Origin of the sequence: Azospira sp. I13, assembly GCF_003112695.1 — a bacterium.
GTDB lineage: Bacteria > Pseudomonadota > Gammaproteobacteria > Burkholderiales > Rhodocyclaceae > Azospira.
The window spans coordinates 340,779-395,219 of the sequence record NZ_BFBP01000011.1 but is presented as its reverse complement, the minus strand read 5'-3'; the positions used below and the strand labels follow the sequence as shown (position 1 = coordinate 395,219).

Here is a 54,441-nt window from a genome sequence, read left to right as displayed (position 1 = left end):
TGCGGAAGAGGCCGATGGTCTTGATGTAGTCAATCAGCCCTTCCTCCCCCAGGGCCAGCATGGCGGTCGGCGTCGGGGCGACGGGGAAGAGCTTGCGGGTGGCCTTGTTCACCCCCACGTCGGTGGCCTGGGCCGAGAGCAGCACGGCGATCAGCAACTGGAACGGGGTCTCGTATTCCAGCTCGGTGCGGGGGGCCGGGTTGGCGGCTTGGAGCCGGGCGAAAATCTGGGCCCGCTTGGCGGCATTCATGGTGGGCTTGTGGGAAAGTCGTTTTTAGCCACAGAGGGCACAGAGATCACAGAGGGAGCTTAGTCCGGGGCTGGGGTCGGAGGAAGGATGCAACTTTCGCCCGGCCTGGGAGGCAAGTAGAGCGCCATATTCAGCCATGCCTTGTTGGAGAGTGGCGTCCCTATTGCCTCTCCGGCATGGCATGTATTTCTCTGTGTTCTCTGTGCCCTCTGTGGCAAAGGGTTTTCAGTGACAGCCGGCTTCCGCCACGGGCGCCGGCGGGGCCTTCTGCTGGCGGGCGGCGGCCCGGGCTTCGATCCAGTTCTTCCAGGCGATCAGGCAGCCCAGCAGAATGAAGGCGCCAGGGGGCAGGATGGCCAGCAGCAGGCCTGGGTAGTCTTTGGGCAGCAGCTGCAGTGGCTGCAGGCTGGGGAAGACCATGTCGATGCCGGAGAACAGGGTGCCGGCGCCAATCAGCTCCCGCAGACCGCCCAAGAGGCCCAGGGTCCACAACATGCCCACGCCCATGAAGACGCCATCGGCGGTGGCTTGCAGGGGCGGGTTCTTGGCGGCGAAGGCTTCGACCCGGGCCAGCACGATGCAGTTGGTGACGATGAGGGGAATGAAAATGCCCAGCACCAGATACAGCTCGTGCAGGTTGGCGTTGAAGAGCAGGTCCACCACCGTTACCAGGGCGGCGACGATGAGGATGAAGACCGGAATGCGGATTTCGTGGGGAATGAAGTTGCGCAGGCTGGCAATGGCCACGCCGGAAAGCGCCATGACGATGATGGTGGCGAGGGACAGCATGACCCCGTTCACCAGGTTGGTGGTCACCGCCAGCAGGGGACACAGGCCGAGAATTTGCACCAGGCTGGTGTTCTGCTTCCAGACGCCGTTTTCGGCGATCTGCTTGAATTCTGCGCGGGTGATCATGGGGCTTCCTTACTTCTTGTCCGCTGCGTTCTTGTCCGCCGTGGCGAACAGTTCGTCCCGGTGGGCGTCCACATAGGCGACGGCCTTCTTCACCGCCTTGACCACGGCCCGGGGCGTCACGGTGGCGCCGGCGTTGGAATCGAACTGGCCGCCATCCTTTTTCACCCTCCACTCCTTCTCCGCCAAGGTCGCCAGCGAGAGGCCGTTGAACTGGGTGATCCAGGGCCGTTCCTTGTTCTTGTCCTTCTTCGGCTCGATGTAGTCGCCCAGGCCCGGGGTTTCCTTGTGCTGGGTGACGCGCACACCGGCCACCTGGCCATCGGCCTGCACCGCCAGGATCAGGCGGATCTTGCCGGCATAGCCGTCCGGCGCCACGGCTTCCAGCACCAGGGCTGCGGGGGCGCCGCCCCGACGGGCGCGGAAGACGGTGGAGGCTTCCTCCAGCCCCAGTTCCGGGGTGGGGGGCAGGGCCAGGGTGTCGTTGAGTAGGTCGTTGTCGTAGGCGCTGCCGGGCAGTACCTCGTTCACCAGCTTCATCTTCTCTTCCGTCGCCGAGGCCTGGATGGCCGGCAGGGTCCACTGGTAGGCACCCGCCAGGAGGCCGGTGAAGACGATGACGAAAACGAAGAGGATGACGGCGGTGCGGGCCGCCATGAGGCTGGCAGAAGGGTGTTTGACCGTCACCATGTCATTGGTCCTTCATGCCGAAGACCTTCGGCTGGGTGGTCATGTCGATCAGGGGCACGCAGATGTTCATGATCAGCACGGCGAAGGCGATGCCGTCCGGATAGCCGCCGAAGACGCGGATGATGTAGGCCAGCAGGCCGACGCCGGCGGCGAAGATGAGTTTGCCCCGGGGCGTGGTGGCGCCGGATACCGGGTCGGTGGCGATGAAGAAGGCCCCCAGCATGGCGCCGCCCCCCAGCAGGTGGAAGACGGGATTGGCGAAGCCGGCGGGCTGCCACAGCCACAGCAGGCCGGCGAGGAGGCCCATGGCGCCGAGGAAGGCGGTGGGAATGTGCCAGGTGATGACCTTGCGCCAGACCAGGAAGAGGCCGCCGGCGAGATAGCAGAGGGCGATCACCGCCTGGGCGTTGCCGGCCAGGAAGGGCAGGGGGCCGCTGTGGCCCTCGTCGGCGCGCAGGGCGGTCTTCAACGCATCCAGCGGGGTGGCGCTGGTCATGCCGTCCAGGCGCGGGGTCAGGCCGAAAATCCAGTCGAACTGCTGGCCCGGCGCCAGGTGGGAGCCGGCACCGGGCCACTGGGACATGAGAGCCGGGAAGGAAACGATGCACACCGCGAAGGCGATCATGGCCGGGTTGAAGGGGTTCTGCCCGAGGCCGCCGTAGAGGTGCTTGGCGATGATGATGGCGAACAGCACGCCAACCACCGTCAGCCACCAGGGTGCCACCGGCGGAAAGGTGAGAGCCACCAGCCAGGCGGTGACCACGGCCGAGCCGTCGCCGAGGAAGAGGGCCAGGGGCTTGTCCCGCAGGCGCAGCATGGCGGCCTCGGCGGCCAGGGCGGTGAGGGTGGCGATGGCCAGCTGGGCCAGGATGCCCGGGCCGATCAACAGCACGTAGGCGATGATGCCTGGCACCAGGGCCAGCAGCACCTGGGTCATGACCCGGCGGACGGAGGTGTCCTTGAGCAGGTAGGGGGAGGTGGAGAATTCCATGGCCGGGGCTTATTTCTCTGAGGTGTCGCTGTTGTCGGCCGGTGCTGCGGGTGCTGCGGGCGCTGTTGCCGCAGGTGGTGCGTCGGCATGGACCAGCTCGGTCTTGGCGATTTCCCGCAGGCGGGCGCGGCGGGCCTCGATATCGGCCACTTCCTGCTGCTGGGCCGGGGTCAGGTTGTCGGTGTTCTGGGGCTGAGTCTGGGTCCGCAGGGCCTTTGCCCGGGCCATGGCGGCCTCAATGGCGGCCTTTTTGGCTGCGGCCGCGGCCTCCTCGGGGCTGAGGGGAGCGGCAGCAGGGCCTGCGGGTGTATCGCCCGGGCCGGTAGCCAGGGGGGCGGCCGGGGCAGCAACTTCGGCCGGCGCGCCTTCGCTGGCGGCTGCGGCTGCAGCTTCGGCAGCCTTCTTGGCGGCCTGGGCGGCAGCGGCCTTGGCCAGCTTCTCGGCTTTTTCCTGCTTTTCCCGCTCGTCCCGGTGTTGCTTGAATTCGAAGCGGGTCTTGGCGCCGTCGGCCGCCTTCTTGTCCCGTTCCCGGGCCCAGATCTCGCTCTTGGCGAAGCGGAAATACTGCACCAGGGGAATGCGGGAGGGGCAGACGAAGGAGCAGCAGCCGCACTCGATGCAGTCGAAGATGTTGTATTCCTGGGTCTTGCCGAAATTCTTGGCCCGGGCGAACCAGTACATCTGGAAAGGCTGCAATTCGTGGGGGCAGGCCTGGGCGCAGGCGCCACAGCGGATGCACGGCATCTCCGGCGCCTTGGGCGGGAAGAGGGCCGGCGAATGGGCGATCAGGCAGTTGGTGGCCTTGACCACCGGGGCCTTGGCCTCGGGCACCAGGAAGCCCATCATGGGGCCGCCCATGATGATGCCGTCTGTGTCCGGCTTGGGGCCGGCGATGGCCAGCAGCTCGTCCATCGGGGTGCCGATCAGCACCTCGTAGTTGCGTGGCTCGGCCACGTTGCCGGTGAGGGTCACCAGGCGGGAAATGACCGGCTCGCCGTGGCCCAGGGCGCGCCAGGCAGTGTAGGCGGTGGCGACGTTGAAGCACTGCACGCCCATGTCGGTGGAGCGCTTGTTGGCAGGCACTTCCTTGCCGGTGAGGACGCGGATCAGCTGCTTGGCGCCGCCGGCCGGGTACAGGGTGGGCACGGAGACGACCTGGAAATCCTCGCCTGCGGCCTTCACCGCTTCGGCCATGGCGGCTGCCGCTTCCGGCTTGTTGTCCTCGATGCCGATGAGAACCTTCTTCGGCTGCAGCAGGTCGCGGAAGATGGCGATGCCCTTGACCACCTCGGCCGCCCGTTCCCGCATCAGCAGGTCGTCGCAGGTGATGTAGGGCTCGCATTCGGCACCGTTGATCACCAGTTCTTCCATGGGCACGCTGCGGGAGGCCTGGGTTTTGGCGTGGGAGGGGAACACGGCCCCCCCCAGGCCCACCACGCCCATGTCGCGTAGCAGTTCGCGCACCTGCTCCGGGGGGAGGGCTTTGTAGTCGACGCGCTGCCGTTCGATCCAGCGGTCTTCACCGTCCGGCTCGATGACGACGCAGTCGGTGAGTAGGCCGGAGGGGTGGGCGGCAGCGTACATGCCAACTTCCCGTACGGTGCCGGAGGTGGGGGCGTGCACGGCGGCGGAAATCCAGCCATCGGCCTCGCCGATCATCTGACCCTTCAGTACCTTGTCGCCCACCTGCACCAGGGGCCGCGGCGTACCGCCGATGCTCTGGTGCAGGGGCACGGCCACCACGGAGGGCAGGGGCGCCTTGGCGATGGGCAGGGTGACGGACTGGGCCTTGTTGGTGGCCGGCTTGACGCCCCCTTTGAACTTGAACAGCTGCATCAGGCCCATGGCTTAGGCGACCCTCTTCAATTCAACGACCGGGTATTTCCACTTCCACGTATCCACGGTTTCCTGGATTGGCTCCATGGTGATGCATTCCACCGGGCAGGGCGGCAGGCACAGTTCGCAGCCGGTGCACAGGGATTCGACGATGGTGTGCATCTGCTTGGCGGCGCCGACGATGGCATCCACCGGGCAGGCCTGGATGCACAGGGTGCAGCCGATGCAGGTGTTCTCGTCGATGAGGGCCACCTGGGGCGGCTTCTCCACCCCGTCCAGGGGCTTGGCTTCCCGGCCCAGCAGGTCGGCCAGCTTGCCCACCCCCTCGGCACCGCCGGGAGGGCACAGATTGATGTCGGCCTCGCCCTTGGCGATGGCTTCAGCATAGGGCTTGCAGCCCGGATAGCCGCATTGGCCGCACTGGGTCTGGGGCAGGATGGCTTCAATCTTGTCCACCAAGGGGTCGCCCTCGACCTTGAACTTGACCGAAGCAAAGCCCAGGGCAGCGCCCAGAACGACGGCCCCGAGGGCCATGATGGCAATGGCGATGAGCATTATTGGTACTTGTCCAGGCCGGAGAAGCCCATGAAGGCCAGGCTCATGAGGCCGGCGGTGACCATGGCGATGGCCACGCCACGGAAATGAACCGGCACGTCTGCCCCTTCGATACGCTCACGGATACCGGCGAAGAGCACCAGTACCAGGGAGAAACCGACGGCGGAACCCATGCCGAAGAGCAGGGATTCAACGAAATCGTAGTGGTTGGAAACGTTGAGCAGGGGAACGCCGAGGACAGCGCAGTTGGTGGTGATCAGGGGCAGGTAGATGCCCAGGACCTGGTGCAGCACCGGGCTGGTCTTCTGGATCACCATTTCGGTCAGCTGCACGATGGCGGCAATGGTGACGATGAAGGACAGGGTGCGCAGGTACTCCAGGCCGAAAGGCATCAGGAGGTAATGGTCGATGATGTAGCTGGCCCCGGTGGCCACGGTCAGCACGAAGGTGGTGGCGGCCCCCATGCCGAAGGCGGTTTCCAGTTTCTTGGAAACACCCATGAAGGGGCAGAGGCCGAGGATTTTCACCAGCACCACGTTGTTCACCAACACGGCGCCGATGACGATGAAGAGATAGTGGCTGATCATGGTCGGATTTTCAGGGGCGGTGCATTATCCCGCCGAACAACGTAAGGGGCAACCTTGGCGGCCCTGGGGGCATTGCCCGCCGGGCCGCCCTGGGCGGGGCTCAGCGCCCCATCTGGCAGAGGGTTTCCGCTGCTTCCCGGACCAGGTCCGGACCCCGGTAAATGAAGCCGGAATAGATCTGCACCAGCTTGGCGCCGGCTTCGATCTTTTCCGCCGCATCGGCGCCGGAGAGAATGCCGCCGACGCCGATGACGGGCACTTCGCCCTGCAGGGCGGTGGCCAGCTTGCGGATCACCTGGGTAGACAGCTCCCGTACCGGGGCGCCGGAGAGGCCGCCGGCCTCGTTGCCGTACCTGCAGCCTTCGACACCGTTGCGGGAAAGGGTGGTGTTGGTGGCGATGACGCCATCCATGCGGTGCAGGCGCAGCAGGTCGGCAATGGCCTGGATCTGGGCATCGTCCAGGTCCGGTGCAATCTTCAGGGCCAGGGGCGTGTATTTGCCATGCTTGTCTGCCAGGCGGGCCTGGGCGGCCTTGAGCTGGCGCAGCAGTTCATCCAGGGCATCATCGCGCTGCAGGTCGCGCAGGTTCTTGGTGTTGGGGCTGGAAATATTGACCGTGACGTAGCTGGCGGCGGCATAGACCTTTTCCAGGCAGATCAGGTAGTCGTCGGCGGCCTTCTCGATGGGTGTGTCGAAGTTCTTGCCGATATTGATGCCGAGAATGCCGCCGCACTTGGGGAACTGGGCCAGGGCCACGTTGCGCAGCAGATGGTCCACCCCTTCGTTGTTGAAGCCCATGCGGTTGATGATGGCCTGCTTGTCTTCCAGGCGGAACAGCCGGGGCCGGGGATTGCCCGGCTGGGGGCGGGGGGTCACGGTGCCCACCTCGAGGAAGCCGAAACCCATGGCGGCCATACCGTCGATGCATTCGCCGTTCTTGTCCAGGCCGGCAGCCAGGCCTACGGGGTTGGGGAATTTGAGGCCCATGACTTCCACCGGGCATTCCGGCGCCTTCTTGCCCATGAGGCAGGAGAGGCCGGCGGCGTGGAGGGCGGCCAGGCCGTTGAGGCCGAGTCCGTGGGCTTTCTCCGCATCCAGGGAGAAGAAAATTTTGCGTGCGAGTGAATAGAGCATAGTGGGGCGAAATTGTACCCCAAAGCGACTGGAGCCCGCCTCGCCCCCACGGTTGCTAATAAACCAAGTGGCTATGGTGCGGAGCTGTCGGGGTAGGCCGTGGGATCAAGGGTCTGCCAGGTGCCGTCCACTCGCCCTTCCAGGGGCTTGAAGCGAATCTTGTAGGCCATCTTGCGGCTTTCGGCGATGAAGTAGCCCAAATACAGGTGGGGCAATTCCAGTTCCTGGCATTGGCGGATCTGCCAGAGGATGTTGTAGGTGCCGTAGCTGGCGCCGGGGATGTCCGGGTCGTAGAAGGTGTAGACGGACGACAGCCCGTCGGTGAGGACGTCGATGATGCTCACCATGCGCACCGCATCACCTTCGCAAAATTCCATCAGCCGGGTATCCACCCGGCTTTGCAGCAGGAAGTGGGCGTACTGCTCGTGGCTGTCCTGGTCCATGCCGCCGCCGGCGTGGCGGGCGGCCTGGTAACGCTGGTAGAGGGCGTAGTGGCGCTCGTGAAAATCCAGGGGAAGTTCCCGTGCCTCCAGGTTGCCGTGCTGGCGCCAGGTGCGGTTCTGGGTGCGGTTGGGCTGGAACTGCTGCACCGGCACCCGTACCGGAATGCAGGCCTTGCAGGTGTCGCACCAGGGGCGATAGGTGAATACGCCGCTGCGGCGGAAGCCGGCCCGCACCAGTTCGCCGTAGATTTCCGTGTTGATCAGGTGGGTGGGCGTGGCTACCTGGGAGCGCGCCAGCCGGTCCGGCAGATAGCTGCAGCCGTAGGGGGAGGTGGCATAGAACTGCAACAGGGAGAAGGGCAGGGCGGAGTCGTTGAGCTGGGACATGATGGCAGGGTTCCGAAAATGCCTCTGCGTCTAGGTCGCGCTGGACCAGGGTTGGCTGGCGCCGTCCCGGGGCCAGGGCTGTGGCGCCGGGCCGGCGGCAGTGAGGGTGGTCAGGCGGGCGATGAATTCCTGGCGGGGAATCTCCCGCGCTCCGAGAGAGGCGAGGTGCGCGGTGCGCATCTGGCAATCCACCAGGCCGAAGCCCTGTTGTTGCAGGAAGCGGGCCATGTGGGCAGCGGCAATCTTGGAAGCATTGGTGCGCCAGGAGAACATGGATTCGCCGTAAAACATACGCCCGAGTGCGATGCCGTAAAGGCCTCCAATCAATTCTCCCGACGCCCATACTTCGACCGAATGGGCGTAGCCGAGTTCATGGAGTTTCCGGTAGGCCGCCTGCATCTCCGGTACGATCCAGGTGCCGTGCTGGCCGGGGCGCGGCGTATCGGCGCAGGCCTCGATGACCTGCATGAAGGCGCTGTCCAGCCGCACTTCGTAGTCGCCCCGGCGCAAAATCTTGCCGAGGGAGCGGGAAATGCGGAATTCCTCGGGAAACAGCACCATGCGCGGGTCCGGGCTCCACCAGAGGATCGGCTCCCCTGGCGAGTACCAGGGAAAAATACCTCGCCGATAGGCTTCCAGCAGCCGCTCCGCCGAGAGGTCGCCACCCACGGCGAGCAGGCCGTTGGGCTCCTTGAGGGCGGCGCTCAGGGGTGGAAAGGGGGCGTGGGCGGTGAGCCAGGGCAGCATGGCGGTCAGGAGGAGGAAATTCGGATCATTATAATGGCGCCTTCCGGCCCGGCCTTGGTGTCGGCTTTTCGATTGTGCGAGTGTTCATGTCGTTTTTCTGCCGTCTCCCCTGTTTGGTCCTTGCGGTTGTTTTCCTGCTTTCGGCCTGTGTCACCACTGGCCGCTCTCCTCAGTCGGCAGCCGTGCCTGCCGGCACCACGGCCATGGCGCCCCGCACCCCGCCCAAGGTGGTGTTGGCCCTGGGGGGCGGTGCGGCCCGTGGTTTTGCTCATGTGGGGGTGATCAAGACCCTGGAATCCCACGGCATCGTGCCGGATATGGTGGTGGGCACCAGTGCCGGCTCCGTGGTGGGGGCTCTGTATGCGGCCGGCTACTCGGGTTTCGACCTGCAGAAGCAGGCCATGAAGCTGGAGGAGAGTTCCATCGCCGACTGGTCCCTGCCGGCCCGTGGGGTGCTGAAGGGTGAGGCGCTGCAGAAGTTCATCAACGAGGCCGTCAAATCCCAGCCCCTGGAACATTTGAAGAAGCCTTTCGCTGCCGTGGCGACGGACTTGAAAAGCGGCGAGGCGGTGCTGTTCCGTAGCGGCAACACGGGCATGGCGGTGCGGGCTTCCAGCAGCGTGCCAGGCGTGTTCCAGCCGGTCTCCATCAACGGCCGGGATTATGTGGATGGTGGTCTGGTCAGCCCGGTGCCGGTGCGGGCCGCCCGGGCCATGGGAGGGGAGGTGGTGATCGCCGTGGATATTTCCAGCAAACCGGCCAATGCCCGCGTCTCGGGGCTGATGGATGTGCTGCTGCAGACCTTTGCCATCATGGGCAGCCACCTGGGGCAGGAGGAGCTGAAGGAGGCGGACGTGGTGATCCGGCCAGATATTCCGGGCATCGGCTCCACCGACTTCAAATCCCGTAACGACGCCATCCTGGAAGGGGAGCGGGCGGCCCAGGCGGCCCTGCCCCAGATTCGCGCCAAGCTTGGTCTGAAGTAGGTCAAACCACCTCTTTTTGTGACCACTCCGGGCCCGGCAGCAGGGGGTGAAAAAATATCCGGCGGCTGGTCGGGAATCCGTCGGGGCTGTGCTAGAATTCGCGCCGGCGGGTCTCCCCGCATTGCAGGGTGGTGAACCTGGTCAGGTCCGGAAGGAAGCAGCCACAGCTACTTACTGCAAGTGCCGGGGGTAAGGCTCGCCACTTTCATTTCCGGCAGCCGCCATGGGCGGTCGGGTGCCGCTGTCGTGCGAGACTATTCGGCATGAGCTATCAGGTCCTGGCGCGTAAATGGCGCCCTCGAAGCTTTTCCACCCTGGTCGGCCAGGAGCATGTGGTCCGTGCGCTGACCCATGCCCTTACCGAGCAGCGGCTGCATCACGCTTATCTCTTTACCGGCACCCGAGGTGTCGGCAAGACCACCCTGGCCCGTATCCTGGCCAAATCCCTGAATTGCGAAACGGGCATCTCCGCCACGCCCTGCGGCCAGTGTTCGGCCTGCCAGGAGATTGATGGCGGCCGCTTCGTCGACCTGCTCGAGGTCGATGCGGCCACCAATACGCGGGTGGACGAAATGCGCCAGCTGCTCGAGAACGCGGTCTATGCGCCGACCCGGGGGCGCTTCAAGGTCTACGTTATCGACGAAGTGCACATGCTCTCCAATTCGGCCTTCAACGCCATGTTGAAGACCCTGGAGGAGCCGCCGGAGCACGTCAAGTTCATCCTGGCCACCACTGATCCCCAGAAGATTCCGGTAACGGTCCTTTCCCGCTGTCTGCAGTTCAACTTGAAGCAGATGCCGCCCCAGGCCATTACCGGCCACCTGGCCCACATTCTTGAAGCGGAGTCGGTTGCCTTCGAGGCGCCCGCCCTCGGGCTGCTGGCCCGCTCGGCCAACGGCAGCATGCGCGATGCCCTTTCCCTCCTCGATCAGGCCATTGCCCACGGCACCGGCAAGGTGGAGGAATCCCTGGTGCGGGACATGCTCGGCACCGTGGATCAGGACTACCTCTTCACCCTGCTGGAGGCGATGCAGGCTGGGGACATCGGCGAAATGCTGGTGGTTGGCGAGCGCATGGCGGAACGTAGCCTGTCCTTCGATAGCGCCCTGCAGGATCTGGCTGCCCTGCTGACCCGCCTTCAGGTGGCCCAGTTGGCGCCCGCCGCCATCGCCGAAGACACGCCGGACCGGGAGCGCCTGCTGGCCCTGGCCCGGGGGCTGGAGCCTCAGGGGGTCCAGCTGGCTTACCAGATCGCCGTGCATGGACGTAGTGAATTGCCCCTGGCACCGGATCCCCATAGCGGCTTCGTCATGGCCCTGTTGCGCCTCCATGCCTTCTCACCCCAGTCTCCCGGGGAGGGCCGCCCGCCGGGAAAAGCCCCGGCCGCCCCGCGGGAGCCGGTGCCCGCGGCTAAGGCGGCTGCTTCACGGCAATCCCCCGTTTCGCGCCCTCCGCTACCTGAGCCGGCGCCTGCCATCGTTGCCGCCCCTGTCGTTGCTCCCGTTGCCGCTGTTGCGGTCACATCCGTTGCCCCGCCTGTTGCCGTTTCTACGGAAGTGCCGTTGGTCGGAGATGTGCCGGCTCCGGTGTCGGCTGCTGTCACGGCCACAGCTTCCGGGGCTGCTTCCTCTCCCTGGACCGGAGAGGAGGGCTGGACGGAGATCGTCCAGCACCTGCAGTTGTCGGGTATGGCCCGGGCTTTGGCCCAGCACTGTGAACTGCTGTCCATGGACCAGGGCAATGTCCACCTGCGCCTGCCGCCGGCCCATCGCCATCTGATCATGAAAGCGGCCCAGGATCGCCTGCAGCAGGCCCTGGGTGACTACTGCCGTGCTCCGGTGCAACTGCGCATCGAAGTGGCCGAAGTCAGTACCATGACGCCTGCCGCCCTGCGTCAGCAGGAGCGCGAGGCCTTGCAGGACCGGGCTGTGGCTGCCATTGAGCAGGACCCTTTTGTCCAGGATGTCATCGAGATTTTCGATGCCACCCTGATTGAATCTTCCATCAAACCTATCAGTTGAGGACCCCGAAAATGATGAAAGGCGGAATCGCCGGCCTGATGAAACAGGCCCAGCAAATGCAGGAAAACATGAAGAAGGCCCAGGAAGAGCTGGGTCGCGTCGAGGTTGAAGGCCAGGCCGGTGCCGGCATGGTCAAGGTGCTGATGACCTGTTCCCACGACGTGCGTCGGGTCACCATCGATCCTTCGGTGATGGACGACAAGGAAATGCTGGAGGACCTGATCGCCGCTGCCGTGAACGATGCTGTGCGCCGTGGCGAGGAAATGAGCAAGGAACGCATGTCTGGCTTTACTGCCGGCCTGAACCTGCCGCCCGGATTCAAGCTGCCCTTCTGATGAGCACGCCGTCCAGCCTCGATGCCCTGATCGAGGCCCTGCGTTGTCTGCCCGGCGTAGGGCCGAAATCGGCCCAGCGCATGGCCTACCACCTGCTGCAGCGGGACCGCCAGGGGGCGGGCCGGTTGGCGGATGCCCTGGCCCATGCCCTGGGCGCGATTCGCCATTGTGGCCGCTGCAACACCTTTACCGAATCCGACGTCTGCGAACGCTGTCTCTCGCCGAAGCGGGATGCCAGCCTGCTGTGCGTGGTGGAAACTCCGGTGGACATGAACATGATGGAGCAGACCCATGCCTACAACGGGCTCTACTACGTCATCATGGGTCGCCTGTCGCCGCTGGATGGCGTAGGCCCGCGGGAATTGCAGCTGGACCGTCTGCTGGCCCGGGCCGGAGATGGCCAGGTGCGGGAGGTGATCCTGGCTACCAATTACACCAATGAAGGCGAAGCGACCGCCCATTACGTAGGCGAACTGCTGCGCAGCCGCGGCATCAGGGTGACGCGCATCGCCCGAGGCGTGCCGGTGGGCGGGGAGCTGGAGTATGTCGATGCCGGCACCCTGGCTCAGGCGGTACGGGAGCGCAAGTCCGTGGATGGCGGCTAGGGCGGATTGCCCTGTCCCGGTTCCAGTCCGGGGAGGGATTCGAGTATAATCTCGCAGTTTTGTTCGGCCCGGACCTGTTTGGTTCCCTGCCGATAGCCTTACCGAATTGTTTTTCCGAATTTAATTTCAACGTTCTAGGGATCTGCGCTATGAGCAAAGAGCACAAAGTGGACTGTGGGAGGCGGCGCCTGATCGTCGCTACCGCGGCCGTGGGCGGCGCCGGAGCGGTGGCGGCACTCGTGCCGTTCGTCTCCAGCATGCTGCCGTCCGAACGCGCCAAGGCAGCTGGCGCTCCGGTGGAAGTGGATATTTCCAAGCTGGAGCCGGGTCAGATGATGACCGTCGAGTGGCGTGGCAAGCCGGTGTGGATCATCAACCGCACCAAGGAAATGCTCGACACCCTGCCGAAGCTGGCTGATGCCGTGGCCGATCCCAAGTCCGAAAAGGACCAGCAGCCCGCCTACTGCCAGAACGAAACCCGTTCCATCAAGACCGAGATTCTGGTGGCCGTGGGTATCTGTACCCACCTGGGCTGCTCGCCTTCTTCCAAGTTCAAGCATGGTTCCGAAGAAGGCATGGCGAGCGACTGGCTGGGCGGCTTCCTGTGCCCCTGCCACGGTTCCACCTTCGACTTCGCCGGCCGCGTGTACAAGGCCAAGCCGGCTCCCACCAACCTGGAAGTTCCGCCGCACATGTATCTCTCCGATACTCGCATCCTGATCGGCGAAGACAAGAAGGGGGCGTAAGGAATGGCTGCCAATACCAATTTCGAGAAGTACAAGTCCGACGGTTCCATCCCCGGCAATGTGCTGGAGTGGGTGGATGCCCGCTTCCCCGCCACTGCCATGTGGAAGGGGCACCTGTCCGAGTACTACGCTCCGAAGAACTTCAACTTCTGGTATTTCTTCGGCTCCCTGGCCCTGCTGGTCCTGGTGCTGCAGATCGTCACCGGCATCTTCCTGGTGATGCACTTCAAGCCGGATGCCTCCCTGAACGCCGCCGGCGTGCCCGTGGCTTTCGCCTCCGTCGAGTACATCATGCGCGACGTGCCCTGGGGCTGGCTGATCCGCTACATGCACTCCACCGGTGCTTCCGCCTTCTTCATCGTCGTCTTCCTGCACATGTTCCGCGGCATGCTCTACGGTTCCTACCGCAAGCCCCGGGAACTGATCTGGCTGTTCGGCGTGGGCATCTTCCTGTGCCTGATGGGCGAAGCCTTCTTCGGCTACCTGCTGCCCTGGGGCCAGATGTCCTTCTGGGGCGCCCAGGTGATCGTGAACCTGTTCTCCGCCATTCCCCTGATCGGACCGGACCTCTCCGTCTGGCTGCGCGGTGACTTCGTGGTGGGCGATGCAACCCTGAACCGCTTCTTCTCCTTCCACGTCATCGCCATGCCCCTGGTGCTGATCGGCCTCGTCGCCGCTCACATCCTGGCCCTGCACGAAGTGGGTTCCAACAACCCGGACGGCGTCGAGATCAAGAAGCTGAAGGGCGAGAACGGCCATCCCCTGGACGGTATTCCCTTCCATCCCTACTACACCGTCAAGGATATCGTTGGCGTCGTGGTCTTCCTGATGGTCTTCTCCTGCGTGGTGTTCTTTGCACCCGAAGGTGGCGGCTACTTCCTGGAATACAACAACTTCATCCCGGCTGATCCCCTGAAGACCCCGCCTCACATCGCTCCGGTGTGGTACTTCACCCCCTTCTACTCCATCCTGCGCGCCATGGTCTGGCCGATCCTGGGTCTGGATGCCAAGTTCTGGGGTGTGGTGGCCATGGGCGCTTCCGTGGTGATCTTCGCCTTCCTGCCCTGGCTGGATCGCAGCCCGGTGAAGTCCATCCGCTACCGTGGTCCGATCTACAAGACCTTCCTGACCCTGTTCGTCATCGCCTTCGTGATCCTCGGCTACCTCGGCACCCAGCCGCCCTCCTACTGGGGCGAAAAGGTTTCCCAGGTTTGCTCCCTGATCTACTTCGGTTTCTTCCTGCTGATGCCGTGGTATTCCAAGGTGGACAAGTACACGCCGGAACCCGAGCGTGTGACCATGAATTAAGGACGAGAGCGACATGAAAAAACTGCTTACTGCATTGCTCTTCGCGCCCCTGATGGCGCTGGCCAGCGGCGCTGCGCTGCACCTGGACAAGGCTCCGGACGTTTCCGGCGACAACGCGGCCCTGCAAAATGGCGCCAAGCTGTTCGTGAACTACTGCCTGAACTGCCACGGTGCTTCCTTCATGCGCTACAACCGTCTGACCGGCATCGGTCTGACCGAGCAGCAAATCAAGGACAGCCTGCTGTTCACCGCCGACAAGGTGGGCGAACCCATGCGCGTGGCCATTCGTCCCGACGAAGCCAAGCAATGGTTCGGTGCCACCCCGCCCGACCTGACCCTGATCGCCCGTGCCCGTGCTTCCGAGCATGGTCCCGGTGCCGACTGGCTCTACACCTATCTGCGTTCCTTCTACCGTGACGACAAGCGTCCCACCGGCTGGAACAACGTGGTGTTCGAGAACGTCGGCATGCCCCACATCCTGTGGGAAATGCAGGGCCAGCAAGTGCTGAACCACGAAACCCACAAGCTGGAACTGGCCGTTCCCGGCACCCTGTCTCCCGCCGAGTACGACAAGCAGATCGCTGATCTGGTTGGCTTCCTGGTGTACATGGGCGAGCCGATCGCCGGCCTGCGCAAGCAGCTGGGTATCGCCGTGCTGCTGTTCCTCGGTGTGCTCTTCGTCGTCGCCTACGCGCTCAAGCGCGAGTACTGGAAAGACGTGCACTAACCCGCCTGACTTCAGGCCACGGCATCGCCGATCCGGGACTTTCCCGGCGGCGGTGCCGATTCCTTTTTGAGGTAACGAGTCATGATGAACCTCTATTCCGGCACCACCGATCCCTTCAGCCACCGTTGCCGCATCGTCCTGTATGAAAAGGGCATGGACTTCCAGGTGATCGATGTGGACCTCTTCAACAAGCCCGAAGACATCGCCGTCATCAACCCCTACAACCGGGTACCGGTGCTGGTCGAGCGCGAGTTGATCCTGTACGAACCCAACATCATCAACGAGTACATTGATGAGCGTTTTCCCCATCCCCAGCTCATGCCGGCCGACCCTATCATGCGGGCCCGGGCGCGTCAGCTGCTGTCCACCATGGAACGGGAAATCTTCGCCTACATCGAGCCCCTGGAAAAGAACGCCAAGACCGCCGACAAGGCGCGGACCGAAATCCGCAACCGCCTGACCGAGCTGGCTCCCATGTTCTCCAAGCAGAAGTTCATGCTGGGTGACGAGTTCTCCATGCTCGACGTGGCCATCGCCCCCCTGTTGTGGCGCCTGGACCACTACGGTATCGACCTGCCGAAGACGGCTGCACCGCTGATGAAGTACGCCGAGCGTATCTTCAGCCGCCAGGGCTTCATCGATGCCCTGACCCCCTCTGAAAAGGTCATGCGCAAGTAAGCAAGCAGGTGGGCCCGTCCTTCCCCGGCCGGGCCCCCGCTTTTTCCTGCGCCACCTCGGCAGCCCCTTGCTGCCCACTCCCGCCTTCTCTCCTGGCCCCTCGCTGTTGACCGGATTTCTCCATGACTCTGCCTACCAATAAGCCCTATCTGATCCGCGCCATCTACGAATGGTGCATGGACAACGGCTTTACGCCTTACCTGGCGGTGGTCGTCGATCAGCATGCCAAGGTGCCCCGGGAATACGTGCGGGATGGCCAAATCGTGCTCAACATCAGTGCCGATGCCACCTCTCACCTCAATCTGGGCAACGATTACATCAACTTCGCCGCCCGCTTCGGGGGCGTGGCCCGGGATATTTCCATCCCCATCGGTAACATCGTGGCGGTCTATGCCCGGGAAAACGGTGCCGGGATGGCCTTCGATATGGAAGCGCCGGTGGAGGCGGAAACCGTTGCCGAAGTCGATGGCGATCGGCCGGCTGAGCCCGCTGGTGCCGCCGACAGCCCCGAGCCGCCAACCCCGCCGGCAGCCCCGGCTCCTGGCAGTGGTCGTCCCCATCTGCAACGGGTGAAGTGACCCACAGTACGCTGCCCGCTCCATGCAAACCGCCTCTTGCCCCAGGCCGAGGCGGTTTTTCTTTGCCTGCACCAAGCTGGCGCCACATGCGCCAAGGTGGGGCCCGTTTGCCCAGGCCGGCGGAGTAGTCGACCTGGCGTGCCGTTGGAAAGGGCGTCAAATCAGGGGGATGGCTTTGGCATGGCTGTTGCTGGGCAATGTCCGGCTGTTTCTTCTCGTCGGCTACCCTGCCCGGCTATCCGGGGGCGGCGGCGATTAGACGCTAAAATGCAGGCGCTGGAATGCGGAGCTTGCCTCCCGCGTTTCCGTTCGCAGTCAAAAGAACACTATTGCTCCTGACCGGGCCCAAGGGGCCGGGCGGGAAGCGGAGACTCCCCATCATGAATTTTGCCCATTTCATCAAGGAACTCGGCCGCGGTGCCGAAGGCGCCAAGGACCTCAGCCAGGACGAAGCCCGCCAGCTCTACGGCGCCATGCTCGATGGTGGCGTTCCTGACCTGGAACTCGGCGCCATCACCATCGCCCTGCGGGTGAAAGGTGAGAGCACGGACGAAATGATCGGCTTTCTCGCCGCTGCCAGCGAGCGAGCCCATGCCCTGCGGCCGCCGGCCGGTCGTCTGCGGCCCGTGGTCATTCCCAGCTACAACGGTGCCCGCAAGGGGGCCAACCTGACGCCCCTGCTGGCCCTGCTACTGCAACGCTTCGGTGTGCCGGTACTGGTGCACGGCCTGCTCGAAGGCTATGGCCGTATTACCAGCGCCCATGTTTTCCGGGAACTGGGCATCATGCCCTGCGCCACCCACAGCGCTGCCCAGCAGGCCATGGATGGCTACGGCGTGGCCTTCGTGCCGCTCTCCGTCCTCAGTCCCGGGCTCAACAACCTGCTGGCCCTGCGGGGCCGGTTGGGGCTGCGCAACAGCGCCCACAGCCTGGTCAAGATGCTCGATCCCTTCAAGGGGGGCGGCGTCCTCCTGGCGGCAGCCACCCACCCGGCCTATATGGATCTGATGCGGGATATTCTTTCCTATGGCGGCGGCCGGGCCCTGCTCTTGCGGGCTACGGAAGGCGAGCCCTTCGCCAATCCGAAGCGCCGGCCCCGCATCGAGTACCTGCACGAAGAACATTGCGAGGTGCTGTTCGAAGCCGAGCATGAAAGCCTCAAGGCCCTGCCCAACCTGCCTGAGGAATGCGATGCCAAGGCCAGCGCCCAGTGGATCCGCAAGGTGCTCGACGGGCAGACGTCGTTGCCCCTGCCCCTGGCCAACCAGTTGGCCTGCTGCCTTTACGCCAGCGGCTATGCTGAAGACTTCAACCAGGCCAAGGCCATCGTTGCCGTCGAAGGCAACGGCCTGACTACCGTCTGAGCAGCGGCCCGGCGCCGCCGGGCCTGTTGGCCGCTTGCCGCCCACCCGGCTTGCTTACCGTTTGCTTCCCTTGCCCTGCGTCTCCTGACAGGCTTCGACCAGCCAATATCGCCGGGGCTTTTTGTTGCCGGAATCCAGGGGTTCAAGTATTCCCGGCTGGTGGATGCCGGATCAGCCCTGGCGCTGCTTCCAGTCGTCGGTGAGCAGGCCGGCAAAGCCCCAGTTCTCTTCTGCGATTTCCTGAATGACGATGTGGGTGTGTTCCGGCTTCTTGCCCAGCACCCGCACCAGGCTGTCGGTGACCTCGGCCACCAGCCTGGCTTTCTGTTCCCGGCTGGCCCCGGCGGTGATCTGGATGTTGACGTAGGGCATGGCATTTTCCCGCAGTGAATTGGACGGCACATGGTGCCATGAATCCCTGGCCCGTAATGTTGCGGCTACCACCGCCCACAGCCCTGGTCGTGGCTGCCCAAGTCTCTCTGGCGCTGATTCATTCCTCCAGGCTTAGCAAGCCTGCGTTGCCGCCGGTGGCGGCCGTATTGATGCAGAGGGATCGCTCAAGCACCAGCCGGTAGAGGGGGTAACGGCCATTGCGGGCGCAGATCACCGGTACCCTGGGGCCGGGGCTGGCGGCCAGATAGCGGCGCCAGGCGGCCGCCTCTGCCACGGCATCTTGCGCACAGAGAACCGCCCCCGGTCGATCTGCCATTGCCGGGGAAGGGGCGGTTGTTGAACTCGCCACAGCGTCGTGCCGAGCTGGCTCACCGGCCACCAGCGCAACCTGCTTCCTCACGGCGGTTGGCAGATCGGCCAGAAGGCTGCGGCCAGCAGCATCATCGGGCAGCAGGGCGCGGTTATCCGTGGCCAGGGCAGCAGCCAGCTGTTGCAGCCGTGTTTCTTCCGTCGGGCCGACGCAGAGCAGGGTGCCCCGGGCAACGAAGTGCAGGCGATTGTCTTCGCCGGTGGGCCCGGGCAGGCGGATTTCCCTGCCGGCCAGGCTCTCGGCGGCATACTCGGCACAGGCCGTGCCCAGTGCTTCCCGGCCGTGTTTGGCGGCCCATTCGGCCAGGCCGTCCAGGGCTGGGCGATGCAGGGCAGCCGCTGCCCCCGAACCGCCCAGGGCTGCCGGCGGCAACTGTGGCAGGTCCAGCAGGCTGGGCAGCATGAGGGGGCCGCCTGCCTTCGGGCCGGTGCCGGAGAGGCCTTCGCCGCCGAAGGGCTGTACTCCCACCACGGCCCCCACCATGTTGCGGTTGATATAGACGTTACCCGCCCGGATGCGGCTGACCACCCGAGTCACGGTGCTGTCGATGCGGCTGTGCAGGCCGAAGGTGAGCCCATAGCCCAGGCCGTTGATAGCCTCGATCAGTCCTTCCAGGTCGGCTTGGCGATAACGCAGCACGTGGATCACCGGGCCGAAGACCTCGTCCGGCAGCTGCGCCGGTTCGTCGATCTCGATGAGGGTGGGGGCCACGAAGGTGGCGGCCGGATCGGTGTTGGCGGGAAGGGCCGCTGGCGGGCGGAACACCCGGCAGCCGGCGGCGGCCAGGCGGGCGATGTGGCTTTCCAGCCGCTCTCGGGCCTCGGCATCGATGACCGGGCCGATGTCGGTATCCAGCCGGCGCGGATCCCCTAGACGCCACTCGGCCATGGCCTGGCGCAGCAACGCCAGCAGGGCATCGGCCATTTCCTCCTGCAGGCACAGCAGCCGCAGGGCGGAGCAGCGTTGGCCGGCACTATCGAAGCCGGAGACGAGCACATCCTGGACCACCTGCTCCGGCAGGGCGGAGGCATCCACCACCATGGCATTGATGCCGCCGGTTTCGGCAATGAACACCGGCGCAGTGGCTGCCATCGGGCGGGCGGCCAACTGCTGGTGGATGTGTTGGGCCACCTCCGTGGAGCCGGTGAACAGCACCCCGGCGATGCGGGGATCGGCGCAGAGGGCCGCCCCCAGGGATTCGCCGCGGCCCGGCAGCAGTTGCAGGGCGGCCGGCGGTATGCCGGCCTGGTGCAGAAGGGCGGTGGCCCGGGCCGCCACCAGAGGCGTCTGCTCCGCCGGCTTGGCAATGACCGGACGGCCGGCCGCCAGCCCGGCCGCCACCTGGCCGATGAAAATGGCCAAGGGGAAATTCCAGGGGCTGATGCATACCAGGGGAGCGGCATCGCCCAGGCATGGGGGCGCGTACTGGCGCAACTGGGCAGCGTAGTAGCGCAGGAAGTCCACGGCTTCCCGCACTTCGCCCAGGGCGTTGGCCCAGGTCTTGCCGGCCTCCCGGATGCACAGGCTGATCAGTTCCGGCCGATGGGCCTGGAGCAGGTCGGCAGCCTGCTCCAGGGTGGCGGCCCGGCTTGCCGCCAGAGTTTCGCGCCAGGAGCTGCTGTGAGCCAGTGCAAAGTGAATGGCCTGGGCGGCGGCATCGGCGGCAGCTTCCTGGACCATGCCCACCCTGTCGTCGGGCCGGGCGGGGTTGCGAACCGGGCGGTACTCCGCCAGGGCCATGTCCTGATGCGCCGGCAGCGGGCCTGCGGTCCAACTGCGCTTGTCCAGGGTCGCCAGGGCTGCTTCCAGGGCCGCCAGTTCGCCGGGGCTGGCCAGATCCAGCCCGGCGGCATTGCGGCGGGGCAGGTACAGATCCAGCGGCAAGGGGATGCGGGGATGGGGGCTGCCCGCCGAGGCTTCGGCCTGCTCCAGGGGATCGGCCAGCAGGTGTCGCAGATCCACCGAGGTGTCGGCCAGACGGTTGACGAAGGAAGTATTGGCCCCGTTCTCCAGCAGGCGCCGTACCAGATAGGGCAACAGGGCCTGGTGGCTGCCGACCGGGGCATAGATGCGGCAGGGGCGCTCGGCCACCATGGCATCGTAAAGGGGCTCGCCCATACCGTGCAGGCACTGGAATTCGTAGTCGTTGTTGGCCCGGGCGGCAGCCAGGGCCTCTACGGCGGCAACGGTATGGGCGTTGTGGGTGGCGAACTGGGGATAGAAGGCCTCGGGGGCGGCCAGCAGGCGGTCGGCGCACACCAGATAGGCCAGGTCGGTGTGGGCCTTGCGGGTATAGACAGGGTAGTCGGCCAGGCTTTCCTGCTGGGCTCGCTTGATCTCGCTGTCCCAATAGGCGCCCTTGACCAGGCGCAGCATGAAGCGGCGGCCGCTGCGGGCAGCCAGGGCGGCAAGGAAGTCGATGACCGCCGGGGCCCGCTTCTGGTAGGCCTGGACAACGAAGCCCAGACCATTCCAGCCGGACAGGGCCGGGTCGTCCGCCAGGGCTTGCAGCAGGTCGAGGGAGAGTTCGAGGCGCTCGCTTTCTTCCGCATCGATATTCACCCCCATGTCGTATACCCGGGCCAGGGCCAGCAGCCGGCGGAGCCGGGGCAGCAGTTCGGCCATGACTCGTGCCTTCTGGGTCAGGCAATAGCGGGGATGGAGGGCCGAGAGCTTGATGGAAATTCCTGCTCCGTCCTGAATGCGGCCATGGCCCAGGTTGCCCGCACCTTCCTGGCCGATGGCCTGGATGGCTTCGGCATAGGCCTGGGTGTAGCGTTCCGCATCGGCTTCGGTGAGGGCGGCTTCCCCCAGCATGTCGAAGGAATAGCGGTAGCCTTGGCGTTCGCCGCTGCGGCTGCGCTCCAGGGCTGCGGCGATGTTTTCCCCCATGACGAAGTGCCGCCCCAGGTGATCCATGGCCTTCTCCAGGGCGCGGCGGAGGAGGGGGGCGCCACAACGGCTGGCCGCCCGGGCCAGGGTGTCGGCCAAGTCGTGGCCACCGTGGCCGTCGTGGGGAGCGCTGAGCCGGCCGCCGATGCTCATGCCCCAGGCGGCGGCGTTGACCCACAGGGATGGGCTGTGGCCCAGGTGGGCTTGCCAGTCCGCCCGGCCCAGCTTGTCTTCGATCAACGCCTGGGCCGTGGCGCTGTCGGGAATGCGCAGCAGGGCTTCGGCCAGGCACATCAGGGCCAGGCCCTCCTGGCTGGAAAGGGGGAATTCCTGCATCAGCGGCTCGATGCCGTTGCCCTGGCGGCGCCGTACTTCCCCGGCCAGGGCCATGGCCCTGGCCGTGACGCCGGCCGGTTCAGAGCGTACGGCACGGTAGGCATCGACCAGGGCTGCCACGCAGGCGGCCTCGGGGGCACGATGGGCAGCCGCTATGGCGCGGCGCAAGGCTTCAGTGGTGTGGGGCATGGCCTTCCTCCCTGGCGCTTCTGCCGGGTAGGACTGCGGGATTGGCCCTTCGTTCAGGGCCGATGGTCAGGCGAGGGCTTGCTTGAAGGCGACGACGTGATCCACGTCCAGGCGGATGCCGATTTTTTCGCCGAGGGCATGGTTGTGGTGGGAAGGCACCAGGGAAAGCACCCGGGCGCCGCTGGCCAGGCGCAGGGTGTAGAGGATGTCGGCGCCGCGGAAGGCCTTGTGCTCCACCGCCGCCTGCAGGGGGCTCTGGTCGTCGTGTACTACGTCGTCGGGGCGCAGCAGGATATCCACGCCGCAGCCCTTGCCGCAGATGCCGCAGCCGGCACTGCATTCGACGGGCACACCGGATTCCAGCACCCCCAGCTCCATTTTCACCCGGTTGCCGGCCAGCACCGTGCCGGGCAGGAATACGCCCTGGCCGACGAAGTCGGCGACGAAGCGGTTGGCCGGCTGGTGGTAGAGGTTGTAGGGCGTATCCCATTGCTGAATGCGGCCCTCGTGCATGACGCCGATTTCGTCGGCCATGGCGAAGGCTTCGTGCTGGTCGTGGGTCACCAGGATGGCGGTGGTGCCGGCCTTCTTCAGGATCTCCCGCACTTCCAGGGAGAGGCGTTCCCGCAGGTCCACATCCAGGTTGGAGAAGGGTTCGTCCAGCAGCACCAGGCGGGGCGCCGGGGCCAGGGCCCGGGCCAGGGCGACGCGTTGCTGCTGGCCGCCGGAAAGCTCGTGGGGGTACTTCTCACCTTGGCCGGCCAGGCCCACCAGGTCGAGCATGGCGGCAACCCGCTGCTGCCGCTCGCCGCCCTTGGTCCTGAGGCCAAAGGCAATGTTGTCGGCCACCGTCAGGTGGGGGAAGAGGGCGTAGTCCTGGAAGACCATGCCGATGCGCCGCTGCTCCGGCGGCCGCTTGAAGCCGGCCTCGCTGACCTGCTCGCCATCCAGGTGGATGGTGCCGGCTGCGATGTCCTCAAAGCCGGCGATGCAGCGCAGCAGGGTCGTCTTGCCGCAGCCAGAAGGGCCCAGCAGGCAGGCGATGACGCCGGCCTCAATGTGGAAAGCGATTCCGTTGACCACCGTGTGGTCGCCGTAGCGCTGCGTCACGTTCGCCAGTTCCAGATGGGCCATCTTTGGGGTCTTTGAGAAGGATTGGCAATTATAATGTGCCGCGGCGCCTTTGCTGCCGCTTTTGCCGCCCCCGGCCTCGCCTCCATAATGACCTTCATCCGCTCCCCGTTGCTGCTCATCGCTGTTGCCATTGCCGCCCTGGTGGGCTTGCCGGTGGCCAGTGTGCTGACCCATCTGTTCGCCGGTGGTACCGGCGAGACCTGGAGCCATCTGGCCGCCACGGTGCTGCCGGACTATGTGGGCAACACCTTCTGGCTGTGCCTCGGCGTCGGTCTGGGCACGGCCCTGGTGGGGGTTTCCACCGCCTGGCTGACGGCCATGCACCGCTTCCCCGGTCAGCCCGTGTTCGAGTGGGCCCTGGTGCTGCCCCTGGCGGTGCCGGCCTACGTGCTGGCCTACGTCTATACCGACCTGCTGCAGTTCGTCGGCCCGGTGCAGACCTGGCTGCGGGAAACTTTCGGCTGGAGCAAGGCGGATTACTGGTTCCCCGAGGTGCGCAGCCTGGGCGGTGCCGTCGCCATGTTTATCTGCACCCTCTACGCCTACGTCTATTTGCTGGCCCGGGCGGCTTTCCTGGAGCGGGCCTCGGGCATGCTGGAAGCGGCACGGATGCTCGGCGTGGGGCCCTGGGCCAGTTTCTTCCGCGTCTCCCTGCCCCTGGCCCGGCCGGCTATCGTGGTGGGCGTCTCCCTGGCCCTCATGGAGACCCTGGCGGACTACGGCACCGTGGCCTACTTTGCCGTGCAGACCTTCACCACCGGCATTTACCGGGCCTGGTTCTCCCTCGGTGACCGCATTGCCGCCGCCCAACTGGCTGCCAGCCTGCTGGGCTTCGTCATCCTGCTGGTGCTGCTGGAAAAAATCTCCCGGGGCCGGGCCCGCTTCCACAACACCACCGGCCGCAATCGCCCCCTGGCAGGCCAGCAACTGACCGGCTGGAAAGGTGCCCTGGCCTTCCTGGCCTGCCTGCTGCCCCTGACCGCCGGCTTTCTCCTGCCCGCGGCCTTGCTGCTGAAAATGGCCCTGACCGAGGGTGATGCCCAGTTCGGCGAGCGCTTCCTTATCCTCGCCCGCAATAGCTTCACCGTGGCCGGCGTCACCGCCGCCATCGCCGTGCTGCTGGCCCTGGTGCTGGCCTACAGCGTGCGCCTGGCCCGCCGCAGTCAGCCCGGCTGGCCCAGCCTGCTGGCCCGGGGCCTCAACCGCCTGGTGGGCCTGGGCTACGCCGTGCCCGGCTCGGTCATCGCCGTCGGCGTGCTGATTCCCGTCACCCGGCTCGACAACTGGCTGGCCGGCCAATGGCAGGTCTGGTTCGGCAGCAATCCGGGGCTACTGCTCACCGGCGGCATTGCCGCCCTGGTCTATGCCTACCTGGTGCGCTTCCTCGCCGTGGCCCTGCAGACCGTGGATGCCAGCCTGGGCAAGATCACCCCCTCCATGGATGATGCCGCCCGCAGCCTGGGCCTCTCCCAGGGGCAGACCCTGGTGCAGGTCCACGCGCCCCTGCTCAAGGGCAGTCTGCTGACTGCCGGCCTGCTGGTGTTTGTGGACGTGATGAAGGAATTGCCGGCCACCCTGGTGATGCGCCCCTTCAACTTCGATACCCTGGCCACTCAGACCTACACCCTGGCCGCTGACGAGCGCCTGGCGGAAGCCTCTACCGCCGCCCTGGCCATCGTCGTGGTGGGGGTCCTGCCCCTGATCGCCGTCTCCCGCCAGATCGCCCGTTCCCGGCGCTGAGCTTGGCGCCGGCCGGAGGGGTTTCTGCCCCAAAATGGGGCGGCATGTCCGAATGAAATCGACAAAAGGAATAAAAGAACGAAAAACCCGGTGCGGAATAAAAATGGGGCGGTTTTTCTGGGATAAAATCAGTCCCTTAAAAATAGCCGTATAAAGCCCGTTATCGCAGCTGATTCAGCGTGACGCGAAGAAAAATAAGAAAAGAATAGGCAATGCATGGGAGGAGGGGCGGCATTCGCTGCCTGGTGCGCTTTTCCCCGTATTTCAGCAGACGGTTTATTTCCCCGGTTTAAATATTTTATTGGAGTTTTGATTATGGATATTTCCAACCTCTCCCTGGCTGAACTGAAGCTGCTGCAACAGCAGATTCCCCTGGAAATCAAGAAGCGCGAATCCCAGGAAAAGGAAAAAGTGCTGAATGAACTGAAGCTGATCGCCGAATCCCGCGGGTTCTCCCTGGATCAGCTAGTCAAGGGCGGCGAAAAGGGCAAGACCAAGGTCGGCCGCACCGTGCAGGTCAAGTATCGCCACCCCGACAATGCCGATCTGGCCTGGACCGGCCGTGGCCGCAAGCCCCAGTGGGTGCAGGAATGGCTGAACGGCGGCCGCAAGATCGAGGAACTCGCCGTCTGATTTTCGGCAGTCTGTTTTCTTTTCCCGGTCTTTTTTCGGGCTGTTTGTTTTATGCGCATTCTTATTAGCAACGATGACGGTTATTTCGCCACCGGCATCGAAATTCTCGCCCGAACCCTGGGCGATATCGCCGATGTGACGGTCGTCGCACCGGAAAGGGACCGTAGCGGCGCCAGCAATTCCCTGACGCTGGACCGGCCCCTTTCCCTGCGGCGGGCGCCCAACGGCTTTTATTTCGTCAATGGCACCCCCACCGACTGCGTGCATCTGGCCGTTACGGGGATGCTTGACCATTTGCCCGACATGGTGGTTTCCGGCATCAATCATGGCGCCAATATGGGGGACGACACCGTCTATTCCGGCACCGTGGCAGCGGCCACCGAAGGCTACCTGCTCGGTGTGCCGGCCATCGCCGTCTCCCTGGTGGGCAAGGAAGCCAGCCAGTTCGAAACGGCGGCCCGGGTGGCCCGGGACCTGGTCCTGCGCTTTCAGCAGCAGCCCCTTGGCCAGCCGGCCCTGCTCAACGTCAATGTGCCGGATGTGCCTTACGCGGCGCTCAAGGGCGTGGCCGTCACCCGCCTGGGCAAGCGTCACAAGGCAGAGCCCGTGGTGAAGGCGGTGACGCCGCGCCACGAAACGGTGTATTGGGTCGGCGCCGCCGGTGCCGCCCAGGATGCCGGGGAAGGCACGGACTTCCACGCCGTTGCCCAGGGCTGGGCCTCGGTCACTCCCCTGCAGATCGATCTGACCCACGTTCAGCAACTGCCCCGGTTGCAGAAATGGCTGGCCTGACCATGGCAACTGTCTCCGGTATTGGTATGACCTCCATGCGCACCCGCATGCGCATGGTGGAGCGTCTGCGGGAAAAGGGCATCCAGGATGAAGGGGTGCTGGCCGCCATGGCCGCAGTTCCCCGGCACATCTTCGTCGAAGAGGCCATGGCCCATCGGGCCTACGAGGACACGGCCCTACCTCTCGGCCATTCCCAGACCATTTCCCAGCCCTACATCGTCGCCCGCATGATCGAGTTGTTGCGGGCCGGTCGGGAGCAAAGCCTGCCCGGCGGTCTCGGCAAGACCCTGGAGATCGGCGCCGGCTGCGGCTACCAGGCCGCCGTGCTGGCCCAGCTGGCGCCCGAGGTTTACGCCGTGGAGCGCATCGAGCCCCTCATCGAACGGGCCAAGCTCAACCTGCGGCAGATGCAGCAGTTCAACGTCCGCCTGAAGTATGCCGATGGCCATCTGGGCCTGCCGGAAGCCGCGCCCTTCCACACGATCATCGTTGCCGCAGCGGCCAACCGGGTGCCCCCGGCGCTTTTGCAGCAGCTAGCCGTTGGTGGCAGAATGGTGCTGCCCGTGGGGGCCGGCGAGCAAGCCCTGCACCTGATCGAACGCACGCCCCAGGGGTTTATTGAGACCAAGCTTGACGCGGTACGTTTCGTGCCGCTGCTGTCGGGAGTCGAATGAATACGCCAGGTTTGATGCTTCGCACCGCGATCTTGTCCGGTGCTGTCGCCCTCCTTTTCCTTGCCGGCTGTGCCAGCACCACCACCCCGGCTCCCGTGGTGGATCGGGGTGTGCCGAGCAAGGCCGCCGCGCCGGCCCTGTCCAGCAAGGACTACTACACGGTGAAAAAGGGCGACACCCTTTACAGCATCGCCCTCGACCACGGCCAGGACTACAAAGACGTGGCCGCCTGGAACAACCTGGATAACCCCAACCGCATCCTGGTGGGCCAGCAGTTGCGGGTGACGCCTGCCGATGCTCCGGCCAACGGCGTTGCCGTGGCCAAGCCCATTGGCGGCGGCGTGGTGGAAAGCCGTTCCCTCGATGGCAGTCCGGCCCCGGTTGCTGCCTCTGCCGCGGCCGCCAACGATCCGGTGAAGCGGGAGCCCAAGGCCGGCAAGGAGCCCTATAGCGATCAGGCCTGGGCCAAGAGTCAAAGCCAAACCCAGGCCGCCCAGAATCCGGCCCCGGCCGCCGCTTCCTCGGCCAAGGCCGCCGAACCGGTAGCCGCCGTTGCAGCAGCTGCCCCGGCCGCCGATGGCCCCAACTGGGCCTGGCCGGCCAGCGGCAAGTCCATTGCCGGCTTCAATGAAGCCACCAACAAAGGCGTCGATATCGCCGGCAAGTCCGGCGATCCGGTGCTCGCCGCTGCCGACGGCAAGGTGGTGTACAGCGGCAGCGGCCTGCGGGGCTACGGCAAGCTGGTCATCATCAAGCACGATGCCACCTTCCTCTCCGCCTACGCCCACAACAGCAACATCCTGGTGAAGGAAGGCCAGGCCGTGACCCGGGGCCAGAAGATTGCCGAAATGGGCAATACGGATACGGATCAGGTCAAGCTGCACTTTGAAATCCGTCGGCAGGGCAAGCCGGTGGACCCCACCCAGTACCTGCCCAAGCGCTAAGGACTGAGCCATGCGCGACGCCGACGACGCCGCCGAGTTTCCCGACGAGGAGCCCGAGGCCGGTTACGTCGAGGCGGAGCCGCCGGCCCTGGAAGAGGGCGGCAACCCTGCCGTCCCGGAGACCGAAGGCGATGGCGGTGCGCCGGCCTACGAGCTGCTCAACGACGTCACCCAGCTCTACCTCAACGAAATCGGCGCCAAGCCCCTGCTGACGCCGGCAGAGGAGCAGGAGTGGTCGCGCCGGGCCAAGGCCGGCGAATTCGCTGCCCGGCAGAAAATGATCGAGCACAACCTGCGCCTGGTGGTGAACATCGCCAAGCACTACCTGAACCGGGGCATTCCCCTGCTCGACCTGGTGGAAGAGGGCAACCTGGGCCTCATCCACGCCCTGGAAAAATTCGACCCGGAGCGGGGCTTCCGCTTCTCCACCTACGCTACCTGGTGGATCCGCCAGAGCATCGAGCGGGCCATCATGAACCAGTCCCGCACCATCCGCCTGCCGGTGCACGTGGTGAAGGAAATCAACGTGGTGCTGCGGGCCATCCGCCACCTGGAAGCAGCCCGGGGCTACACCCATTCCCGGGAAAACCGCCTGGAGGAAGTGGCCCACCTGCTGGGCCGTCCCGTGGATGAAGTGCGGCACATGCTGCACCTCAACGAACACGTGGGCTCCCTCGACACGCCCCTGGATATCGACCCCAACCACACGGTGGGGGATTCGGTGGCCGACGATTCCGCTGCTGCCGACCCGGTGGGCCTGTTGCAGGAAAGCGAACTCAACGATCTGGTCCTGCAGTGGGTGGACCAGTTGCCGGAAAAGCAGCGTCAGGTGGTGGAGCGCCGCTACGGCCTGAAGGGCGCCGAAGTGGCCACCCTGGAAACCATCGCCGCCGACCTGGGCCTGACCCGGGAACGGGTGCGGCAAATCCAGGGCGAGGCCCTCAACCAGCTGCGCCGCATCATCAAGCGCGGCGGGGTGGATCGGGACAGCGTGCTCTAGGCCGGCTCCCGGCCGGGCAAGGCCGTGGCGGCTTTGATTTCCCGGGTTTCACCGTTTTTTCTGCTGTTTTCTGCGCTTTTCAACTCCCCTCCCGACGTTCCCTGGGTGGCCCGGCCCATGACGCTTCCCCCCACGTTCTGGAACGCGGCCGGCGCACTTTCTGTCCTTGCCGCACTTTCTGCTCCGCTTTCCCCGCTGGTAATCCTGCCGTCGCCCAGCGCTGCCGCCGCCCAGCGCCCGCTGATTTTCGGCGCTGGCGAGTTTCCTGCCGTGTTTTCGCCCATCGTCGACAACGGCCCCCGGCTGCCTGTTTTCGCGCCTTAGGGTCGCCCGCCTGGGTGGCGGGGAAGACTTCCCGAAATTTGAATATGCCCGCAGAGGCAATAGGGACGGGCATCTCCATGACTGCCCGCCGCTGATCCATATTCCACGCGCCCTGCCGCCATGGGGGTTGGAAGAATGGCGTCTTTCCTGCCCCGCCGGGGTGCCGTTGCAGCGCTGCTCTTTCCTGGACTTGGCTTACTGCTGTCCGGCGGCCAGCTGGGCTTGGCGTTCTTCCCGCAGCCTTTCCCCCAACTGATATACCGACATGGCGTAGAAGCTGGAGCGGTTGTAGCGGCTGATGACCCAGAAATTGTGTTCCCCCAGCCAGTATTCCGTCGGCGCCTCGGGGGTCACCAGATCCACCAGGGCGTAGCGGCTATCGGTCCGGCCCGGGGACGGCAGGTTGGCGGCGCCCAGGGCGGCGGCGTCGTGGCGGGGCGTCAGGTCGCTCTGGCGCAGGGCCTCCGGCGGTTCGCTGCCCAGGGGCAGGGGGTGGGCCACCGGGGCGCCGGTCAGCCAGCCGTGCTGGGCGAGAAAGCTGGCCACGCTGCCAATGGCGTCGGTGGGGCTTTCCCGCAGATTGACGTGGCCGTCGCCATCGAAATCCACGGCAAAGCGGCGCTGGCTGCTGGGCATGAACTGGGGAATGCCGATGGCACCGGCGTAGGAGCCCTTGATGCTGTCCGGCGCCTGGCCGTTTTCCCGGGCCAGGAGGAGGAAATTCTCCAGCTCGCCACGGAAGAAGGGGGCTCGGGGCGGGTAGCGGAAGGCGAGGGTGGCCAGGGCCTGGAGCACCGAGTAGCGGCCGGTGTTGCGGCCGTATTCCGTTTCCACGCCGATGATGGCGACGATGATTTCCGCCGGCACGCCATAGATGGCGCTGGCCTTGGCGATGGCGCCGGCATTTTCCTGCCAGAAGGCCAGGCCGCCGCGGATGCGGGCGTCGTTCACGAAGCGGGCCCGGTAGCGTTGCCAGGAGCGCCGCTCCGCCGTGGCCGCGGGCTGGATGGCGCTCAGCACGGAGGCATTGGGGCCGGTGGCGGCGAACAGCCGTTGCAGCTCCTGGCGGTCGAAGCCGTGGCGCTCGGCCATCTCGTCGATGAAAGTGGCGGCTTCCGGGTCCTGGGCGAAGGTTTCCGTGGGCGTGGTACGCCGGCTGGTTTTGTGGGGCGTGGCTTTGTGGGCCGGCTTGGCGGCAGCCGGGTGGGCCCCATGGGCGGCGCTGAGGGGCGGAGGATGTCCCCCGTGGGCGGTGTGGCCCGCCAGGGCCGGGCCGGCGGCGAGGCCAAAGAGCACGGCGAAGATCGGGGCCAGGGCGGTCAGCGTGGCCTGGGCTGCGTGTGCCGGGCGTAGTGCGGCATCAGCGGAAGCGGGAGAGGTGGAGAAAGCGGGGCGGGCGGAGGGCGCCAGGGTCAAGGTCAAGAAAGTCTCCGGGAAGGCAGGCGGCGGATGCAGGCGGCCAGCCCTTGTTGCAGTTGTCGGCGTTGCGAGGGGGGCAATGGTGGCCCATAGCGCAGGGCGGCGTAAAGCCCCGCAGCTTCTGCGGCGAGTTCGGTCAGGGGCGGGGCTGCTTGGGCCAGACGGGCGGCGTAGGCCATAGGGCCTTCCCAGGGCTGGATCAGCAGGGCGGGGCGGCCCCGGGCGGCGCGGCGGCAGAAGCGTTGCCACAGGCGGACTTCCGGCGCCAGCCGGGGCCGTCGGCCAAGGCTCCAGAGGAGTAGGGCGAGCAGCAGCAGGCCGGTGCTGCCGGCCAGGGCCGCCGCCAGGGTGCGCCAGTCCGTATCCGGCAGGCCGAGGCGGGAGAGCAGCTGGCGCTGGCGTTCCGGGTTGTAGCCGAGGACCCACTGGTTCCAGGCGTTATTCACCGCCTCCCAGCGGTTGCGCCACTGCACCAGCCAATCCACGTCCATGCGCAGCATCAGGGGCAGGCCTTCGGCATCGGGCAGGGCGGCGGCGATGCCCGATTCCACCCGGGCGGGGGAAATGGCAGCGGTCGGATCCACCCGCCGCCAGCCTTCGCCAGCCAGCCAGACCTCGGCCCAGGCGTGGGCGTCGGACTGGCGCACGGTGAGGTAGCCATCCACCGGATTGACTTCGCCACCCTGGTAGCCGGTGACCACCCGGGCCGGGACGCCGGCAGCGCGCATCAACACGACAAAGGCCGAGGCGTAGTGCTCGCAGAAGCCGCGCCGGGTGTCGAAGAGGAATTCGTCCATGGCCTCCCGCCCCAGGTAGGGCGGGCGCAGGGTGTAGTAGAAGGGCTCCTGGCGGAAGAAGGCCAGGGCCTTTTGCACCAGCCGCTCCGGCCGCGGGTCTTCGGCCCGCCAGCGGGCGGCGAGGGCGAGGCTGCGGGGATTGCGCCGGGGTGGCAGTTCCAGGGATCGGGCCAGCACATCGGGCTGTTCCACGCCGTTGTGGCGGTAATCCAGCACCGAGCGGAAGGCGTAGCGGCCCCGGGCGATCACCTTCTGCTTGGCCAGGAGCTGGCGGTCCTGGGTCAGCACGCTTTCCGGCGGCCCGGCCCGGGGGCTGTCCAGGGGCAGCAGCCAGCGCTGGTTGTGGGGTTCCAGGGTCAGGGTGTAAGCGATTTCCGGCCCCCGGGCTTCGATGCTGGGGGGGCGCAGATCGTCCGCCGGGCGGGGGTGCCAGCGGCTGCCGTCGTAGCGCACCAGCACCGGGCCGCGCCAGTAGAGGGCCTGGCGGGGCGGTACCGGGCCGGCGAATTCCACGCGGAAGGCGATGGCGCCGTTCTGGATCAGTTCCGACAGGCTGCCCGGGGCCATGGTGTCGGAAAGGCCGGTGAGGCCGGCGTGGGCATCCCGCGGCAAGCCCCAGAGGGGGGCGCTGATGCGGGGAAACAGCAGATAGAAGACCAGCATGAAAGGCACCGCCTGGAGCAGCAGCAGGCCGGCCCGACGCAGGCTGGCCGCCGGCCGGGCGGGGCCGTCGCCGTGCAGGCGCAGCAGGGCGGCGGTGACGGTGAGCAGGGCGAGGAACATCCACAGGCCGGTGGCAATGCTCTGGGAGTGGAAGTAATGGGTGAGCAGCAGGAAGTAGCCCAACATCAGGGCCACCACGCCGTCCCGCCGCGCTTTCAGTTCCATCAGCTTGAGGCCCTGGAAGAGCACCAGCAGGCCTACCCCCGCATCCCGCCCGAAAAGGGTGCGGTATTCCAGGGCGATGGCGGCTACCCCGGCGGTGACGAGCAGCGTCAGCAGCCAGCGGGGCGGCAGGGGCAGGCGCTTCCAGACCAGCCAGCCGCGCCAGGCGAAGACCAGGCCGGCCAGGGCGGTGAGCCAGCCGGGCTGATACAGAAAATGGGGGGCGACGGTGAACAGGGCCGCCGCCAGCAGCCAGGGCAGGGCCTCTGCTGGAAGGGGCGGCGGCAGGGGGCGGGATTCGGATGTGCGGCGCCAGAGCTTCATGGACGCTCATCCTCCGGCTGCGGCGCGCCTGGGGCGCCCGGATAGAGGGCCAGGGCCTCCAGGCAACGCTGCTGGTGGGCCGGCCCATGGGCTGGGGCGATGGTAATGCCGGGCAGGTCCAGGCCGTAATGCAGACCCTGTTGTTCCGCCGCCAGGACCCAGCCGGTCAGGTGGCTGAGGCCGTCTTCCCACCCGATACGGGGCGGCAGGTCGGCCCAGGCCAGCCACAGCTCCTGGGCGCTACCGCCGGAGAATTGCTTCACCGGCAGGGGGCGATCCCCCGCATCGCGGGCAGCCGCCTTCCAGGCGATGTGGCGCAGGGGGTCGGCGGGCTGGCGCGGGCGCAGGCCGGAGAAATCCTCCTGGCCGCCCTCGCCCGGCTGTTCGCTGCTGCCTGCCGTGGCCCGGGCAGGGGGGAGGGGGCTGTTGAGCGGGCAGGGATACACCAGATGGGTCTGGGCCGGCTGGTAGTAGGCCCAGGCGCGGAACAATCCAAGCGGATAGACGCAGGCCAGCGTCAGCCGGGGCAGGGGGTGGCGGCCCCGGCGAGGGGCCGGGAAAGGGACGGAAAGGGTGGTGCTGTTGCCGCCGGCTACGTCGCCCTGGGCGCGGATTTCGCCTGCCACCAGCACATCGATGGCTCGCCGGTCGTCTTGCCGGCCGTGGCGTAGTTGCAGGGGCAGCCGGGCCGATTCGCCGGCGAAGACGGGGAGTACGGCGCCACTGGCGAGCTGCAGCCCTTCCAGGTTGCGGAAGGTGTGCACCATGGCGGCCATGCCCATGCCGGCCAGCAGGAAGGTGAGGGCGTGGCCCAGGGCCAGGTCGTAGTTGATGGCCCCCAGCAGCATCACCACCAGGGCGGCAGCGTAGAGCAGGCCGCTGCGGGTGGGCAGGATGAAGATGCGGCGCCGGTGCAGGGTGGTTTCCCCCCGGTCCGGCGTGAGGCGGAAGAGCCAGCGGCCCAGGGCTTGACGCAGGCGCCGGCGCAGGGCGGGCAGGGGCATGGGGCGGGCTTTTAGGGCAGGGGAACGTCGTGCAGCAGGGCCAGGGCGTCTTCCGGGCGGGCCTGGCTGCCGCCCTGGGCCAGGGGCAGGCGGTGGCTGACCACCCAGGGCCAGACGGCCTGGATGTCTTCCGGCAGCACCTGGGGCCGGCCGGCCAGATAGGCCCAGGCCCGGGCCACCGCCAGCAGGGCGAGGGCCGCCCGGGGGCTGAGGCCGTGGCGGAAGGCGGCGCTGCGCCGGGTGGCTTCCACCAGGGCCTGCACATAGTCCAGCAGGGCCGGTGCGGCATGCACGGCGGCAGCCTGGGCTTGTAGGCGGGGCAGGTCGGCGGGGCTCAGGCAGGGCTGCAGGGCGGCCAGGTGGGAGCGCCGGTCGCCGGATTCCAGCAGGGCCCGCTCGGCCCGGCTGTCCGGGTAGCCCAGGGAGAGGCGCAGGAGAAAACGGTCGAGCTGGGATTCGGGCAGGGGAAAGGTGCCGATCTGGTGGCTGGGATTCTGGGTGGCGATGACGAAGAAGGGCTCGGGCAGGGGACGGGTTTCGCCTTCCACCGTCACCTGGCCTTCCTCCATGGCTTCGAGGAGGGCGCTCTGGGTCTTGGGGGTGGCCCGGTTGATCTCGTCGGCCAGCACCACCTGGGTGAACACCGGGCCGGGCAGGAAGCGGAAGCTGCTTTTTTCCCGGTCGAAGATGGAGGTGCCGAGAATGTCTGCCGGCAGCATGTCGCTGGTGAATTGCACGCGCTGGAAATCCAGCCCCAGCAGGCGGGCCAGGGTGTGGGCCAGGGTGGTCTTGCCGACGCCGGGCAGGTCTTCGATCAGCAGGTGGCCCCGGGCCAGCAGGCAGGCCAGGGCCAGGCGGATGGGAATTTCCTTGCCGAGAATGATGCGGTTGGCCGCCGCGAGCACGGCGGTGATTTCCGGCGCGGTGGCGGTACCCCCGCCGATGCCGTCGGCGATGGCGTACGGGGTGGTGTGGGGTTGGGCAAGGGGCGCTGAGTGTGGCGTGGAAACCGGCGCGGAAACTGGCTCAGACAGGGGCATGGCTTGTGGCTTCCCGGTGTTGGGATAATAATCATGCATGAGAACGGTAGCAGCACGAATGATTATATCCATAACCAAAATTCGGGCCGGGAGGAGACTTCCCCAGTTGGGGAAATGCCGTACCCAGGTCCGCTCAACGCTCGGACGAACCACGTGACCACCACCGCCTTCATTACCCACCGGGACTGCCAGCTGCATGACATGGGGTCCTATCACCCGGAATGTCCCGCCCGCCTCACGGCCATCAGCGACCAGATGATCGCCCAGGGCCTGGATCCTTATTTTTCCTACTACGACGCTCCCCTGGCTTCCCTCGATCAGATGCTGCGGGTGCATCCGCCTGCCCACCTGGAAAAGCTCAAGCGCACCAGCCCGGAAACCGGCATCGCCCACCTGGACCCGGATACCGCCATGAACCCCCATACCTGGACGGCGGCCCAGCGCTCCGCCGGGGCCGGTGTGATGGCGGTGGATCTGGTGATGAAGGGTGAAGTGAATGACGCCTTCTGCGCCATCCGTCCCCCCGGCCACCACGCCGAGCGGGAAAATGCCATGGGCTTCTGCTTCGTGAACAACATCGCCGTGGCCGCCCGCCATGCCTTGGAAGCCCACGGCTTGAAGCGCGTGGCCATCATCGATTTCGATGTGCACCACGGTAACGGCACCGAAGACATCTTCAAGGGCGACGAGCGGGTGCTGATGGTCAGCATGTTCCAGCACCCCTTCTTCCCTTACAGCGGGGCCGACGCTCCGGCGGCCAACATGTGCAACGTGCCCCTGCCCGCCGGTACCGGTGGCGAGGACTTCCGCATGGTGGTGTCCGACATCTGGCTGCCCCGCCTGCACGAGTTCCGCCCGGAGATGCTGTTCATCTCCGCCGGCTTCGATGCCCACTACGAGGACGACATGGGCAGCATGAAACTGGTGGAATCCGATTACGCCTGGGTTACCCAGCAGCTGAAGGTGGTGGCCGAGCGCCATTGCCAGGGGCGCATCGTCTCCATGCTGGAGGGTGGCTACGTTCTTTCCTCCCTGGCGCGCAGCGTCTGCGCCCACCTGCGGGCCCTGGCCGACCTCTAAGCCCCGTTCCCTCCTTTGCTTTTGCCCCGGCCGGGATTCCCCGGTCCGGGTCACAAAGCCGTTACACTTTTGCTCCGATCTTCGGGGTAGAATCCTGCGATCATTTTTCCCGAATTCGTGACCTCCATGATTACCGGTTCCATTGTTGCCATCGTCACCCCCATGTCCGACGATGGCCGTCTCGATTACGACAGCCTGAAGAAGCTCATCGATTTCCACGTACAGGAAGGCACGGACGGCATCGTCATCGTCGGCACCAGCGGCGAGTCTCCCACCGTCAATGTGGATGAGCATGCCGAACTGATCCGCACCACCGTGCAGCACGCCGCCGGCCGTATCCCCGTGATTGCCGGCACCGGTGCCAATTCCACCGCCGAAGCCATCGAACTGACCCGCTTCGCCAAGAGCGTCGGTGCCGATGCCGCCCTCTCCGTGGTGCCTTACTACAACAAGCCGACCCAGGAAGGCCTGTACCAGCATTTCCGTTCCATCGCCGAGGCGGTGGATATTCCGGTGATCCTCTACAACGTGCCCGGCCGCACCGTGGCCGACCTGTCCAACGACACCGCCCTGCGCCTGGCCCAGATCGGCAACGTGGTAGGTATCAAGGACGCCACCGGCAACCTGGAACGTGGCGCCGACCTGATCGCCCGCGCTCCGGCCGACTTCGCCGTGTATAGCGGCGATGACGCCTCTGCCGTGGCCCTGATCCTGCTGGGCGGCAAGGGCGACATTTCCGTCACCGCCAACGTGGCGCCGCGCCTGATGCACGAAATGTGCGCCGCCGCCCTGGCCGGCGATGTGGCCAAGGCCCGCGAGATCCATTTCAAGCTGCTGGGCCTGCACCGCCATCTGTTCTGCGAGGCCAACCCGATTCCGGTGAAGTGGGCCGTACAGCAACTGGGCCTGATCCCCGGTGGCATCCGCCTGCCCCTGACGACCCTCTCCCCCGAGTGTCATGAGCGGGTCCGCGCTGCCATGCGCCAGGCTGGCGTTCTCGCTTAATCGCATCGGAATCCCATGAAGCGCATCGTTCTCCCGTCCTTGCTGGCTGCCGTGCTGCTGGCCGGCTGCAGCGGCATCCTGCCGGAATCGAAAAAGATCGATTACAAGTCGGCGGTCAAGGCCCCGACCCTGGAAATTCCGCCCGACCTGACTTCCCCGACCCGGGATGACCGCTATGCCGTACCCGATACGGGTGGCCGCGGCAGCGCCACCTTCTCTGCCTACGCGGCGGAGCGGGATCCCCAGGCGCGCACCTCGGCTCGCAACAGCGAGGTCCTGCCCCAGGTGGACAAGACCCGTATCGAGCGTTCCGGTACCCAGCGCTGGCTGGTGGTGGCGGGGACGCCGGATCAGATCTGGCCGGTGATCAAGGAGTTCTGGCAGGAAACCGGTTTCCTGGTGAATGTGGAGCTGCCTGAAGCCGGCGTCATGGAAACCGACTGGGCCGAGAATCGAGCCAAGATCGGCCAGGACTGGCTGCGTTCGGCCCTCGGCAAGGTGCTGGATTCCCTCTATTCCACCGCCGAGCGGGACAAGTTCCGCACCCGTATCGAGCCCGGTTCCGAGCCGGGCACCGTGGACATTTTCATCAGCCACCGCGGCATGTATGAAATCTACGTCACCGAAGGCAAGGACCAGACCCGCTGGCAGCCCCGGGATGCTGATCCCGAGCTGGAAGCCGAAATGCTGCGCCGCCTGATGGTGCGCTTCGGCACGGAAGAGAAGAAGGCCGAAGCCATGCTGGCCGTGGCCAAGGAGCGCCAGGTCGAACGGGCCAAGCTGACCCGCTCCGACAGCGGTCAGGGTGCCCTGGAACTGCAGGAGCGTTTCGACCGCGCCTGGCGCCGTGTCGGCCTCTCCCTCGATCGTGTCGGCTTCACCGTGGAAGACCGGGACCGCTCCAAGGGCCTGTTCTTCGTCCGCTACGTGGATCCGGAAAAGGACGACAAGAAGAAGGACGAAAAGGGCTTCCTCTCCAAGCTGGCTTTCTGGAAGGGCGACGACAAGTCCACCGACCCGCGCATCCAGTACCGCATCCTGGTGCGGGATGAGGGCAGCCGTTGTACCGTCCAGGTCCTGACCCGGGAAGGCGGTGCGGACCAGTCCGAAACCGCCAAGAAGATCCTGGCCCTGCTCTACGAACAGCTGAAGTAATCCCAGCCCATGCGCTTCGCCTCCCTGGGAAGCGGTAGCCGGGGCAACGGCCTGATCGTCCAGTCCGGCAGCACGCGAGTGCTGCTGGACTGTGGTTTTTCAAGGCGCGATGCCGAACGGCGCCTGCTGCGCCTGAAGGTCGAACCATCCTCCCTGACCGGTATCCTGGTCACCCACGAACACTCCGATCATCTCGCCGGCGTCATCCGCCTGGCGGCTGCCTACGATCTGCCGGTCTGGCTGACGGCCGGCACTGCGGCCCAGTTATCGACGGAGGCCCAGGCCTATGCCGGCCTGCAACGCATCGATAGTCATGCGGCCCTGGCTGTCGGCGATCTGGAAATCCTGCCTTTCCCCGTTCCCCATGATGCTCGCGAGCCGGTTCAGTACCGGTTTTCCGATGGCGCTCGCCGTCTTGCCGTGCTGACCGATTGCGGGGCTCCGACGGCCTATGTGTGCCAGGTGCTGTCGGATTGCCAGGGCTTGGTGCTGGAGTGCAATCACGATCCGGAACTGTTGGCGGCTTCGCGTTATCCAGCCTTTCTCAAGCGGCGTATTGCCGGTCCCCTGGGCCACATGAGCAATGAGGTGGCGGCGGAATTGCTGGGTAAGCTGGCAGTGGATAAGTTGCAACACATCGTCGCTGCTCATCTGAGTGAACAGAACAACCGTCCGGCGTTGGCGGTAGCGGCGTTGGCAGGGGTTCTTGGTTGCGAACCCGAATGGGTGGGGGTCGCCGGACAGGAAGAAGGATTCGGCTGGCGCGATCTGCTCGGCTGAAGCGGTCCGGCTGGCCGGTGCTGGGGTAAGAGCAGGTGGCGAATCTTCCGGTGATGCCGTGGCGTATCGCGAAAGATCAGGCAAGGCGCAGCACAACTGATGTTTGGGTGCCAGGCCAGAAGGGGAACAGAAAATCCAGACGTAAAAAAAGCCGACCATCCGGTCGGCTTTTTTCGGCCTAGCTGGCGAGATTACTTCTTCTCGGCAGGAGCGGCAGCGGGGGCAGCAGCTTCAGCGGGCTTGGCAGCGTCAGCAGCGGCGGGAGCAGCAGCAGCGCCTTCAGCGGGCTTGGCAGCGTCAGCAGCGGCGGGAGCAGCAGCTTCAGCGGGCTTCGGGGCTTCAGCGGCGGGAGCGGCAACGGGGGCCGGAGCCGGAGCGGGAGCGGGTTCGGGAGCCTTACCGCAAGCGGAAACAGCCAGAGCAACCAGAGCGGCGACGAGGAGAGAATGCTTCATTGTTTATTCCCTATCAATAAATTGGTGATCCAAACGATCCTGAGGCTGGTCAGCCAGGGGGAGGTGACCAGCGCAGGATTATAGCACCAAAAAAAACCGGGACTAGCCCGAAACGACGCTTTCCATACCTCTGGCATGTAACGGTTTGTCACAGGCCCAGGTGGGTGTTGCCCAGGGGAATGCAGCCTTCCGCCAGGATGGCGGTAAATCGTTCCAGATAGGGATGGCAGGCCTTGGCATCTTCGGTGATGTGTTTTCCCCGGGGCTGGTCCCGGTGGAATTGGATGACGGCGTGGTTGTCGTCCGCCAGGACCAGGGCGTCCTTCAGGTTCGCCAGACTGTCCGGCGCCTGAAGAAATTCGAAGGCCGGGCTGTGGCGGGCAAACAGGGCCATGAGCCGCGCGTGCTGGCGGCGGCAGGGCTCCGGGTCCTGGAGTACCAGGGTCAGGCGGGCGCCTGGCTGGCTGAGAAAGTTGCCCAGCAACTCAATACGCTGGGGATTCTCCAGCTTGAAGGAGGCCAGGCTCCCGTCGAACAGGCGCAAATGGCGCCGGGCGGCGAGCAGCACCGCTTCCAGGGCGGCATCCAGTTCGGTGCGGGACGTCAGCAGTTTTTCAGGCATGAAACCTCCGATAAGGCGCCTACCTTAACAACTGGAAGGGCCGGCGGCAACGGTGGCGGCGCTGGTAGAATGGCGCCTTTTTTCGAGGGATGGGCCCATGCCTGTCGGCAAGATCGAATCCTTGGACCACGACGCCCGGGGCGTGACGCGCCTGGAGGGCAAGGCCGTGTTCGTCGAAGGCGGCCTGCCCGGGGAAACGGTGGAATACGCCCTGTACCGGGAAAAGCCCAACTACGCCTTGGGCGAAGCAACGGCCGTGTTGCGGCCCTCCTGCGCCCGAGTGGCCCCCCGCTGTTCCCATTTCGGCACCTGCGGCGGCTGCAGCATGCAGCATCTGGAACCCACCGCCCAGGTGGCGGCCAAGCAGCGTTTGCTGGAAAACAATCTGTGGCACCTGGCCCGGCTCCGCCCGGAGCAGGTCTACAACCCCATCTACGGCCCCACCTGGGGCTATCGCCACCGGGCGCGGCTGACCGTGCGCATGGTGGAATCCAAGGGCGGCGTGCTGGTGGGCTTCCACGAAAAGCGCAGCAGCTATGTGGCCGATCTGACGACCTGCCCGATCCTGCCGGCCCACGTCTCCGACCTGCTGGTGCCTTTGCGCCAGCTCTTCGTACGCCTCTCCATCCGGGACCGGCTGCCCCAGGTGGAAATTGCCGTGGGCGACAAGTGCACCGTCATGGTGCTGCGTATCCTGGCGCCCCTCAACGGCACCGACGAGAAGCTGCTGCGGGCCTTTGCCGACGCGCACGGTATCGTCTTCTTCCTGCAGCCCCAGGGGCCGGCTTCGGCCTACCGCTTCCATCCCGTGGACGGCCCGGAGCTTTCCTACCTGCTGCCGGAATTCGGGTTGGAGATGCGTTTTGCCCCCACCGAATTCACCCAGGTCAATCCGGGCATCAACCAGATGCTCATCCGCCGCGCCATGCGCCTGCTGGACCCCCAGCCCGGGGAGCGCATTGCCGACCTGTTCTGTGGCCTGGGCAATTTCACTCTGCCCATCGCCCGCAGCGGTGCCCAGGTAGTGGGGGTGGAAGGCCTCAAGGAACTGACCCGGCGGGCGGAGGAAAATGCGGCGGCCAACGGCCTGGCCGCCAAGGTCTCCTTCGGTGTGGCCAACCTTTTCGAATGCACGCCTGAGGCTCTCGGCGCCCTGGGGCATTTCGACAAGATGCTGATCGACCCGCCCCGGGAAGGGGCGGCGGAGGTGGTCAAGGCCCTGGGAGACGACAGCCCCCGGCGCATCGTCTATGTCTCCTGCAACCCCTCCACCCTGGCCCGGGATGCGGCCATCCTGGTGCATCAGAAGGGCTACCGCTTCAGCGGTGCGGGCATCGTGAACATGTTCCCCCACACCTCCCACGTGGAATCCATCGCCCTGTTCGAGAAGGTGTAGTCGCCAAAAAGCAGGTGCCCCGGAAAGCAGAAGGGACGCCATTCTCCGCCTCGATATTGCGGAGAATGGCGTCCCTCTTGCCTTTCAGGGCACCTGCCACTTCAGCTCCATGGGCCCCTTGATCTCGGTGCCCTCTGTGTCCTCTGTGGCTAATAGCCTTTAACCCACCTCAGCCGATCATCCCCGCGCCGATGGTGTTGTTGGTGCTTTCGTCGATGACGATGAAGGCGCCGGTCGCCCGGTTCTGGCTGTAGGGGTCGATGAACAGGGGCTGGGCCAGCTTGAAGCTGACGCGGGCGATATCGTTCATCTGCAGCTTGTCCGTGGCCTGCTGTTCCAGGGTGTTCACGTCCACCCGGTAATCGATGCTGGCCACCTTGGCCTTCACTTCCCGGGTGGTGTGGCGGATCAGGTAGGTGCGGGCCCGGTCCAGGGGCGTTTCCGCCAGCCAGCAGACGGTGGTGTCGATCTGCTTCACCACCTGGGGCTGGGCCGCACTGCGCACGATCATGTCACCCCGGGAGATGTCGATCTCGTCTTCCAGCAGCAGGGTGACGGATTGTTCGGAGACGGCCGCGGGAATGCTCTGGCCGCCGATCTGGATGTCCTTGACCTTGGTTTCCCGGCCGGAAGGCAGCACGGTGACCGCTTCGCCGACAGCCAGCTCGCCGGATTCGACCCGGCCCATGAAACCGCGGTAGTCATGCAGTTCCGGGTTGGCGGAATCCTGGGGGCGGCAGACGAACTGCACCGGAAAGCGGAAGGCTTCGGCCTGTTCGCTGTGGGCACCGGGAGCGGCTTCCAGGATTTCCAGCAGGGTCGGGCCCTTGTACCAGGAGAGGGCTTCGCCCCGGTCCACCACCATGTCGCCGTTGAGGGCGGAGAGGGGGATGAAACGCACGTCCTCGATACCCAGCTGGGCGGCGAAGGCCAGGTAGTCGGCCTTGATCTTCTCGAACACGGCCTGGTCGTAATTGACCAGATCCATCTTGTTCACCGCCACCAAGAGGTGGGGAATGTTCACCAGGTGGGCCAGGTAGGAGTGGCGCCGGGTCTGGGTCAGCACGCCCTTGCGCGCATCCACCAGGATGATGGCCAGGTTGGCGGTGGAGGCGGCGGTCACCATGTTGCGGGTGTACTGCTCGTGGCCCGGGGCATCGGCGATGATGTACTTGCGGGTGCCGGTGCTGAAGTAACGGTAGGCCACGTCGATGGTGATGCCCTGTTCCCGCTCGGCCTGCAGGCCGTCGGTGAGCAGGGAGAGGTCCACCGCTTCCATGCCGCGCTTCTGGGAAGTGCGCTCGATGGCGGAGAGGGTGTCGGCCAGGATGGTCTTGGTGTCGAACAGCAGGCGCCCGATCAGGGTGCTCTTGCCGTCGTCCACGCTGCCGCAGGTGAGGAAGCGCAGCAGACCGTGATCTTCAATTTTTTCGGGGGCGGACATCAGAAATACCCTTCCTTCTTACGCTGTTCCATGGAGGCCTCGCTGGTCTGGTCGTCCAGACGGGTGGCGCCCCGTTCGGTGATGGTGGTGGTGGCGGTTTCCAGGACGATCTTCTCCACCGTGTCGGCATCGGATTCCACCGGGGCGGTGCAGGAGATGTCGCCCACGGTGCGGAACCGCACCTGCAGGTCGATGATTTCCTCGCCGGCCTTGGGCAGGTTGGTCAGCTCGCCGGAAACCAGGGGCACATTGACCGGGACGATGGCGCCCTGGCGCATCACCACCGGGCGGGTGTGGGCGAAGTAGATGGAGGGCAGCTCCAGGCCTTCCCGCTCGATGTACTGCCAGACGTCCATTTCCGTCCAGTTGGAGATGGGGAAGGCGCGGATGTTCTCGCCCTTGTGGGCCCGGGCGTTGTAGAGGTTCCACAGTTCGGGGCGCTGGTTCTTCGGGTCCCATTGGCCGAACTCGTCGCGGAAGCTCATGATGCGCTCCTTGGCCCGGGCCTTTTCCTCGTCCCGGCGGGCGCCGCCGATGCAGCAGTCAAAACCGAATTCCTCGATGGCTTCGAGCAGGGTCACGGACTGGTGCTTGTTGCGGGATTCGCCCTCATGCTTGAGCACCACGGTGCCGCGCTTCATGGAATCTTCCACGGAGCGCACGATGAGGCGCTCGCCCAGCTCGGCGGCCCGCTTGTCGCGGAATTCCACCACTTCCTGGTAGTTGTGGCCGGTGTCGATGTGCATCAGGGGGAAGGGGAAACGGCCGGGGCGGAAGGCCTTTTCGGCGATGCGCAGCATGCAGATGGAGTCCTTGCCGCCGGAGAAGAGCAGCACCGGGTTGGCGCACTGGCCGGCCACTTCACGCATGATGTGAATGGCCTCCGCCTCGAGCCAGTCGAGGTGGGAGAGGGTTTGCTTGGTCAGAGTGGTCATTTTTCAGTACCGGGTCGCAACGTTTTCTAAGATCAGCGGAGCTTGCAGGTGAGGCCTACTTCTTGTGCAGGCCGCATTCCTTGGTCTCGGGATTCTCCCACCACCAGCGGCCGGAGCGGATGTCCTCACCGGGGGTGACGGAGCGGGTACAGGGGGCGCAGCCGATGCTGGGGTAGAACTGGTCGTGCAGCTTGTTGTAGGGCACGCCATTATCCAGCAGATAGGCCCACACTTCCTTCTCGCTCCAGTCGGCCAGGGGGTTGAACTTCTCCAGGCCGTTGGTTTCGTCGAACAGGCGCACCGCCAGGCCGTCCCGGGTGGCGGCCTGCTGGGCGCGCATGCCGGTGATCCAGGCCTGCTTGCCGGCCAGGGCCCGCTGCAGGGGCTCCACCTTGCGCACATAGCAACAGCCCTTGCGCAGCTCGATGGATTCGTAAAAGGCGTTGATGCCGTTGGCCCGCACGTATTCCTCGGTGAGATCGTGGCGGGGATAGAACACCTTCAGCTTCAAGCCGTAGTGCTGTTGCACGGCGGCCATCAGGTCGTAGGTTTCCAGGGGCAGGCGGCCCGTGTCCAGGGAGAAGATTTCGATGGGCAGGCCGGTCTTGACGATGAGGTCGGTCAGCACCATGTCCTCGGCCCCCAGGCTGTTGGCGAAGGTGGCCGGGGAGAAGTCCCGGGCGATCTGGGCCAGCAGGGTCTTGGCGGCTTCCGCCTTGGCCGCAGTGGCAGCCCGCAGCTCGTCGGAGACGCGGAACTGGGCGGGAATGACGCTCATGCGGCCCTCCGGCGGAAGAGGGGCTGGGGCTGGTCCACCGCAGCCTGGTAGGGGGTCTTGAAGGTGTCGAAGAGGGCCAGGGCCTTGTCGGCGTCCTTGTCGGCGCGCAGGGCGAAGGCGTCGATGCCGCAGCGGGCCATGAGGAACAGCTGGTCCGGCAGCACGTCGCCGATGGCGCGGATTTCGCCCTGGAAGTTGTAACGTTCCCGCAGCAGGCGGGCGGCGGAATAGCCGCGGCCATCGGTGAACTTGGGGAAATCCACGGCGATCACGGGCAGCCGGGCCAGATCGTCCACCAGGCCTTCCGGCCCTTCGCCGGCGGCCAGCCAGACGCCTACCGGGGCGGCAGGGCTGGAAGCGGCCAGCAGCGCGGACTTCCGGGTAGTCCAGACGGAGAGCGGCACCAGTACTGGGCCCTGGGGCAGGGCAATGGTGTCGGCCGTCTCGCCTTCGGCCAGGCGCAGCACGCTCCAGCTGTCTTCGACGACGGCGCGGTTCTTGATGATGCGGGTCATGGTCGTTCCTTTATTCCGTGTCGATGGGGTCAGGCAGCGTTCTTGCCCTTGAGGCGGTCGCCGTAAATCCGGGTCTTGAAGGGTTCCACACCCAGACGGTCCAGGGTGTCGATGAACAGTTCTTCCTCGTGGCGGTTTTCCAGGTACACCTGGATCAGCTTTTCCACCACCCCAGCCACTTCGTCGGCGGGGAAGGAGGGGCCGATGACCTTGCCCAGCAGGGCGTTGTTGCCCTGGCGGCCGCCCAGGGTGATCTGGTACCACTCCTCGTTGCCCTTATCCACGCCCAGCACGCCGATGTGGCCGACGTGGTGGTGGCCGCAGGAGTTCATGCAGCCGGAGATGTTGAGCTCGATGTCGCCGATGTCGTAGAGGTAGTCCAGGTCTTCGAATTTGGCCTGGATGGCGTTGGCGATGGGGATGGACTTGGCGTTGGCCAGGTCGCAGAAATCGCCGCCGGGGCAGCAGATCATGTCCGTGATGAGGCCGATGTTGGGGGTGGCCAGGCTCACCGCCTTGGCGTCTTCCCACAGGGCTTGCAGTTCGTCCTGGCGCACATCGGCCAGCACCAGATTCTGTTCGTGGGTGACCCGCACTTCGCCGAAGCTGTAGCGGTCGGCCAGATCAGCCACCCGCTCCATCTGCTGGTCGGTGACGTCGCCCGGGGCAGTGCCCGGCTTCTTCAGGGAGAGGGTGACGGAGGCGTAGCCCGGCACCCGGTGGGGGCGCACATTGCGCTCCACCCAGCGGGCGAAGGCGGGCAGTTCGGCCTGTGCCTGCACAAAGCCTTCGTCGATGGCCGGCAGCTGCACGTAGGCGGGGGGATTGAAGAAGGCCGCCACCCGGTCGTATTCGGCCTGGGTGAGGGTGGCCGGGCCGCCCTTGAGGTGGGCCCATTCGGCTTCCACCTGCTCGGCGAACTTCTCCACGCCCAGGGCCTGCACCAGGATCTTGATGCGGGCCTTGTAGGCGTTGTCGCGGCGGCCGTAACGGTTGTAGACCCGCAGAATGGCTTCGTTATAGGTGAGGATGTCCTGCCAGTGCAGGAACTCGCGCACCACTTGGCCGCGGATGGGGGTGCGCCCCAGGCCGCCACCGACGATGACGCGGAAGCCCACTTCGCCGGCTTCGTTCTTGCGGATGTGCAGGCCGATGTCGTGGAACCAGGTCAGGGCCCGGTCTTCCAGGGCGCCATTCACCGCGATCTTGAACTTGCGCGGCAGGAAGGCGAATTCCGGGTGGAAGGTGCTCCACTGGCGCAGCAGTTCGCACAGGGGGCGAGGGTCCAGGATTTCATCGGCGGCGACGCCGGCGAACTGGTCTGTGGTGACGTTGCGGATGCAGTTGCCGGAGGTCTGGATGGCGTGCATTTCCACTTCCGCCAGCTCCGCCAGGGCGTCTGGCACCCGCTCTACGGGGATCCAGTTGTACTGTAGGTTGTGGCGGGTGGTGAAGTGGGCGTAGCCCTTGTCGTAGTCCCGGGCGATCTTGGCCAGGCGGCGCAGCTGGGCGCTCGACAGCATGCCATAGGGCACGGCGACCCGGAACATGGGCGCATGGCGCTGGATGTAGAGGCCATTTTGCAGGCGCAGGGGGCGGAATTCATCGTCCGAAAGTTCCCCGGCTTTCCAGCGGCGGACCTGGTCGCGGAACTGGGCAACCCGTTCCTGGACGAGGGCGTGATCGTATTGGTCGTAACGGTACATAAGGGCCTCGGGATTACTTTTAATGGGCAATGAGCTTGGCGCCGATCAGCACCAGCATGGTGGCCAGGATGGGGCGCAGGATTTTATCCGGAACCTTGGCCGAAATGTGGCTGCCAACCCAGATGCCAGGAAGGGAGCCGACCAGCAGAGCAGACAGCAGGTGCCAATCCACGCTGCCGAGCATCCAGTGGCCGGTACCCGCCACCAGGGTGAGGGGCACAGCGTGGGCTACGTCGCTGCCGACGATGCGCACGGCGGGCAGCTTGGGGTAGAGAAAGAAGAGGGCGGCTACACCCAGGGCACCGGCGCCAACGGAGGAAATGGAAACCAGCACCCCCAGGGTGGCGCCGACGGCAATGGTGATGGGCGTGTGATGCCGCTGCACGAAGGAAGTTTCGTGGCTCAGGGCATAGGACTGCAACTTCTGGCGGAAGATGATGGCGCAGGCGGTGAGCAGCAGGGCGATGCCCAGGCCAATGGAGATCAGGCCGGTGGTTTCCGGGCCCTGCTTGGGCAGGTGGGCCAGGGCGTACAGGGTGATGGCAGTGGCAGGCATGCTGCCGGCAGCCAGCAGGCCGACGATACGCCATTCCACGTGGCCCTTGCGCGAATGCACCACGGTGCCGCCGGCCTTGGTGACGGCGGCGTAGAGCAGGTCGGTGCCCACGGCGGTGGCCGGGTGGATGCCGAACAGGAGGACCAGCAGGGGAGTCATGAGGGAGCCGCCGCCAACGCCCGTCAAACCGACAATGGCGCCGACCACGAATCCAGAGAGGGTATACAGCCAGTCCATGATGCGCCTAGTCGTGAAGTGGGGCGCATCGTAACAGCCGTTTATTGGCCTCAAAAGAATATCGTGCTACATTGATATAACCTAAAGTTATTAACAGGCTATCGTCATGAAGCTGCAGCAGCTGCGATATCTCGTCGAAGTTTCCCGCCGCGGACTCAACGTTTCCGAAGCGGCGGAAGCACTTTACACCTCCCAGCCCGGGGTTTCCAAGCAGATCAAGATGCTCGAGGACGAACTGGGCATCATTGTCTTCGAACGCAGCGGCAAGCGCCTGACCGGCATTACCGAACCCGGCAAGGCGGTGCTGGAGATTTCCAACCGCATCCTGCGGGAGGCGGAAAACCTCAAGCGGGTGGGCGAGGAATACGCCGGTGGCGACTCCGGCAGCATGATCATTGCCACCACCCATACCCAGGCCCGCTATGCGCTACCCCAGGTGGTGAAGCGCTTTACCGAGCGTTATCCCCGGGTGCGCCTCTCCCTGCATCAGGGTAGCCCGACCCAGATCGCCGAATGGGCTGCCAACGGCGAGGCCGACATCGCCATCGCTACCGAGGCCTTGGACCATGTGCCCAATCTGGTGACCATGCCCTGCTACCAGTGGTCCCATTGCGTCATTGCCCCCACCGGCCATCCGATCCTGGAGCAGGGGCCGCTGTCCTTGGCAGTACTGGCGCGTTTCCCCCTCATTACCTACGATCCGGCCTTTACCGGTGGCGGGCGCATCAGCAGTGCCTTCGAGCGCCACGGCCTGACGCCGAATGTGGTGCTCTCCGCCATCGATGCGGATGTGATCAAGACCTACGTCAGCCTAGGTCTGGGTCTGGGCATCATCGCCCGCATCGCCTTCGATCCCGAGCGGGACGGTAGCCAGGGTGGCCTGGTGGCCTTGGATGCGGGGCATCTGTTCGAGTCCAACACCACTCGCCTGGCGCTGCGCCGGGGCACCTATCTGCGGCGCTACGAGTACGACTTCATCGAACTCTTCGCCCCCCATCTGACCCGCAAGGCCGTGGAGAAGTCCATGGAAGGTGCGCTCTCCGGCGCAGCGGGTCGGGGCGAGGACGAATACCAGCTCTGACCGTACCGAGCCCCGGGCAGCCAGCTGCCATGGGTGTTTGACCGAGGCGAGGACACATGTCTGCCATGCCCCCTTTTGTCGATTCCCTGCCAAATTGTCTTGGGTTAGGGTCGGGGCTCTTCGTCCAGGCTGCGGTTTTCCTTGATTTTCCGTGAAAAACCGTGCCATAATCGTCGGCTTTCCAACCTTGTCCTACCGCGAACGCATGGCGGAGGGCTGTTAGCCAAAAGGAGAATTCATGCGCCATTACGAAATCGTATTTATCGTCCATCCGGACCAGAGCGAGCAGGTTCCGGCCATGGTCGAACGCTACCGTTCGATCGTGACCACCCGCAGCGGCGTGATCCACCGTCTGGAAGACTGGGGCCGTCGTCAGCTGGCTTACCCGATCCAGAAGGTTCACAAAGCCCACTACGTGCTGATGAACATCGAGTGCGACGGCGAGACCCTGAACGAACTGGAGCATTCCTTCAAGTTCAACGACGCCGTGCTGCGTCACCTCACCGTCAAGACCAAGGCTGCTACGACCACTCCTTCTCCCATGATGAAGGAAGAGAAGTCCAAGTCCCTGCTGGATGGCAAGGCTGAAGCCCCTGCCGCCGAAGCGACCCCGGCTGCCTAATTAATCGTTGGCTGCCACGAAGCTGGTTGATAACCGCGTTGTAATCACCGGGACGCTGATCGAACACAAACCCTTGCGTTACACCCCCGCCGGCGTGCCGGTGAGCGAAGGGCGCCTGCGCCACGAATCAGAAATGATCGAAGCCGGCCACCCCCGCAAGGTTGAGTGTGAAATCAACGTCGTTGCCCTGGGAACCACAGCCAAATGGCTGCAGGACGCCGGGCTCGGCAAGGCGGTAAGGCTCGAAGGGTTTTTGGCCCTGAAGAGCAGAAACAGCCGGCAGCCCATGTTGCACGTAGAACGAATCGAATTTTTGGAAGGAAATGAAAATGGCTCGACCGTTTTTCAAGAAGAAGGACGATGACAAGAAAAAGCGCCGCGGTGGCGGTATGTTCAAGCGCCGCAAGTTCTGCCGCTTCACTGCCGAGAAGATCGTTGAGATCGACTACAAGGACGTGGACCTGCTGAAGGACTTCATCGCTGAAAACGCCAAGATCATGCCGGCTCGTCTGACCGGCACCAAGGCCCACTACCAGCGTCAGCTGGGCGTCGCTGTGAAGCGTGCTCGCTACCTGGCCCTGCTGCCCTACACCGACAACCACGTTTAATCGGGAGAGAGAAACATGCAAATCATTCTTCTGGAAAAGGTTGTCAACCTGGGTAACCTGGGCGACGTGGTCAAGGTCAAGGACGGCTACGCCCGTAACTTCCTGATCCCCCAGCGCAAGGCCAAGCGTGCTACTCCCGCTGCCCTGGCTGAATTCGAAGTCAAGCGCGCCGAGCTGGAAAAGGCTCAGGCTGACAAGCTGGCCGCTGCCGAAGCCCAAGCCGGTCAATTGAACGGCCTGATGGTTCAGATCAGCCGTAAGGCCGGTATGGATGGCCGTCTGTTTGGTTCCGTGTCCAACTTCGACATCGCCGAAGCCCTGGAAGCCCAAGGCCACAAGGTGGAGAAGTCCACCATCCGCATGCCCAACGGCCACCTCAAGGCCATCGGTGACTACCCCATCGATGTCGCTCTGCACACCGACGTGATCGCTCAGATCACCGTCTCCGTTCTCGGCGAGCACTAAGCAGCGGCAGCGCCTTCGCGGGCGCTTCCCCAGAAAGGCCTTGCGGATTCGTCCTGCAAGGCCTTTTTCTTTTCTGCCGCCATTCCCGTTCCTTCGATGTCGCCAATGCAATCGCGGGCAAGGGTAGAATTGCCCATCCCCGATACAGGCCCTGCCATGAACAAGCCCCGCCGTTTCTCCCGTTCCGATTCCCTGGATTCCACCGACCCTGTGCTTGCCCAGCTGCGGGTGCCACCCCATTCCGTGGAAGCGGAGCAGTCCCTGCTAGGTGGCTTGCTGCTGGATAACCAGGCCTGGGACAAGGTAGGTGACATGGTGACGGAGACCGACTTCTATCGGGACGAACACCGCCGCATCTTCCGCCAGGTCCAGCGTCTCCTTTCCATCGGCAAGCCGGCGGACGTGGTGACCGTTTCCGAAGCCCTGGATGCGGCCGGGGAGAGCGAACATACCGGCGGCCTGGCTTATCTGGGGGAACTGGCCGCCAATACGCCTTCCGCCTCCAATATCCGCCGCTATGCGGAAATCGTGCGGGAGCGGGCCATCCTGCGCCAGCTGGTGACCGCGGGGGACGAAATTGCCTCCAGCGCCCTCAACCCCCTGGGGCGGGATGCCAAGTCCCTGCTCGACGAGGCCGAGTCCCGGGTCTTCGAGATTGCTGAAAAGGGCGCCTTGTCCCAGCAGGGCTTTGTGCACATCAATCCCCTGCTCAACGAGGTGGTGCAGAAAATTGAAGAACTGCACGACCGGGACAATCCCTCGGACATTACCGGCGTGTCTACCGGCTTCATCGACCTGGACCAGAAAACCTCCGGCCTGCAGCCTGGCGACCTGATCATCGTCGCCGGCCGTCCTTCCATGGGTAAGACTGCCTTTGCCCTCAACATCGCCGAATATGTGGCGGTGGAGCAGGGCCTGCCGGTCGGGGTGTTTTCCATGGAAATGGGCGGCGCCCAGCTGGCCATGCGGATGCTGGCCTCCCTGGGTAAGCTCAATTCCCACAACCTGCGTACCGGCCGCCTGGACGACGACGAGTGGGGCCGTCTTTCCTTTGCCCTCGGCAAGATGCACGAGAAGCCCCTCTACATTGACGAGACCGGTGGTTTGAATCCGCTCGATCTGCGGGCCCGGGCGCGACGCCTGGCGCGCCAGTACGGCGGCAAGCTGGGCCTGATCGTCATCGACTACCTGCAGTTGATGGTGTCGGCCAAGGCCGGCGGTGGCGAGAACCGGGCGACGGAAGTGTCGGAAATTTCCCGCGCCCTGAAATCCCTGGCCAAGGAGTTGTCGGTACCGGTGATCGCGCTGTCACAGCTTTCCCGGAAGGTGGAAGAGCGGACCGACAAGCGTCCCATGATGTCCGACTTGCGGGAATCCGGCGCTATCGAGCAGGATGCGGACGTCATCATGATGATGTACCGGGATGAGTACTACAACAAGGAAAGCGAGAACAACAAGGGCATGGCCGAGGTCATCATCGGCAAGCAGCGTAACGGCCCCACGGGCACGGTGCACCTCACCTTCCTTGGGGAATACACCCGCTTCGAGAATTCCGCCTACCGGGGCAGCAGCGGCCCCGAATACTGATCCTGTTGGTGTGTGGTGGGCGCACCTGGAAATCAGCCATGAAAACCCTGCTGATCATTTACCACTCCCAGACCGGCGGCGCAGCTGCCATGGCCAGGGCGGCAGCCGCAGGCGCGGCGGGGGAGGGCGGCGTGGTGGTGCGTCTCTGCCAGGCGGAAGACGTGGGGCCCGCCGACGCCATTGCGGCTGATGCTTTCATCTTCGTCACGCCGGAGTACTTGGGCAGCATGGCGGGGCGTCTGAAGGACTTTTTTGACCGCAGTTATTACGACGCCCTGGATCAGCTCAACGGCCGCCCCTACGTCCTGCTGGTGTGTGCCGGCAGCGACGGCCAGGGGGCCGTGCGGCAGGTGGAGCGGATCGCTGCTGGCTGGCGTCTCAAAGCCATTTGTGCGCCGTTGATCGTCTGTACCCGGGCCCAGACCCGGGAGGCCATCCAGGCGCCAAAAATCCTCGATCCGGCCGACCTGCAGCGCTGTGCCGACACCGGAGCCGCCCTGGCGGCAGGGCTGGCCCTCGGCATCTACTGAGTCATCAGTTTTCGCTGGGGTGGGCTTCCAGGCTGATGTTGGCCTGGCGGTTGATCAGGCGGACGCTGCCATCCCGTTCCACCTGGCCCAGCAATGGGCGATCCACGACAGACAGGCTTTCTCCCGGGCCCAGGGGCAGGCGTACGCCATCGCCGCTGAAATAGGCCGCCCAGTTCATTTCCCAGAAACCGAAAAGACGCTTGCGCAGGGAGCCGCTGTCGCCATCCCGGCGCTGGGCCAGCACCGCGTCGGCCGGGTCCACTGGAATCCAGCCATAGAAGGGAGCATGGAATTCAGCACGCCAATGCTGGGCGGCGGAGACATCCCCGCTGGCACCGAGGCTGGCGGACTGGCGGGAGGGGCCGATACGCTGGCCGCTGACCCGCCGTGCCGGAATGCCGGTGGCCCGACAGAGGGCGACAAAGACGCCGGCCAAGCCGGCACCGCCGTCGTTCTGGGCGCAGAGGGATTTTTGCACCGACTCGGGGACGCCATTACAGCTCAGGCCGTGGTCCACCACCCAGTCGTAGATGGCCAGGGCCTGGGGCATGGGTTCCCGGATACGGCCGGTGACGCGGTCTGCTAGGTCCGCAATGACATCCTGGGGCCAGGGGCCGGCCGGGGCGAGATTGAGGTTGAGCACGTCCTCGGATTCGGTGGAGGTGCCGCGGCGGGTGATGTCGAAGAGGCGCTGGCGGGTACCCAGACGCAAGCGCAGTTCCGCAGCCGGCGCCCGGCTGCCGGCCGGCCATTCGGCAAAGAAGGTGAGCAGGCCGCTGTCGCCATCCCGGCGCAGGCCAGCCTTGGCGTAATTGCCCTGCCAATCCATGTCTTCCACCCGCTGCCATTCGTTTTCCTGGGGCAGGGGAATCCACGCCCGCAGAGGCTGGGTGTTGTCGGGGGCACCAACCTTCACCACCAGATCGTAGTGGCGCCAGGATTGCTGGCGGGGCAGGGGCAGGGCGGCTGGTCGCATGCCACCCACGTGGCCGCTGACCGGGCCGCTGGCGGCGCCGCGGGGATTGCCGGCAGGGGCACGCAAGCCGGCCTTGGCGGACGGTTTGCCGGCTGCAGCAGTCTTGGCATTGGGCTTGGCAACAGGCTTCTTGGTTGCCTTGGGGTCAGGTTTGGGGCTGGAATTGGTTTTCTTGGCAGCCAGAACGCTGCCAGGCGCGACGGCAAGGCCGCCAGCCAGTGCGAGAAAGGCACGGCGCTTCATGCTCATTCCTCCGTAAAAACTAAAGCCGCACTGACGTGCGGCTTTAGGGGGATGAAAACTGAAAAAAATTATAGCACTTCGGCCGCGTGGTCCGCCAAACGGGAGCGCTCGCCCCGTTGCAGGGTGATGTGGCCCGAATGGTCCCATCCCTTGAAGCGATCCACCACATAGGTGAGACCGGAAGAACCTTCGGTCAGGTAAGGCGTGTCGATCTGGGCGATGTTGCCCAGGCAGACCACCTTGGTGCCGGGGCCGGCCCGGGTGATCAGGGTTTTCATCTGTTTCGGCGTCAGGTTCTGGGCTTCATCGATGATCAGGTACTTGTTGATGAAGGTGCGGCCCCGCATGAAGTTGAGGGACTTGACCTTGATGCGGCTGCGGATCAGGTCCCGGGTGGCGGCACGGCCCCAGTCGCCGGCCTCGTCATCGGTCTTGTTGAGCACGTCCAGATTGTCTTCCAGGGCGCCCATCCAGGGGGCCATTTTCTCTTCCTCGGTGCCGGGCAGAAAGCCGATGTCCTCGCCTACCGGCACCGTCACCCGGGTCATGATGATTTCGGAATACTGCTTCGTTTCCAGTACCTGAGTCAGGCCAGCGGCCAGGGTCAGCAGGGTCTTGCCGGTGCCGGCCTGGCCCAGCAGGGTGATGAAATCCACCTCCGGGTCCATCAGCAGGTTGAGGGCGAAGTTCTGTTCCCGGTTGCGGGCGGTGATGCCCCAGACGTTGTTCTTAGGGTGGGTGAAGTCGATCAGGGTTTCCAGCTCGGCTGTCTTCCCCGAAACGCTGCGCACCAGGGCGTAGAGAGGCTGCGCGCCTTCTTGATAGACGAACTCATTGATCAGCAACTGGGAGCAGAGGGGGCCCTTGATGCGGTAATAGGTGCGGCCCTCCCGC

Annotated in this window: 56 protein-coding genes and 1 other RNA gene (2 of these 57 running past the window's edge); 30 read left to right on the top strand and 27 right to left on the bottom strand. The window is 65.3% G+C overall.

The annotated features are described in order from the left end of the window. From nth to aat, 10 genes are all read right to left on the bottom strand, one after another. Positions 1-250 carry the beginning of an endonuclease III gene (nth, locus tag AZSI13_RS11750; protein WP_109041339.1) on the bottom strand. 401 nt of this gene lie to the left of the window's left edge, so only the first 250 of its 651 coding nucleotides appear in the window; it begins with the start codon at positions 248-250; the stop codon falls past the left edge of the window. A gap of 225 nt (positions 251-475) precedes the next feature. After that, on the bottom strand, positions 476-1,165 hold the full coding sequence (locus AZSI13_RS11745; protein ID WP_109041338.1) for an electron transport complex subunit E: 690 nt from the start codon (positions 1,163-1,165) through the stop codon (positions 476-478). 9 nt (positions 1,166-1,174) lie between these two features. Further along, positions 1,175-1,852, bottom strand: coding sequence for an electron transport complex subunit RsxG (gene rsxG / locus AZSI13_RS11740; protein ID WP_109041337.1), 678 nt, complete (start codon positions 1,850-1,852; stop codon positions 1,175-1,177). 1 nt (position 1,853) lies between these two features. Then, positions 1,854-2,843: an RnfABCDGE type electron transport complex subunit D gene (locus tag AZSI13_RS11735; RefSeq protein ID WP_109041336.1), complete on the bottom strand. Its 990-nt coding sequence runs from the start codon at positions 2,841-2,843 to the stop codon at positions 1,854-1,856. Positions 2,844-2,852: 9 nt separating this feature from the next. Further along, complete coding sequence (rsxC, locus tag AZSI13_RS11730) at positions 2,853-4,688, bottom strand: electron transport complex subunit RsxC (RefSeq protein WP_109041335.1); 1,836 nt, start codon at positions 4,686-4,688, stop codon at positions 2,853-2,855. A 3-nt stretch (positions 4,689-4,691) separates the two neighbouring features. Continuing rightward, positions 4,692-5,234, bottom strand: a complete 543-nt coding sequence (gene rsxB / locus AZSI13_RS11725; protein ID WP_109041334.1) for an electron transport complex subunit RsxB — start codon at positions 5,232-5,234, stop codon at positions 4,692-4,694. Beyond that, on the bottom strand, positions 5,234-5,818 hold the full coding sequence (gene rsxA / locus AZSI13_RS11720) for an electron transport complex subunit RsxA (RefSeq protein WP_109041499.1): 585 nt from the start codon (positions 5,816-5,818) through the stop codon (positions 5,234-5,236). The genes rsxB and rsxA overlap by 1 nt, the downstream gene beginning before the upstream one ends. Before the next feature lie 103 nt (positions 5,819-5,921). Next, positions 5,922-6,956: a quinone-dependent dihydroorotate dehydrogenase gene (locus AZSI13_RS11715; RefSeq protein ID WP_109041333.1), complete on the bottom strand. Its 1,035-nt coding sequence runs from the start codon at positions 6,954-6,956 to the stop codon at positions 5,922-5,924. A gap of 71 nt (positions 6,957-7,027) precedes the next feature. Then, positions 7,028-7,786 carry an arginyltransferase gene (locus tag AZSI13_RS11710; RefSeq protein ID WP_109041332.1) on the bottom strand — a complete coding sequence of 253 codons (759 nt, stop codon included), beginning with the start codon at positions 7,784-7,786 and terminating at the stop codon, positions 7,028-7,030. A gap of 30 nt (positions 7,787-7,816) precedes the next feature. Then, positions 7,817-8,533, bottom strand: a complete 717-nt coding sequence (gene aat, locus AZSI13_RS11705; protein WP_109041331.1) for a leucyl/phenylalanyl-tRNA--protein transferase — start codon at positions 8,531-8,533, stop codon at positions 7,817-7,819. A gap of 203 nt (positions 8,534-8,736) precedes the next feature. On the opposite strand from aat, the gene AZSI13_RS11700 reads away from it, so the two are divergent. From AZSI13_RS11700 to ybiB, 11 genes are all read left to right on the top strand, one after another. After that, positions 8,737-9,519, top strand: coding sequence for a patatin-like phospholipase family protein (locus AZSI13_RS11700; protein ID WP_235609747.1), 783 nt, complete (start codon positions 8,737-8,739; stop codon positions 9,517-9,519). 105 nt (positions 9,520-9,624) lie between these two features. Further along, an RNA gene (ffs, locus tag AZSI13_RS11695) (signal recognition particle sRNA small type) lies at positions 9,625-9,723 on the top strand. Between the two features lie 59 nt (positions 9,724-9,782). Continuing rightward, the gene (gene dnaX, locus AZSI13_RS11690) at positions 9,783-11,540 is read left to right on the top strand and encodes a DNA polymerase III subunit gamma/tau (RefSeq protein ID WP_109041330.1); all 1,758 of its coding nucleotides are present in this window, start codon (positions 9,783-9,785) and stop codon (positions 11,538-11,540) included. An 11-nt stretch (positions 11,541-11,551) separates the two neighbouring features. Beyond that, positions 11,552-11,875, top strand: a complete 324-nt coding sequence (locus tag AZSI13_RS11685; protein WP_109041329.1) for a YbaB/EbfC family nucleoid-associated protein — start codon at positions 11,552-11,554, stop codon at positions 11,873-11,875. Continuing rightward, complete coding sequence (gene recR, locus AZSI13_RS11680; RefSeq protein WP_109041328.1) at positions 11,875-12,480, top strand: recombination mediator RecR; 606 nt, start codon at positions 11,875-11,877, stop codon at positions 12,478-12,480. Before AZSI13_RS11685 ends, recR begins: the two co-directional genes overlap by 1 nt. Positions 12,481-12,629: 149 nt before the next feature. Further along, entirely contained in the window at positions 12,630-13,226 is a 597-nt protein-coding gene (gene petA / locus AZSI13_RS11675) for a ubiquinol-cytochrome c reductase iron-sulfur subunit (RefSeq protein ID WP_109041327.1), read from the top strand. A gap of 3 nt (positions 13,227-13,229) precedes the next feature. Continuing rightward, a complete protein-coding gene (locus AZSI13_RS11670) occupies positions 13,230-14,534 on the top strand; it encodes a cytochrome bc complex cytochrome b subunit (protein ID WP_109041326.1) in 1,305 nt (434 codons plus the stop codon). A gap of 13 nt (positions 14,535-14,547) precedes the next feature. Then, positions 14,548-15,261 carry a cytochrome c1 gene (locus AZSI13_RS11665; protein ID WP_109041325.1) on the top strand — a complete coding sequence of 238 codons (714 nt, stop codon included), beginning with the start codon at positions 14,548-14,550 and terminating at the stop codon, positions 15,259-15,261. Between the two features lie 81 nt (positions 15,262-15,342). Further along, a complete protein-coding gene (locus tag AZSI13_RS11660; RefSeq protein ID WP_109041324.1) occupies positions 15,343-15,939 on the top strand; it encodes a glutathione S-transferase N-terminal domain-containing protein in 597 nt (198 codons plus the stop codon). Between the two features lie 122 nt (positions 15,940-16,061). Further along, positions 16,062-16,517 carry a ClpXP protease specificity-enhancing factor gene (locus AZSI13_RS11655; RefSeq protein WP_109041323.1) on the top strand — a complete coding sequence of 152 codons (456 nt, stop codon included), beginning with the start codon at positions 16,062-16,064 and terminating at the stop codon, positions 16,515-16,517. 380 nt (positions 16,518-16,897) lie between these two features. Further along, a complete protein-coding gene (ybiB, locus tag AZSI13_RS11650; protein WP_109041322.1) occupies positions 16,898-17,881 on the top strand; it encodes a DNA-binding protein YbiB in 984 nt (327 codons plus the stop codon). Between the two features lie 171 nt (positions 17,882-18,052). On the opposite strand, the gene AZSI13_RS11645 is transcribed toward ybiB, so the two are convergent. The 3 genes from AZSI13_RS11645 to AZSI13_RS11635 form a co-directional block, all read right to left on the bottom strand. Further along, entirely contained in the window at positions 18,053-18,253 is a 201-nt protein-coding gene (locus tag AZSI13_RS11645; RefSeq protein WP_109041321.1) for a 4-oxalocrotonate tautomerase family protein, read from the bottom strand. 118 nt (positions 18,254-18,371) lie between these two features. Then, complete coding sequence (putA, locus tag AZSI13_RS11640; RefSeq protein ID WP_109041320.1) at positions 18,372-22,061, bottom strand: bifunctional proline dehydrogenase/L-glutamate gamma-semialdehyde dehydrogenase PutA; 3,690 nt, start codon at positions 22,059-22,061, stop codon at positions 18,372-18,374. 66 nt (positions 22,062-22,127) lie between these two features. Continuing rightward, complete coding sequence (locus tag AZSI13_RS11635) at positions 22,128-23,195, bottom strand: ABC transporter ATP-binding protein (protein ID WP_109041319.1); 1,068 nt, start codon at positions 23,193-23,195, stop codon at positions 22,128-22,130. Positions 23,196-23,282: 87 nt separating this feature from the next. Here AZSI13_RS11635 and AZSI13_RS11630 point away from each other — a divergent pair, with 87 nt between their 5' ends. The 7 genes from AZSI13_RS11630 (at position 23,283) to AZSI13_RS17315 (ending at position 29,302) form a co-directional block, all read left to right on the top strand. Further along, positions 23,283-24,935 (top strand): iron ABC transporter permease, encoded by a 1,653-nt coding sequence (locus AZSI13_RS11630; protein WP_109041497.1) that lies wholly within the window; start codon positions 23,283-23,285, stop codon positions 24,933-24,935. A 315-nt stretch (positions 24,936-25,250) separates the two neighbouring features. After that, positions 25,251-25,568: an H-NS family nucleoid-associated regulatory protein gene (locus tag AZSI13_RS11625; RefSeq protein WP_109041318.1), complete on the top strand. Its 318-nt coding sequence runs from the start codon at positions 25,251-25,253 to the stop codon at positions 25,566-25,568. 51 nt (positions 25,569-25,619) lie between these two features. Next, entirely contained in the window at positions 25,620-26,360 is a 741-nt protein-coding gene (surE, locus tag AZSI13_RS11620; RefSeq protein ID WP_109041317.1) for a 5'/3'-nucleotidase SurE, read from the top strand. 2 nt (positions 26,361-26,362) lie between these two features. Continuing rightward, on the top strand, positions 26,363-27,034 hold the full coding sequence (locus AZSI13_RS11615) for a protein-L-isoaspartate(D-aspartate) O-methyltransferase (RefSeq protein WP_109041496.1): 672 nt from the start codon (positions 26,363-26,365) through the stop codon (positions 27,032-27,034). A gap of 14 nt (positions 27,035-27,048) precedes the next feature. Continuing rightward, positions 27,049-27,978, top strand: coding sequence for a peptidoglycan DD-metalloendopeptidase family protein (locus AZSI13_RS11610; protein WP_235609745.1), 930 nt, complete (start codon positions 27,049-27,051; stop codon positions 27,976-27,978). Between the two features lie 10 nt (positions 27,979-27,988). Then, entirely contained in the window at positions 27,989-28,978 is a 990-nt protein-coding gene (gene rpoS, locus AZSI13_RS11605; RefSeq protein ID WP_109041315.1) for an RNA polymerase sigma factor RpoS, read from the top strand. A gap of 24 nt (positions 28,979-29,002) precedes the next feature. Further along, positions 29,003-29,302 carry a hypothetical protein gene (locus tag AZSI13_RS17315; protein WP_133247311.1) on the top strand — a complete coding sequence of 100 codons (300 nt, stop codon included), beginning with the start codon at positions 29,003-29,005 and terminating at the stop codon, positions 29,300-29,302. A gap of 195 nt (positions 29,303-29,497) precedes the next feature. Here the strand turns inward: AZSI13_RS17315 and mltB are convergent, their stop codons facing one another. Genes mltB through AZSI13_RS11585 form a run of 4 tightly spaced genes read right to left on the bottom strand, consistent with a single transcriptional unit; the run spans position 29,498 to position 34,771 of the window. Then, on the bottom strand, positions 29,498-30,724 hold the full coding sequence (gene mltB / locus AZSI13_RS11600; RefSeq protein WP_235609744.1) for a lytic murein transglycosylase B: 1,227 nt from the start codon (positions 30,722-30,724) through the stop codon (positions 29,498-29,500). Continuing rightward, positions 30,721-32,727: a DUF3488 and transglutaminase-like domain-containing protein gene (locus tag AZSI13_RS11595; RefSeq protein ID WP_109041314.1), complete on the bottom strand. Its 2,007-nt coding sequence runs from the start codon at positions 32,725-32,727 to the stop codon at positions 30,721-30,723. Before AZSI13_RS11595 ends, mltB begins: the two co-directional genes overlap by 4 nt. Further along, positions 32,724-33,731, bottom strand: a complete 1,008-nt coding sequence (locus AZSI13_RS11590; protein WP_109041313.1) for a DUF58 domain-containing protein — start codon at positions 33,729-33,731, stop codon at positions 32,724-32,726. Before AZSI13_RS11590 ends, AZSI13_RS11595 begins: the two co-directional genes overlap by 4 nt. A gap of 11 nt (positions 33,732-33,742) precedes the next feature. Beyond that, entirely contained in the window at positions 33,743-34,771 is a 1,029-nt protein-coding gene (locus tag AZSI13_RS11585) for a MoxR family ATPase (protein WP_109041494.1), read from the bottom strand. Between the two features lie 153 nt (positions 34,772-34,924). On the opposite strand from AZSI13_RS11585, the gene AZSI13_RS11580 reads away from it, so the two are divergent. The 4 genes from AZSI13_RS11580 (at position 34,925) to AZSI13_RS11565 (ending at position 38,791) form a co-directional block, all read left to right on the top strand. After that, positions 34,925-35,851, top strand: coding sequence for a histone deacetylase family protein (locus tag AZSI13_RS11580; RefSeq protein WP_109041312.1), 927 nt, complete (start codon positions 34,925-34,927; stop codon positions 35,849-35,851). Positions 35,852-35,977: 126 nt separating this feature from the next. Beyond that, positions 35,978-36,856, top strand: coding sequence for a 4-hydroxy-tetrahydrodipicolinate synthase (dapA, locus tag AZSI13_RS11575; protein WP_109041311.1), 879 nt, complete (start codon positions 35,978-35,980; stop codon positions 36,854-36,856). 15 nt (positions 36,857-36,871) lie between these two features. Further along, positions 36,872-38,011, top strand: coding sequence for an outer membrane protein assembly factor BamC (bamC, locus tag AZSI13_RS11570; protein ID WP_109041310.1), 1,140 nt, complete (start codon positions 36,872-36,874; stop codon positions 38,009-38,011). A gap of 9 nt (positions 38,012-38,020) precedes the next feature. Beyond that, positions 38,021-38,791 (top strand): MBL fold metallo-hydrolase, encoded by a 771-nt coding sequence (locus AZSI13_RS11565; protein ID WP_109041309.1) that lies wholly within the window; start codon positions 38,021-38,023, stop codon positions 38,789-38,791. Positions 38,792-38,982: 191 nt separating this feature from the next. Here AZSI13_RS11565 and AZSI13_RS11560 read toward each other — a convergent pair whose 3' ends face one another. Together AZSI13_RS11560 and AZSI13_RS11555 are read right to left on the bottom strand one after the other, a co-directional pair. Further along, the gene (locus tag AZSI13_RS11560; protein WP_109041308.1) at positions 38,983-39,246 is read right to left on the bottom strand and encodes a hypothetical protein; all 264 of its coding nucleotides are present in this window, start codon (positions 39,244-39,246) and stop codon (positions 38,983-38,985) included. Between the two features lie 148 nt (positions 39,247-39,394). Further along, positions 39,395-39,868: a hypothetical protein gene (locus AZSI13_RS11555; RefSeq protein WP_109041307.1), complete on the bottom strand. Its 474-nt coding sequence runs from the start codon at positions 39,866-39,868 to the stop codon at positions 39,395-39,397. Positions 39,869-39,965: 97 nt separating this feature from the next. Between AZSI13_RS11555 and rlmD the strand changes: the two genes are divergently transcribed. Next, positions 39,966-41,264 (top strand): 23S rRNA (uracil(1939)-C(5))-methyltransferase RlmD, encoded by a 1,299-nt coding sequence (gene rlmD, locus AZSI13_RS11550; protein ID WP_109041306.1) that lies wholly within the window; start codon positions 39,966-39,968, stop codon positions 41,262-41,264. A gap of 169 nt (positions 41,265-41,433) precedes the next feature. On the opposite strand, the gene cysN is transcribed toward rlmD, so the two are convergent. The 6 genes from cysN to AZSI13_RS11520 are packed head-to-tail and all read right to left on the bottom strand — an operon-like array spanning position 41,434 to position 47,435. Further along, on the bottom strand, positions 41,434-42,708 hold the full coding sequence (gene cysN, locus AZSI13_RS11545) for a sulfate adenylyltransferase subunit CysN (RefSeq protein WP_109041305.1): 1,275 nt from the start codon (positions 42,706-42,708) through the stop codon (positions 41,434-41,436). Further along, entirely contained in the window at positions 42,708-43,643 is a 936-nt protein-coding gene (cysD, locus tag AZSI13_RS11540; RefSeq protein WP_014237053.1) for a sulfate adenylyltransferase subunit CysD, read from the bottom strand. The genes cysN and cysD overlap by 1 nt, the downstream gene beginning before the upstream one ends. Positions 43,644-43,698: 55 nt before the next feature. Continuing rightward, entirely contained in the window at positions 43,699-44,421 is a 723-nt protein-coding gene (locus tag AZSI13_RS11535) for a phosphoadenylyl-sulfate reductase (protein ID WP_109041304.1), read from the bottom strand. After that, positions 44,418-44,936 carry a DUF934 domain-containing protein gene (locus AZSI13_RS11530; protein WP_109041303.1) on the bottom strand — a complete coding sequence of 173 codons (519 nt, stop codon included), beginning with the start codon at positions 44,934-44,936 and terminating at the stop codon, positions 44,418-44,420. Before AZSI13_RS11530 ends, AZSI13_RS11535 begins: the two co-directional genes overlap by 4 nt. A 29-nt stretch (positions 44,937-44,965) precedes the next feature. Further along, complete coding sequence (locus AZSI13_RS11525) at positions 44,966-46,642, bottom strand: nitrite/sulfite reductase (protein ID WP_109041302.1); 1,677 nt, start codon at positions 46,640-46,642, stop codon at positions 44,966-44,968. Between the two features lie 19 nt (positions 46,643-46,661). Then, positions 46,662-47,435, bottom strand: coding sequence for a sulfite exporter TauE/SafE family protein (locus tag AZSI13_RS11520; RefSeq protein ID WP_109041301.1), 774 nt, complete (start codon positions 47,433-47,435; stop codon positions 46,662-46,664). A 106-nt stretch (positions 47,436-47,541) separates the two neighbouring features. Here AZSI13_RS11520 and AZSI13_RS11515 point away from each other — a divergent pair, with 106 nt between their 5' ends. From AZSI13_RS11515 to AZSI13_RS11485, 7 genes are all read left to right on the top strand, one after another. After that, positions 47,542-48,516 carry a CysB family HTH-type transcriptional regulator gene (locus tag AZSI13_RS11515; protein ID WP_109041300.1) on the top strand — a complete coding sequence of 325 codons (975 nt, stop codon included), beginning with the start codon at positions 47,542-47,544 and terminating at the stop codon, positions 48,514-48,516. Positions 48,517-48,754: 238 nt separating this feature from the next. Then, positions 48,755-49,138, top strand: coding sequence for a 30S ribosomal protein S6 (gene rpsF, locus AZSI13_RS11510; RefSeq protein ID WP_109041299.1), 384 nt, complete (start codon positions 48,755-48,757; stop codon positions 49,136-49,138). A 7-nt stretch (positions 49,139-49,145) separates the two neighbouring features. Beyond that, positions 49,146-49,502, top strand: a complete 357-nt coding sequence (priB, locus tag AZSI13_RS11505) for a primosomal replication protein N (protein WP_369406666.1) — start codon at positions 49,146-49,148, stop codon at positions 49,500-49,502. Positions 49,503-49,527: 25 nt separating this feature from the next. Further along, positions 49,528-49,746: a 30S ribosomal protein S18 gene (rpsR, locus tag AZSI13_RS11500; RefSeq protein WP_232058886.1), complete on the top strand. Its 219-nt coding sequence runs from the start codon at positions 49,528-49,530 to the stop codon at positions 49,744-49,746. Between the two features lie 15 nt (positions 49,747-49,761). Then, the gene (rplI, locus tag AZSI13_RS11495; protein ID WP_109041298.1) at positions 49,762-50,211 is read left to right on the top strand and encodes a 50S ribosomal protein L9; all 450 of its coding nucleotides are present in this window, start codon (positions 49,762-49,764) and stop codon (positions 50,209-50,211) included. Between the two features lie 156 nt (positions 50,212-50,367). Next, positions 50,368-51,798, top strand: a complete 1,431-nt coding sequence (dnaB, locus tag AZSI13_RS11490; RefSeq protein WP_109041297.1) for a replicative DNA helicase — start codon at positions 50,368-50,370, stop codon at positions 51,796-51,798. A gap of 38 nt (positions 51,799-51,836) precedes the next feature. Further along, positions 51,837-52,328, top strand: coding sequence for an NAD(P)H-dependent oxidoreductase (locus AZSI13_RS11485; protein WP_109041296.1), 492 nt, complete (start codon positions 51,837-51,839; stop codon positions 52,326-52,328). A gap of 4 nt (positions 52,329-52,332) precedes the next feature. On the opposite strand, the gene AZSI13_RS18215 is transcribed toward AZSI13_RS11485, so the two are convergent. Beyond that, positions 52,333-53,547, bottom strand: coding sequence for a transglutaminase family protein (locus tag AZSI13_RS18215; protein WP_109041295.1), 1,215 nt, complete (start codon positions 53,545-53,547; stop codon positions 52,333-52,335). 68 nt (positions 53,548-53,615) lie between these two features. Continuing rightward, positions 53,616-54,441 carry the 3' portion of a PhoH family protein gene (locus AZSI13_RS11475; RefSeq protein ID WP_109041294.1) on the bottom strand. Its footprint extends 614 nt past the window's final position, so only the last 826 of its 1,440 coding nucleotides appear in the window; its start codon lies off the right edge, out of view; it ends in the stop codon at positions 53,616-53,618.

What these genes read in the sequence shown, in the direction of transcription:
- AZSI13_RS11745 (WP_109041338.1), bottom strand. Translation starts at nt 1,165, where the DNA reads ATGATCACCCGCGCAGAATTCAAGCAGATCGCCGAAAACGGCGTCTGG.
- rsxG (WP_109041337.1), bottom strand. Translation starts at nt 1,852, where the DNA reads ATGGTGACGGTCAAACACCCTTCTGCCAGCCTCATGGCGGCCCGCACC.
- AZSI13_RS11735 (WP_109041336.1), bottom strand. Translation starts at nt 2,843, where the DNA reads ATGGAATTCTCCACCTCCCCCTACCTGCTCAAGGACACCTCCGTCCGC.
- rsxC (WP_109041335.1), bottom strand. Translation starts at nt 4,688, where the DNA reads ATGGGCCTGATGCAGCTGTTCAAGTTCAAAGGGGGCGTCAAGCCGGCC.
- rsxB (WP_109041334.1), bottom strand. Translation starts at nt 5,234, where the DNA reads ATGCTCATCGCCATTGCCATCATGGCCCTCGGGGCCGTCGTTCTGGGC.
- AZSI13_RS11715 (WP_109041333.1), bottom strand. Translation starts at nt 6,956, where the DNA reads ATGCTCTATTCACTCGCACGCAAAATTTTCTTCTCCCTGGATGCGGAG.
- AZSI13_RS11710 (WP_109041332.1), bottom strand. Translation starts at nt 7,786, where the DNA reads ATGTCCCAGCTCAACGACTCCGCCCTGCCCTTCTCCCTGTTGCAGTTC.
- aat (WP_109041331.1), bottom strand. Translation starts at nt 8,533, where the DNA reads ATGCTGCCCTGGCTCACCGCCCACGCCCCCTTTCCACCCCTGAGCGCC.
- AZSI13_RS11700 (WP_235609747.1), top strand. Translation starts at nt 8,737, where the DNA reads ATGGCGCCCCGCACCCCGCCCAAGGTGGTGTTGGCCCTGGGGGGCGGT.
- dnaX (WP_109041330.1), top strand. Translation starts at nt 9,783, where the DNA reads ATGAGCTATCAGGTCCTGGCGCGTAAATGGCGCCCTCGAAGCTTTTCC.
- AZSI13_RS11685 (WP_109041329.1), top strand. Translation starts at nt 11,552, where the DNA reads ATGATGAAAGGCGGAATCGCCGGCCTGATGAAACAGGCCCAGCAAATG.
- recR (WP_109041328.1), top strand. Translation starts at nt 11,875, where the DNA reads ATGAGCACGCCGTCCAGCCTCGATGCCCTGATCGAGGCCCTGCGTTGT.
- petA (WP_109041327.1), top strand. Translation starts at nt 12,630, where the DNA reads ATGAGCAAAGAGCACAAAGTGGACTGTGGGAGGCGGCGCCTGATCGTC.
- AZSI13_RS11670 (WP_109041326.1), top strand. Translation starts at nt 13,230, where the DNA reads ATGGCTGCCAATACCAATTTCGAGAAGTACAAGTCCGACGGTTCCATC.
- AZSI13_RS11665 (WP_109041325.1), top strand. Translation starts at nt 14,548, where the DNA reads ATGAAAAAACTGCTTACTGCATTGCTCTTCGCGCCCCTGATGGCGCTG.
- AZSI13_RS11660 (WP_109041324.1), top strand. Translation starts at nt 15,343, where the DNA reads ATGATGAACCTCTATTCCGGCACCACCGATCCCTTCAGCCACCGTTGC.
- AZSI13_RS11655 (WP_109041323.1), top strand. Translation starts at nt 16,062, where the DNA reads ATGACTCTGCCTACCAATAAGCCCTATCTGATCCGCGCCATCTACGAA.
- ybiB (WP_109041322.1), top strand. Translation starts at nt 16,898, where the DNA reads ATGAATTTTGCCCATTTCATCAAGGAACTCGGCCGCGGTGCCGAAGGC.
- AZSI13_RS11645 (WP_109041321.1), bottom strand. Translation starts at nt 18,253, where the DNA reads ATGCCCTACGTCAACATCCAGATCACCGCCGGGGCCAGCCGGGAACAG.
- putA (WP_109041320.1), bottom strand. Translation starts at nt 22,061, where the DNA reads ATGCCCCACACCACTGAAGCCTTGCGCCGCGCCATAGCGGCTGCCCAT.
- AZSI13_RS11635 (WP_109041319.1), bottom strand. Translation starts at nt 23,195, where the DNA reads ATGGCCCATCTGGAACTGGCGAACGTGACGCAGCGCTACGGCGACCAC.
- AZSI13_RS11630 (WP_109041497.1), top strand. Translation starts at nt 23,283, where the DNA reads ATGACCTTCATCCGCTCCCCGTTGCTGCTCATCGCTGTTGCCATTGCC.
- AZSI13_RS11625 (WP_109041318.1), top strand. Translation starts at nt 25,251, where the DNA reads ATGGATATTTCCAACCTCTCCCTGGCTGAACTGAAGCTGCTGCAACAG.
- surE (WP_109041317.1), top strand. Translation starts at nt 25,620, where the DNA reads ATGCGCATTCTTATTAGCAACGATGACGGTTATTTCGCCACCGGCATC.
- AZSI13_RS11615 (WP_109041496.1), top strand. Translation starts at nt 26,363, where the DNA reads ATGGCAACTGTCTCCGGTATTGGTATGACCTCCATGCGCACCCGCATG.
- AZSI13_RS11610 (WP_235609745.1), top strand. Translation starts at nt 27,049, where the DNA reads ATGCTTCGCACCGCGATCTTGTCCGGTGCTGTCGCCCTCCTTTTCCTT.
- rpoS (WP_109041315.1), top strand. Translation starts at nt 27,989, where the DNA reads ATGCGCGACGCCGACGACGCCGCCGAGTTTCCCGACGAGGAGCCCGAG.
- AZSI13_RS11595 (WP_109041314.1), bottom strand. Translation starts at nt 32,727, where the DNA reads ATGAAGCTCTGGCGCCGCACATCCGAATCCCGCCCCCTGCCGCCGCCC.
- AZSI13_RS11590 (WP_109041313.1), bottom strand. Translation starts at nt 33,731, where the DNA reads ATGCCCCTGCCCGCCCTGCGCCGGCGCCTGCGTCAAGCCCTGGGCCGC.
- AZSI13_RS11585 (WP_109041494.1), bottom strand. Translation starts at nt 34,771, where the DNA reads ATGCCCCTGTCTGAGCCAGTTTCCGCGCCGGTTTCCACGCCACACTCA.
- dapA (WP_109041311.1), top strand. Translation starts at nt 35,978, where the DNA reads ATGATTACCGGTTCCATTGTTGCCATCGTCACCCCCATGTCCGACGAT.
- bamC (WP_109041310.1), top strand. Translation starts at nt 36,872, where the DNA reads ATGAAGCGCATCGTTCTCCCGTCCTTGCTGGCTGCCGTGCTGCTGGCC.
- AZSI13_RS11565 (WP_109041309.1), top strand. Translation starts at nt 38,021, where the DNA reads ATGCGCTTCGCCTCCCTGGGAAGCGGTAGCCGGGGCAACGGCCTGATC.
- AZSI13_RS11560 (WP_109041308.1), bottom strand. Translation starts at nt 39,246, where the DNA reads ATGAAGCATTCTCTCCTCGTCGCCGCTCTGGTTGCTCTGGCTGTTTCC.
- AZSI13_RS11555 (WP_109041307.1), bottom strand. Translation starts at nt 39,868, where the DNA reads ATGCCTGAAAAACTGCTGACGTCCCGCACCGAACTGGATGCCGCCCTG.
- rlmD (WP_109041306.1), top strand. Translation starts at nt 39,966, where the DNA reads ATGCCTGTCGGCAAGATCGAATCCTTGGACCACGACGCCCGGGGCGTG.
- cysN (WP_109041305.1), bottom strand. Translation starts at nt 42,708, where the DNA reads ATGTCCGCCCCCGAAAAAATTGAAGATCACGGTCTGCTGCGCTTCCTC.
- cysD (WP_014237053.1), bottom strand. Translation starts at nt 43,643, where the DNA reads ATGACCACTCTGACCAAGCAAACCCTCTCCCACCTCGACTGGCTCGAG.
- AZSI13_RS11535 (WP_109041304.1), bottom strand. Translation starts at nt 44,421, where the DNA reads ATGAGCGTCATTCCCGCCCAGTTCCGCGTCTCCGACGAGCTGCGGGCT.
- AZSI13_RS11530 (WP_109041303.1), bottom strand. Translation starts at nt 44,936, where the DNA reads ATGACCCGCATCATCAAGAACCGCGCCGTCGTCGAAGACAGCTGGAGC.
- AZSI13_RS11525 (WP_109041302.1), bottom strand. Translation starts at nt 46,642, where the DNA reads ATGTACCGTTACGACCAATACGATCACGCCCTCGTCCAGGAACGGGTT.
- AZSI13_RS11520 (WP_109041301.1), bottom strand. Translation starts at nt 47,435, where the DNA reads ATGGACTGGCTGTATACCCTCTCTGGATTCGTGGTCGGCGCCATTGTC.
- AZSI13_RS11515 (WP_109041300.1), top strand. Translation starts at nt 47,542, where the DNA reads ATGAAGCTGCAGCAGCTGCGATATCTCGTCGAAGTTTCCCGCCGCGGA.
- rpsF (WP_109041299.1), top strand. Translation starts at nt 48,755, where the DNA reads ATGCGCCATTACGAAATCGTATTTATCGTCCATCCGGACCAGAGCGAG.
- rpsR (WP_232058886.1), top strand. Translation starts at nt 49,528, where the DNA reads ATGTTCAAGCGCCGCAAGTTCTGCCGCTTCACTGCCGAGAAGATCGTT.
- rplI (WP_109041298.1), top strand. Translation starts at nt 49,762, where the DNA reads ATGCAAATCATTCTTCTGGAAAAGGTTGTCAACCTGGGTAACCTGGGC.
- dnaB (WP_109041297.1), top strand. Translation starts at nt 50,368, where the DNA reads ATGAACAAGCCCCGCCGTTTCTCCCGTTCCGATTCCCTGGATTCCACC.
- AZSI13_RS11485 (WP_109041296.1), top strand. Translation starts at nt 51,837, where the DNA reads ATGAAAACCCTGCTGATCATTTACCACTCCCAGACCGGCGGCGCAGCT.
- AZSI13_RS18215 (WP_109041295.1), bottom strand. Translation starts at nt 53,547, where the DNA reads ATGAAGCGCCGTGCCTTTCTCGCACTGGCTGGCGGCCTTGCCGTCGCG.